Source organism: Paenibacillus sp. p3-SID867 (genome assembly GCF_025142895.1).
Lineage (GTDB): Bacteria > Bacillota > Bacilli > Paenibacillales > Paenibacillaceae > Paenibacillus_AQ.
Map to the genome: position 1 here is coordinate 288,357 of NZ_JAMBDM010000009.1, position 57,671 is coordinate 346,027.

Sequence of the window (57,671 nt, forward strand, 5' to 3'; positions counted from 1 at the left end):
ATCAAAAAACTTTATTCAAGCTGAGCTGCGTGATTATGGTCAAGTCTGTCAGCTTTTAATGGGAAGTGATGCCGTTGTCCATCTTGGGAATATCCCAACTGATGTAAGGAATACACCCCAAGCGATATTCGAGAATAATATGCTCGTTAATTTTAACATTCTAGAAGCATGTAAAGATTTTAAAATTCCCAAGCTGGTATGGGCTTCAAGCGAAACGGTTTTGGGCTATCCGTTTGTACCGGAGCAACTGGATTACCTCCCTGTTGATGAAGAGCATCCAACTACCGCGAAGTCATCCTATGCCATGGCGAAACTGCTGACGGAACACCTAACAGGCATGTATCATAAACTTACGAATCAACAGCTCGTCACGCTTCGCTTCGCGAATATGTATGAACCGGATGAGTATGAAAAAATCCCTATCATGCATTGGAATGATGAACAAAAGGATATTCAAAAGAAAAACGCCTGGGCCTATTGCGATGTAAGAGATGCAGCTAAAGCCTGTCTTCTTGCAATAGAGAAGGACAATTTAGGAAATCAGGTATTCCATATCACAGCCCCGGACACCATCATGCCGGATCTTAGCCAGGATTTGGTCAAACGATTTTTTCCCAATGTGTCCTTAAAGAGAGAGGTTCAGGGACATGAGACGCTGATGGCAATTGATAAGGCAAGGGATATACTTGGATATGAACCGAGGTATTCATGGCGTAGTGTTCTTCATAACGATGGTTCATCGAAGGCGCTGCCTGAAGATCAGCTTGCTTTATCGAAAACAAACATATAAGCCACTACACATATATTCATGTTCGAAAAATACACCAAAAAAGAAAAATGAGCTCAGGCAATGAAGGCCTAGCTCATTTTTTCTTTGACTTGGGATAGAACCAAATGCTGAGCGGGTTTTGTTTAATCAACTATAGTGGGAGCCCCCAATGAATAAGGGAGTTTACTGTAGAGGCAGAGGTTCATCCGGATCTATCGTTTCCGTTACGTCCGGTATAACGTTGGTTGCTGTGGATGGTTTTGGCTTTCCTGGAGGGAAACCGGCATAATCGATCCGCAGTACTTGGGCTAAATCCCGGTCCACTGTAACCAGATCCATTTTGTTGATTTGTGCCAAATCCGTTTTCCCAAGGGTATAAGCGACTAATTTCATTTCCTCGACAGACGATTTGAGGAATTTAGCCAAATGTTCGGCGCCCTTATCAACATCCAATCCTTCTTTGAACTTACGCCAATCCATAGGAACTTGCTGCGGTTGTTCGGTCGCCAGCGTCTTAGCCGCTTGCGTCTGTAGGGCTATTAAGGCGATTGAACCGATATAGACCGCGTCCGCCCCTAACGCCATTGCCTTTAGGAAATGTCCCGGCGTCGTTAACCCCCCACTAGCGATGACCGAAATGCTTTGTTTAACCCCGCGTTCTTCCAAATACTGAACCGTTCTTGCGAGCGCAAATAACGTTGGGAGCCCGACGTCATCCAGAAGTGTCGGCGGACCTCCCTGCGTTCCTGCTTCCGCACCGTCCACGACAAAATAATCGACTCCCGCTTGAATGGCGACCTCCAACTCCCGTTCCATAAAATGAGTCGCACAGATTTTAATCCCAACCGGCACTCCGTATTTATTTTTCAAGTCCTGCACCAGTGTAATCATGTCCTCCGTTTTGTTTACTCCCGAGATACGGGTATGAATCGCGGCATTTTCCCCGGGTTTCAGCTTTTTGGCGATCCGCAAATCCTCTTCAATCTGCTCCGACGCCATCGACATCGGAGCGGCCGCGAGGGCCCCTTGACCGAGCTGGATTTCTATAGCGTCCAATTGCCGGAGAGATTTATCGTCGTTCATCCACCCGCCGCGATGAAACTGGCCGATGAAAAACTTGGCTTCCCTTCGTTCCTCATCGACTAAAGGCGCTTCTCCAGAATTGGTTGCCGTACCTGCGATACTGGCACCACGAGCCAAAGCGACCTTTACCTTCAAACTTAGTGCTCCACCATATGACATGCCGCTGATGAGAATAGGAATTTCTAGATTTAGTGGCTTTTTCGCTTGAGGACCAATTGTGACGCCTGTTTGGATTTGCACGCTGTCCTCCGTGGGCAGGCGGAACATATGTACGGGGTTAAGCAAAATTTTATGCCAGTCGGACAACATTATCGGACTCCCCAAAGTGCGCTTGATTGCTTTCCCGCTTTCCGCCCGCATCCCGGCTTCAATCATTGCCCGCGGCGTCAGCTTTTGCATGGTTGTAAACATGGAAAACGCATGTTCCGTATATGGATCTTGTATCATACCCTTCATATAATGGTCCACAATCTCGTCCATTACACCGTTCGTCATCTTGCGAATCATCCAACGAAACAAACTAATCCCCCTCTTGCAAGCTAATGGCTGTTACCGATTCAATGATGAAGGAAATTGCTAATATTGATCTGACGTCTTAAAGAGTATTCATTCCCTACTCGAGGCAGTGGGTTACGAAGGTATCTCATGCTTTCATGAATTTACTTATTATTTGTTAACCGTCTCATCCTATTCACATGGGATTACTGTATAGCTCTATGCTTTAAATTGGGATTAATCCATAATTTTATCCGATAGTATTATGCTTGAATCCTTTAATGATTAGCCATATAGCCAAAACCAATTGATGAAAGGCTATTGGAATGTTCAACATCATATAGGTTGCATCCAGACCGATGAAGTGGATCATAAATAATAAGCTTGCCAATATGGACAATGTAGAGCCAATAAGAGCCCAAACGGACAACCAGCGTGGAACTAATTTCGTTTGGTAAAATATGCAGTTAAACAAGAGCATAGCCAAAACGAACGCCAGTGTCGTTGCCACATGATTCACCAAATCTCGTCCTTCTCTTAACAACCCACCCAGGGTCTGAAAAGACGATACATCCAGCGTTCCAACTTTTGCAAATTCATGGCTTAATGTCAATAGCAACAGAAGTATGATTACACCAATAATAATGAACACACCCGCAATAATGCCGAAAGCAACCGATCCAAGAGCTAAACCTTTATTATGCTTACTTAAAATCGGATACATTATAATAGGAACACCAACGTATGCTACAACCATCAACAACTGAAAAAACGCTCCTGTTAGTAGCTCATTTTCATTTGTAGAAGCCTGGACAAGGTAATCTACCCCATCTATAACAGGAACCACACTAAATATACCTGTAACCAATCCGACTATTAATAACACCCCAGTAATTACTGCAGACCTTCTACCTGAATTTGTACGCTTCCTCAACATGAACAACCTCCCTATAACACCTACCTTTTAGAATTAATATGACAGGAATAGGTAAGATAAAACAGATACTTTAGTACAAATTAGGCCTCTGACAAGAAAGTGGTTGGTAAACGAAAAACAGGCTGCATAGCAGCCTGTAAATCTGGATTATCGCCATTCAGTATTAATGTAAAGGCTTATCACCATAGAAACAATTTTGCGGCTTTCATTAGTTGCTCTTTTGTCATAGCAGGCGAGTAGCTTCCTAACCGATAAATGATCGCATCACCGTCTTGTTCAAACATCCAGCTGATTTCTTGGTAGAAATGACTATCGGTATATATGGGAAAACGCACCATCTCAGCTGCGCTTCATCTTGCTATGTTACCGCAAAATAATCAAATAGAAGAGAGCCGCTAAGACAAAACGATATAGAGCAAACCATTCCAACCGAAGTCGCTTAATCAGTTTGATAAACGTCACGACGGCAATCATGGCCACAAGAAAGGATGTTGCAAAGCCAATAAACATTAGGACGAAATCATCAGAACTCAACAAATCCCGACTATCATATAAATCTAGCAAGCTTGCACCAAACATAACAGGCACGGAGATTAGGAACGTAAAATCTGCGGCAGCTTTTTGGCTGGTGCCAAGTAAAAGTCCGCCTGAAATCGTCGAACCCGACCTCGAGAATCCCGGCCATAAAGCCAGACACTGAAACAAGCCAATCCCGAAAGCTTGTTTATAATTAATCCGATCCATCGTATCAGCGGTTTCGGTTCTCCTACTCCGTGCTGCAATGATCATTAACACGCCACCGGCCACTAGCCCGATCAAGACTGGAGTTGGGCCGAATAATTGGCTTTTTATTGTGTCCTTGAGCAGAAGATATACAATTAATGCCGGTAACATAGCCAAAATCATATGTATAACATTTAATCCGCGACTACGGGAAAAGTCCATTCGAATCAGATTAGTCCCAATCGCCAAATACCTTTTCCAATACAGAATGAGAACGGCCATTACTGCACCCAACTGTATAACAATTTTGAAAGTTATGGCAGCGTCTCCCTCAAAGCTTAGCAAATGGCCTGCCAAAATTAAATGTCCGGTAGACGATACCGGTAAAAATTCGGTTAAACCCTCTATTATGCCGAGTATGATTGCTTTAACTATATCAGTCATCAGTGGATATCCCCCTTTGGAAATCTAACATTTCCAGTATAAGGGGGACATCTATATATTCCCATCGATTCATATAACATTATTTCATTCCGAGTGACAACATTGTCACATTGCTCAATTGCTACTGTTGCTGTCCCCCCTGATAGATCGTCTCATCCTCACGCACTTTGCGTCCCGCTGCCTTGGCCAGCTCAAGCAGCTTTGTCGCATCATCCTGAGGTTTGTATCCGATCAGTTCCTCCAGATAATCGATGTTGTAGTAGTTATCACTGTTGGCAGAGGTGCCGTACAGATTCAAAAATTTCAGTTCGTCATCTGCTTCAATGCAACAAACGATTAATTGGAGCATATCGCGTTCGGATATCCAGATATGCCCCGCACGTTCTGAATGAGGACGATTGTCCCCAGGAAAGTTGCCAATCCGAATATTGAACGAAGAGATCTTGCCTTGGTCCGAATACAGTCGGCCCAGCAGCTCGATATAACATTTGCTGAGTCCGTAAAAGCTATCCGGACGGTATGGATCTTGGGGCCCTACCATCTCATAAGTCTTGTAATACCCGGTGGCATGATTCGAGCTGGCGAATATGATACGGCGCACACCATTTTGCACCGCCGCCTCAAATAACTTGTAGGCACCGCTCACATTTCCCCCGAGCACTTTACCAAGAAAATCCCCCTTGTCCTTGATCCAGGCAAAATGAAGCACCGTATCAATTCCTTGCGTCAGCTCCGTCAGCCGCGCTTCGTCTCCGATGTCCATTGGTACAATGCCCAGTTTCTCGTCCGCCTGTATATCCGCTCCAACAACCTCATACCGGTTGTCTTTGAGCAGCCTGTTGTAAATGACATTTCCAATGGTGCCTGCCGCTCCCGTTATTAACAATTTCCGTTTCATTCGTTTCGATCCCCTTTCCCGCTTCATAGTCACACGGTTGGTGTGTGTGCTGTCAGTAATTTAATTACCCGTAACGAGAAGGATATATACGAAAATCCGGATCAGGAGAATAGGTGAAAGCTGGTTACGCGCCGACATGAACCGGAAGATTGAAAGCAGGTCAGCTCTTCTTTTGTGTTACGTAGTAGTGAAAATCTGAAAAGTAATTCCGAACTTATCCGTTACCATTGCGTAAGCTGGGCTAAAATACATTTCTTGCAATGGCGTAATCACTTGACCTCCTTGTTGTAAAGCCCCATAAAATTGTTCTGATTTTTCAATATCGTTTGTCGTAATGCAAATGCTCAATCGATCTCCCGGTTGCGTTTGTTGTCCAGGTTCCGTATCCGCTACAAACATTTCAATTTCCCCTATCCTTAAGACGGAGTGAGCCACTCTATCCTTTACATCTGACGACATGGTGTTCAGGATACTCTCGGGTGCCTGTCCAAATGTTTGCTTTGATAAGACTTTAGCATCCAATGCTTTTTCGTAAAATGCAATCGCTTCATTGGCGTTTCCGTTCAGCATAATGTAGGGAATGAATTGTAACGTCATTTCTAAACAGCTCCTTTAGCTTCATTTTTTGGATTCTAACTGGTAACATCGAGCTAGTACCTAAGCGCATTTAGGCTTTGAAACCTATTATGATTGATAATAGTGACAGTTATTGTCATAAATATTAAAAATGCCGGGACGTTTGCAACTTTTCCAGCGTAAAATGAAAAAAAGCCGCGGATTCCGCGACTTCTTTTGTTTACTATCGATTGTGGTCTTGTGGCGAATGCCATCACTTGTCGTATTGAGCTATGACAATATTTCAATATACCCTTCAGTCCCATGTACGCGAATGCGCTGCCCATCCTTTATCCGTTTGGTAGCATTCTCCACGCCGACAACGGCCGATAAGCCATATTCACGCGCGATAACGGCTCCATGGGTCATCAGTCCGCCCACTTCGGTGACCAAGCCCTTAATGGATACAAACAGAGGCGTCCAGCTAGGGTCGGTAAAAGCGGTGACTAATATATCTCCTTCCTCGAGATCGGCGTCTTCCATGTTTAAGATGACACGCGCTCGTCCTTCGAACGTTCCGGAAGAAACAGGCAGGCCGACAATAGCTTCGGCTGGGATATTTTCTCGTTTGTACTCCCCTGCGATGATTTCGCCATCCGATGTGATCACGCGCGGTGGAGTTAGTTTTTCAAATACGTTGTACTCCTCTTTTCGTTTGCTGATCATCTGTCTGATCGCAAGCTTTGCTTGCTGCTCGACCATGGAACCCGGGTTATCCAGTTTATTTGTGCGTACGACCTCGTCAAGCTCTTCAAAAGTGAGATAATATATATCTTCCTTATGATGAATAACGCCCGCTTGTACGAGTCGTTCAGCCTCTTTCAGTAAAGCCTGCTTATAAATAAAGTAACGATTTACCATACCGTATTTCGGGTATTCCCGATAACCCATGAAATTCCGAATGAGGTCAATCATTCGTTTGGTTTCTTGGGCTTTTCCTTCACCGTCCGGCAATTGTTTCAATCGATCTAATAGCTCTTGTTCTTTTTTCAAAGCTTCCTGCCGCCCTTGCTCGAATTTCCGATGGCTGGCATTAGGCTCGAAGTTTTTGATGTTACCCAGAATCAACGGAACAAGCGCAATTGGTTTTTCACTCCAACGAGTTCTTGTTAAATCGATTTCTCCAGCACATCGCATGCCATATTTGTCAAGAAAATCTAGGATCGCGTCTTGAGCTTGCTGCCCGCCATCAAATGTAAGCAGCTTATCCAAAAAGTGATCATCTTTTGCTTGCTCCAAATAATCAATGATTTCCGGATAAGGACGAATGACGTCTGCAACATCCAGCAGCGCCAGACCCATTTCCGAAGTAACATTGCCCGGTACGGATTGAGAAAGCGTGTCGGCTGCGTTTTTTTCGCCTAACCATTCATTCATTTTTTCGTTGATCCAGGTTGAAGCATTCATTGCAGCCATGATGACAGCCGAGCTTTGTGGGTCAAATAAATTCTTCTTCAGTTCCTGGATATCTTCCAATATAAAATCAAATAAATCGGATCCGGATTTCGTTTGGATGTTTTGTTTCAACACTTCGATCGATGATTGAGTACGTTCCATTAAATCAGAAACGATTGTCGGATCGTGGTCGATTGGCGGTTGATAACCCGCAGACGATATATTGTTTTTTCCGGGAGTCTGTTCATTTTCAGCGATGGGTAGCGATTTTATAAAATCTCCTCGCTCTAAGATGGTCATAAGAGCGTCTTTGATGAGTGGATCGGATTGTCCCAGGGTATTTAATACATTTTCTCTGCTAACCGGTGAAGCCAGCATAGCCGTAGTATCAACAAACAACCTTCCGCCAGCTGTACGCATGGGTGCAGGAGTCGTTAGCAGGAAAAAAGACAATCCCAGCGGTTTCATGGGATCCGTCATCATTTGTTGATGACCGACAGATACGTATACGTGATTTTCTTGATCATTCGCTTCAGGTATCGGGTATAGCGTCGTGATTGGCCGACTCTGGACAATATAAAAGGTATCCTGGGCCAAACACCACTCGATATCTTGGGGTTGGCCAAAATGAGCCTCAATCTGTCTCCCGATGCGTGCCAGTTGTAAAATTTGCTCATCCGTAAGTGTTTGTGACTTTTGCTGATCGGGATCGATTTGCTTTGTTTCTGTTCCGCCTTCTTTTCGTCCGTAGATCGCCAATGTTTTGGCTGCTATCCGCTTCTCGATGATTTCTCCTTCCCGTACTTTGTAACCATCGGCAGATACCAAGCCAGAGACCAGTGCTTCTCCAAGTCCGAAACCGGCATCGATGGATAGCAGCTTTCGATTAGAAGTCATCGGATCAGCGGTGAATAATATCCCTGAAGCCTCGGGGAAAACCATCCTTTGAACGACTACGGATAAATAAACTTGACGATGGTCAAATCCATTTTGCATGCGATAGATCACCGCGCGATCTGTAAACAAGGAAGCCCAGCATTTGCTGATATGCTGCAAGATGGCATCGACGCCGATGATGTTTAGATAGGTGTCTTGTTGACCCGCAAAAGAGGCATGCGGTAAATCTTCTGCAGTTGCACTGGATCGTACGGCATAAGCCTGTTCCTCGCCAAACCTGGAGAGATAGCGAGTTACTGCTGTCACTACATCGGATGGAATTTCTACCTCCATAATGGTTTGTCTGATCTTCCTGCTGATTTCAACCATTTGATCTCGATCCTCTGCTGATAGCATGGTTAGTCGATTGAGCATAGCTTGATACGTTTCGTTTTGTTCGATGGCTCTTTGATATCCTATGGTTGTCACGCAAAATCCTTCGGGAACTCGTATTCCCTCAATTTTTGATAATTCCCCTAAATGGAGCCCTTTTCCACCAACGAGCCCAAGCTGCTTTTTGTCCATTTCCTGAAAATCGAGAACCAACGAACGCATTCAACATCTCTCCTAACCATTAATTTGAGAAAAAACATTTGACAAGAGTTTTTCTGCATGATACACTTAGATTGTAAGATAAGATAATTATGTCCATACATAAAATCTCAGTCGTGATCCGATTATATCATTGCGTCTGTTTATATGCAATAAAAAAGAACCTGATAAAACTGCTAGGTTCTTTTTTTAGTTTCACTACTATTGTTCTTGTCATCAGGCTAAGATGTCTCGCTTCTTCCAACCCAGCTACATCTTGCCCAAAGTTTAAAAGGTCAGGTAAGCCGCTGGCATGTTTGCTACTTAGATCTAAAAGCGCTTCTCGGCACGTGGAGTACATCTCACAGCACTGCTGAGGTTGATTCTAATCGATGCATTGGCTGCAGCTTGCAATCTTAGCGTCACCCATTTTCGTCGCACGTTTCATGCAAATAAAAAGAGCTGCGAATTATCGCTGCTCTTTTTATGTATTATAATTGGCTGGAATCCTCCACTTGGTGCTTTTGCTTACTTCAGTATTCTCCTTTTATGACAAAGAACGAACCCCGAATGGTTCCAGCTAATTTAGACTTCTGCCTAGCAAATTTAAACTTTCCTTCTAACTCCTGCGGTACCTCCATCCCCTCAGAAAGCTTAAAACCAACGGCACGCTTCTTCGGGTCATCAATCGTATACATGACATTAACCGCAAGACCATCCTCATAAAATACGAAAGCCCATTTGATATTTTCCACCTGAAAACGCGACGTTTCTAGCGGTTTGGCCGCAAACTCGATATCACGTTCTTCTTTTAGAATTCGGTTTACATAATCAAGGGTTTCCTGGCTTTCGCTTGCTGGTACAACCTTAAATTCATGCTTATATTTGTTCATAAAATAACGGGCTTCATTCGCTCGTAAACCAGCAAGAGCTTCTACTACGGGTGAAGACTCTAAACCCACCGTAGACACCGTTTTAAAATCAACGATATTGGACATGTTCATCCCTCCTAAAAGTTTGGTGAGCGTTAGTTCATGGACCTACTTCGAGCAAAGCTTACATCGAAACATTCACTCATTTCCTGACAACAGGGATCCACAACTCACCAAATACCAACCCGTCTCGCTGCCCCATCTCTACCGTTGCATTTGGCCCGCCTACATAGGCAAAATTCTGAGCTTCCGGCAAGACTTGTCCGAAGGCAATGCCAGTAAGTTTATTACTCAACTCATCTGCCGTGTTCCCTTCCCCTTTTACTACGAGGTATTCCCCTTTAGGAAACTGAATAACCCTAGTTGCCTCGGGTAGAGATGTCTCTGTCATGACGCCAGCATAATACATCATCTTGTTATTGACCGCTTCGTTTACGGCAAAAATGTAGTCATTTGCGGCAACAGCCTTTAACGTATCAAGGCTTCCATCTTGTTTCACTGCCTCCCAAAAGTCTGCCTTCTCCTTGTTTATACCAGCATAGTCTGTATAATCGCTCTGAAGCTCAGTCCCAATTCCCAAAACGATAAAGCTGTCTTTTTCCTCAAGCGTATAATTTGTCATATTCAATCCCTACCTTTTTTTTATTTTTATCAAATGATTTGTCTTTTCACTTGATGGGTTTATAATAACCTTAAATCATGTCAAAAAATGATACTGTTTAGAGGAGAACCGATGAAAAAAGTTGAACGGATCAATATCATTATGCGCTATATCAACAACCGTGCCCACTTTACCATTTCTGAAATCATGCAGGAATTTAACATTTCTCGTTCGACAGCGATTCGAGATATTAGAGAAATTGAAGCCATGGGGATGCCGCTTGTCGCTGAAGTTGGTAGGGACGGGGGTTATTTTGTCATGAACAACTCTGTCCTGCCCACGGTCCGCTTTACCGATAATGAAATTAAAGCTCTGTTTATAGCCTTTATGGCCACCAGAAATCAACAACTCCCTTATCTGAAGAGTCGTCAATCTTTAGCAGAAAAATTACTAGGTCTCATCTCGGAAAACCAGCAAGATGACCTTGTTCTGTTAAATCAACTATTGCTTTTTGAAGGGACCAACCCTCATAATCCAGACCTGCTTGATCTGTCTGACCTGCCCCATCCGATGTTAGAAAAACTCATCCAGATCCTTCTGGTGGACAAGTATTTATTGGTTACCATCAAGGAAGAGAAGATATTAAAGTCTTATCCCATTTATCTCTTGCATCTTTATCGTGAAAAAAGCCTATGGCAAATCGAAGGTTTTGACTTAGGGGAGGGGAAGAGGCGGATTATTCCTATCGACAATCTCACCGACGTAAAACCATACCCTGAGAAAAAAAGAATAAGTAAGAAAAAGATTCTAGAGCAACTAAGTAAGCAGGAAGAGATCATCAATCTTGTCCTTGATCTTGGCCCGAAGGCAATTGCTCAGTTCAAAAAATACCATCCTTTAAAAGTTTCAATTTCTTATACGAATCCGTACCAAACCACCGCAACTTTAAAGACCTATATCAATGTTCTTCATTCAGAAGAATTAAACGAAATGACCAATTGGCTGCTATTTCTAGGTCGAGATATTAAGATCAGGGAGATACCGGATGAAGTCGTTTCAGGTTTAAAAGAACGATTAAGCCACTACTGTCCGTAAGTAATGCCTTTGGAAACATCCGCTATTGAGGTACTCTTCCCATTGTCTTTGATCGTGAGGTATATTCCGGTCCCAACCGTTCGATTACTCGATCCAATTGTTTGGTTAGATAAGGCGAAACGACACCAATGCCTGCCGTTGCTTCTAATAAGGAAAAAGTTTGCCCACCCCACGGGCCTTGCGGATCAAAGACTTGTCTACCGATACGCAAACCCTCTGCTGCCATTGATGTATTCAAGCGTTCCAATCCTTCATGAATTAACCCAACCGTAAGCAGTTTGTTCCTACGCCGAGACCATTCTGCTAAGAAGGACATGCCGCGCAATATATCATATTCAAAAAACCTCGGAAAGCAAGGTTTCAGCCAATCGATATCGATGACATTCCCATTTTGTTTAGAACATACAAGTCGATGCTCAATTAAATAACGTGCACCTTCGTCTAAGAAAACACCTTCCTGTTCAGTGAATTCCCGGTCAGTATGCCATAAGATAGCTTCAAGCGGAGGCAATGTTGAGACAATCGAGCTTTTTTTAGAATGAGTATAAGCATCAGGATCGCAATTCAGTCCGCCATCAGGAAGCTGATGCTTTAAGAGCCATTCACGAATCCAAGGCAGTTCCTTGTCCAAATCACAGCCATACGCCATAAGAATCATATAGAATACGGCAAGTTCACAATGGCAGCAATCCAACTTCAACTTATCACTTTCACTTGTTGGATGATCATCGGCGGATATAATAAAGGTTGGCCAGACCTGGGTTTTGAGAAGGTGTATCGCTCTTTCAATTGCGGTCTGGGGGATTCGTTTCACTTCTCCCATTTCATAAAGAGCAGCCATATGCCACCAAGCTCCATCCCATTTTCGACGAGTGTACTCGCCGTGAGCCATCGTAAAATGCGGTGCAAATTCAAGAAACTGAATAGATTCTTCAATGGCCAAACGAATAGTTGGATTATTTTCCATCTAGTATCTCCTTTTTTAAACCTTGCTTCGTAATATACCGCACACCAGATTGACTGCCCCAATCATCCCCTTACATCGTTTATCTTGTCATGACAGGAGTTAACAAGAACAGACATGCTCTATCTTCCAAGGCTGGAAGCAATACAATGGGGCTTTTTCGACCAGCAAACCGTACTCGGATACTATCTGACTCGATGCACCGTAACGTACTTATGAGATATTTCACATTAATCGTAATGCTAAAATTGTCTCCGATCTTATCTTCCAAAAGCAGCACATCACTTACATCACCAATTTCGGGCGTACTGGATGTAAGCTCCAATTTGTTTTCTGATACATGCATCGTAACTAAGTGATAGTCAGCCAATACAGATACGCGCTCAACCATTTGTCTTAATGATTTAATGTTAAGAACAATCTCGGAAACATGAGAAGTAGGAACAAGATTTCTGGTTGAAGGGTACATACCTTCGATTAACACCGATGTAATAAGCAGATTCGGCGTCATAAATCTGATCTCATGATGATTAAGCTCTATAGTTACCTTTGTTAGGCCATCATCAGCCAGCATTTTGGCTATCTCCATTAAATTTTCACCAGGTATTACAACGCTTCCAGAGACCCCTCCTTCGTTCTCAATACAGATTGATAGAGAAGCCATTCGTATAACCCCGTCTGTAGCAATCAAATTAAGCCGGTTCCCTTGAATCTCCATGGATACTCCCGTCAGTATCGGCTTTGCCTCAGATGTTGAGGCTGCTCTTACTACCTGGTTAATCACAGATATGAATAAGTTGCACGATACATTTATGTAATTAGCTGATTGATGATAATATGGTGGCCGGATGAAAGGGTATTCAATAGGAGACATTCCACCCAGGCAAACTCGTGTGTTCTCAGAACTAATGCTTAGCACAAGGTGCTCATTGACCTCCAAGGTCACTTTCCCATCCTCTAATTTACGAATGATCTCAAATAGATACTTGCCTGGGCAGACGATACTTCCCTTATTAAGAATAAGAACTTTACTATCCGTTATACAAACCTTATATTGAACCATAAGACTTGTATTACTGCCGCTAAACAATACCCCTTCTCTTCCGGCATGGATGTATAGCCCGGACAATCTAGATACCGGACTATTACTCGATACAGCTTTATAGACATGTTGAACAGCCTTAGCAAGTAAATCCCTTGATATGTGCACTAACAACTTATTCACCTGTCTTTCTTATTAGCGGCGGCGTAATAGGACTCCATAATATTTCTAAAGAATGAAGACCGAGAGATCGCTCGTTCTTCACACTCCCGATCAATTTCTTCCCAAATATCTTTTGTCAGAGTCAAGGATATCTTCTTGGTTATGCCGATTCCCTTTCTTCCCGCCCCCTCGCGAGGCCCTCCACGATCAAAGACGAAGCCGAGCTGACCGTCTTTTTTAGAAAGACCGATCTTGAATTGTTCATCCTCCACTGCCAAGTCACTCCATTGAATTAAGTTACTTAAATCAATTATGCATATTCATATTTTATCACAGATTTCTATTTACTGCCAATTAGAAATATCAAAAAGTTGTCTTCTAACAAGCTGCTGGATACCGAATATCGCCTAATGTGAAACTGGACTTTAGTCGAGGTCCCCTCCCTTCCGCAGTCTGTTTCGATTCACGGAGATATTCGTTAGAATATAGCTAAGTATTTTTGAGGAGCGATTGATCATGAATTACGAACATAAAGTACAGAGGGAAATTGCCGACTGGGAACATAAAATGTTCAAACCGCCGGGATGGCTGGAAAAGACATCGAAAACCATCGGTAATCGAATCAATCATTTGATTCCCCCGAAGGTGCACAGCATCATTACGACAACCATACGATCGATCGTGCGCACATCGCTGTTCGGTGCGGAATATACGCCTAACCGTCCGGTTCAGCATACTCTGGAATTGGAGAATGCCGATCAAGAAGCGAAAGAGTTGTTTGCCCTGTACCAGAAAGTTGCGGTTGCCGAAGGCGCTGGAACGGGTGCTGGCGGCATTATGTTCAGCATGGTGGATTTTCCAGCATTAATTGCGATCAAAATGAAATTTTTGTTCGAGCTGTCCCATGTTTACGGTTACGACACAAAACACTTCTCCGAACGGGTGTTCATTCTCAAGGTATTTCAAATGACCTTTTCAGGGCAGGAAAACCGTGCGAGGTTGCTCCATTCCATCAAACATTGGCATATGGAAAAGGAACAATGGCTCTCTGACGCTGATTACGCCCAGAATATGGACTGGGAGACATTTCAGATCGAGTATCGCGACGCCATGGACTTTCGGAAGATGCTGCAGATGGTTCCTGGGATCGGGGCTGTCGCAGGCGCGTGGGCCAATTACACCATTCTCGAGGAGCTGCGCGAATCCGCCATGAACGCTTATCGCCTCCGCAGATTGCACGATGGTTTCGTGGATTTGGGTTAATCCTCTCTATATCGCCATATGCACATCCAAGAACGTTGCATGAACAAAAACAAAGGCAGCTAATCCGCAGATTAGCTGCCTTTTGGTTCGCCTTGAACCCACATCCGATATCACGAGCCCAATACCCGTTTTTAGCTAAAATTCTTTTCAGTGCTCTATGCATGTTTTGGTCATGATAAAGTCCTTCTGTTCTTCATCCCCCATATAGAAAGAATGGGTTCCTGTTTGAACAAACCCCCTTTTTTTATAAAAAGCAATGGCATTTTCATTTCGTTCCCATACGCCTAGCCAGACACTCTTTTTATTTCGTTCCATCGCGATCTCCACGGCTTTATTCAGCAGAAACTTGCCAAGCCCATGCTTTTGATATATGCCCTTAATATATATCCTCTCGATTTCAAGCGAATCATTGCCCATGATTTCAGTTTGGGCATCATGGGTGTTGACCTTTAAATACCCGGCGATCTCCCCATTAGAATAAATAAAATAGAACTCCGAAGAGCTATTGCATATCTCTTTTTCTAATTGGTTTAAGTTAAATGCTCTTTCTAAATAGGCTTTCATATTTTCAGATGAATTTTGATCTTTAAATGTCTCATAAAACGTCTCAACACTAATGTCTTGAAGTAATCCTAGGTCCTCTAACGTGCATTTTCTTATTTTTAAAGTCAATGGGTTTCTCCTCCATTTAGTAATTCAATACAATCTCTTGTTGCCCTTTTTTACAAACTCCCAGTCTTTTTCAACGTTCTTTCTGACTCTTTGTAGCAGATTAAACATGGCTTCTGCTTCACTTTCGGAAAATCCCTCTAATGCAACCGTATTGGAGTAATCATGTTCTCTTTGTATAAAAGGATAAACATGTTTCCCTTTCTCCGTTGGAAAGAGTTTTTTGATTTTTCTATTATGTTGATCTTCTTTCTTTTCAATAAAGCCATGAAGTTCAAGCTTTTTGATAGCCCGGGCCGCAGTTGTTCGATCTACTTTTATCATCTCAGCTAACTTCTCTTGAATGATTCCTGGGTTTTCACATACTCGCACAAGGTACAGATACTGTCCTTTCGTCAGGTCATATTCTTTAAATTCTATATTGCTTATCGAATCTAATGCCCTTGCGATCATTCCAATTTCACGAAGAATTCCTTTCATCCATTGACTCCCTCGTTTTCATTTATGTTGTAAATGCAATAAAACGCATGTTTATTTTAATATAATAATGTTGTATTTGCAATAAAAAAACGACCACTTCAATGAAATATCCTGATTCATCGAAATGGTCATTAGATTGAAGCTGCACTCGACGACCTAAACCCGAGCAAGCTTATCCGGGTTCCGCACGGCATACATTCTGGCCAGCTTTCCGTGCCGGAGTAGTATGCATATCGCCGCCAAAATTTCGTTCCCCGAACGGATGACGAAGCCGGTCTCACCGTTAAGAGGTACGGGTTCGAGGTGAAGTTTCCCCTGTATGCTCTGGAACCCGTCGAGCAAGACTCGGGCCACGTAATCGCGCGTTTGAATTGGGCGCTTGTACGCCAGGGCTTTGCCGCCTCCGTCGGCAACGAACATGACGTCTTCGGTAAGCAGGGACAACAAATGATCGATATTCCCTTGCTCGAGGGACACGAGGAAACGGTTTATCCATTCCTTTTCATCTGCGTCGTTCTTTACGGGCTCCTTATCGGAAACCCCCATCTTGCTTCTTGCCCGGCTCATCATCTTGCGGCAATTCGCCTCTCGCTTCCCGATCAGATCGGCTATTTCGGCATATTCGAAGCCAAGCGCTTCACGCAAAACGAAAACCGCCCGCTCTGTCGGGGACAGCCGCTCGAGCAGTACGAGCATGGCGTAAGATAGCAGATCGAAGCGGACAACGGTTGTTTCGATGGTATCCGCCTCAGGCGTCCGAATCGGTTCAGGGAGCCAGGGACCAACGTAAATTTCGCGTCTCTTCCGTGCTGATTTTTGCTGATTAAGGCAGTGGTTGGTTACCATTCTGCACAAATATGCCTTCGGCTCCTCCAAACGTTCGGGATGTACGTCGTGCGCCTTAACAAACACGTCCTGCACCGCATCTTCCGCGTCTGCCACAGAACCTGTTAATTGATAGGCCAGCGTGAACAAGAGCGCTTTATATTGATCGTACAGTTCTTCCACTTCGGCTTCTCACCTTCTCTTATCTGCAAGCTAGGTCTCTTCTTTCTATAGAAGTTTACTGCCTGCTTTCCATGCAATATTCCTAAATTTCCACTCAAGTTTTCCAGTTATAATCAGGTTGACCCCCCGTTTGCGTCCCCACACCAATCCGCGGTTCTTCCCAAGTCCAATGCAGAAAAAATCTAAGGGAACCTTCTTGTGAACCGGAGCGGGGCGTCCCTCCAAATCGGCCATAACGATTTTCCCCAGTCGTTCTCCCTGCAGGCCGCCTTCTTTGCACGTCATTTGATCTGCGATGTCGTTTCTCGGATCGACGATTCTCGTACAGTCGCCGTTGCTGTATACACCCGTTACCCCTTGCACGCGATAGGATCCATCCACCAGTACTTGACCGTCCGGAGTAAGCGGCAAGCCCATACTGCGAAGGTCCGGATTCGGAATCAGGCCAATCGTCCATATACACAGGCCAACCGGCAGACGATCACCATGGCTAACCGTCATCACGCCTGCTTCTTCTCTTAGCGCCTTACGATTATGAAGCACGGTCACTCCGCATTTGTTAAGCGTCAATTCCAGCTTATGTCCCACTTTCTCGGGTGCTTCTGGGAATAACCGCTCCTGCGCATTCATTAAATAGACAGAGACTTCGGACGAATGAAGTCCAAGTAAAGCTGCTTCCTCCTGCATCTCTAGCGCCAGCTCAGCCGATGTCTCAATGCCACTGATACCCGCTCCCGCAACTGCGACGCTCATCAGTCGCTTACGTTCCCTAACATCTGTCTCGTGAACAGCTTGCCGTAGATTGGCGCGCCAGCGCTCCCGGATGACTGCTGCGGTTTGCTGATCGGTTAAAGAAATGCCTCCCCGATCAGGATCAGGGCGCCGCACGACGCTGCCGACCGCTACGACTAAAAGATCATAACGAATCCAGGCCTCATCTCCTTGCGCATCCTTATATTGAATCTGCTTCCCCCCGCTATCCACAGACGTAACCGTTCCTTGCACGAATTCGACTCCTTCTGAAAAACTATAATGCGTCCAAGGAATCATAATCTCTTCCTCACCTACGGCCGGACGGAACAACAGTATTTTGCGCACATGACCTGGCTGCTTGTCAAGCAGAACAAACCGAATCCGACGTCCATTCGTCATGTTCCGGGTTGTTTCTTTTATCGCTTTAAGCGCTGAAAGCCCTGCATGGCCGCCTCCAATAATGATGCATGTCAAGTCGTTCATCATTCCTCAGCTCCTTTGCATTTTGCACATAAAACAATATAGGGCGCTGATTTGTGACATTTCCGACGGCGATTCTTTAAGAGCCGGGTTAGAGCGCCTCCCCAATCTGGAAAAGCCCCGTTCTATTTCAGAGTAAGTTTTAAAGCGGGACGCACGCCGTCACGGGAGAGACTTACATTCGCATAGCTGCGAATACTGCAGCTTGGACCGATAAAAAACGCACGCGAGGGCTTGTTTCCTTGCGTTCGCAGCCACCACCAGGAACAGCCGACTTCTTCGCCGTTTCTGATGATGTAGTTATCCTGATTTGCTTTATCGTATACATATAAGCTGCATCCATCGTTTTTTTTCGATTTGGCAAAATCCGTTCCAACGGCGCGCCGTAACTCCTTTCCGTGAATCTCAGATAACTCCTTGATCTCCGTAACGCTAAGCAAAAAAACTTTATCCTCCGTATCCGGGCTGCCTTCTCCGTTGTCCGCACAATGCGTCGTCTTTATGAATTCCTTTTCTGTCGCACTAAATGCGGTGTTGTAGAATTCATTATTCAGCCACTTGCGCAAATCACAGTCATGCCACGTAATATCCACGCTATCACGCCATTTCATATCCACGTTTTCGCCGTGATACCGCCTGCAGTCTAAAATGTACTCGCTCAACAGGAACAGCTCTCTTCCTGAATTTTGCAGCACCCTCCACAGGATCGGGGATCTGTCTGCACCGTCAGAAGACTGCGGGTAAGTGCCGAAAGTAATGATGTCGCCGGGCTTTGCGCTTCGGAACGGCGCGGAAGCAAGATAATCCATTCCCAAAAAGATCTCCTCCTTTACGTATCTAGTTGGATTGTACAACCATGGATGCAAGTGCTAAGTTAAAATCGGCACACCGTTGATCCTTCCCATATCAATTTATAATAGCTTAGCAATGTACTTGAATGTTTGTTTCTAAGGCTTGTGTGCGTTGAATTTGTTTGATGCCCATGAAATTTCACCTCAGTTACGGCTTGTCCTCCGACAATCATATTTGTTATGTTATAAATAGTCCTACGCTTGCTGTTGATTAGGAGAGCACAAAAATGCCGTTAAACTCACGGCATTTTTATATGTTATAGGTTGGGGGATTTAGGGATGAGAAGTAGACAGGAAGCCATCGATTACTGCTTGAGTTTGGACCATTCGTATGAGGATCAACCATTTCGTGATAAGAATTGGACCGTGATTCGACATAAAGATACAAATAGAGTTTTTGCGTGGATTTTTGAAAAAGAGGATCATATCTGGATCAATGTTAAGTGTGAATCCGGCATGCTGGAGTTCTTACGGCAGGCATACACTGCAGTAGTCCCGGCCTTTCATCTTAATAAAGACCATTGGAATTCGATTATTCTTGACGGCACCGTACCTGAAGAAGAAATCCGTGAAATGATCAGACAGAGCTATGTTTTAACTAAGGCGTCTTCTCGAGGTTAACATGGTTAACTGCATTCCTATCCAAATGATAAATGAGCTGCACGACCCCGGAGGAGAATGTTTTTGTATTCACCATCTTTAAATTCAACCTTTGCTTGATATCCATAAACAACGGTTTTCCTTCTCCCAAGATGACAGGGTGAACCGATAATCTGAATTCATCAACCAGCCCTAACTGAATAAAGGTTGTAATTAGGCTTGCTCCCCCATATAACCAGATGTCTTTACCCGGCTTATTCTTTAATGCATGTACTTCTTCAAGGATATGATCATTGATGTATGTCGCTTTATGATCGCGCCTTGTTTGCGTCCTAGAGAACACATATTTTTCTTTACTGTGATAGTTTGACCATAATTCTTGCTCAGCATCCGACGGATCCATATCCGGCGTGAACTGCCCCCATAAATCATAACTTTTTCTTCCATACATAATCGTATCGATTTGATTTAAAAAATCCGCAAACCCCATCTCAGCGTCCATAATGCACCAATCTACTTCCCCATTCTTCCCTTCAATAAAACCATCCAACGTAACGGCTAAATCTAAAATGATTTTACGTTTCACGATTTGCAGCTCCTTTCGGGATATATCACTCATTGTAAATTATAATTATGTCATCTTATGTCTTATTTCATAAAAGTATTTTATCAGTCCATGCCGCCCGTTAGCTTAAAAAAGACAACCGATCACAATGATCGGCTGCCTTCTTCTGTCTGATTAAACTATGTTTCTCTGATAATACAATGAGAACTCGTAACTCGTACGTTACAATGCTAGACGGTAAAAGAAATCCACTTTAGAAACCGCCTCTGGAATGAATAATTTGTCCGGTAATCCACTCTGAATCTTCACTTGCTAGAAAAGCGATCAGACGGGCCGCATCTTCGGGAAGACCGATCCTCCCCATCGGAAATCTCGGAAGCAGGGCTGTTTTCACCTCTTCGGACATCCAGCCCGAATCGGTAGGACCGGGATCGATAGCGTTCACAGTGATATGAAGCGGAGCCAGCTCTGCAGCCAATGATTCGGTAAAAACGGAGATGGCTCCTTTCGTTGCAGCATAGATGAGATTACCGGGCATTGGGCCTTTTCCTTGTCCAGAGGTAAGATTAATGATTCTTCCGCCGGGTAACCCGTCGTTATGTGCACGTTGCTCTGACTCAAGCATACGAGCGAATTCGGCACATAGCATGAAAGTCCCTCTAATGTTTACAGCACAATGGGCATCGATAAGAGCTTCATTTAATTGACGAAAATCGGCATCGACGCTATACGTAGCATTATTGACAAGGATTGTCGGAAGCCCGATCGTAGTTCGGACTTCTTGCAGCAGTTTGACAGCCGAACCGGAATCGGCGAAGTCCAAATTCATATGTGCGGCTTGAACGCCCAACTGGCGAAGTTCGTCGGCAAATAAATTTGGCCAACTCTTGTCTGCATCATTTGGATATATTGTTTTATCATAGTCATATAGATGAGTGTAGAATAGATCGGCACCTTCACGAGCCAATGTCCGGCATATCGCGGCTCCGATTCCCCCCGGACGGCTTACGCCAGTGACGATAGCAATTTTCCCTTGCAGTCTCTTCATGATGAAATACCTCCTACGGTTAAGAGAAGACAAGAGAATCGTTCATCATGGGAGATGAATTGCTTCCGCTGCCTTAACCGAAAAAAGCGGATACATCAAGTATTCGCGCAGCGGGTGAAATAAACGGTCTCTCGCATCCCTTGAAATGGTTGAGGATGGCATGATTCACCAAACCTATGGCAATTAGCCAAGGTCGAATCACGCGATCACCTACAATCAAACCATTACAAGGAAGTCCACATTGGAATACGAGTCCCCTTTCCTTCATCTCCAAAAACAGATTACAAAATATAACCAGAACATGTCAAGGAAGATATTTTTTTAAAGGGAACTCAACCTCATTTGCCGCTCAAATTACATTGAGATATTCGGATTATAAGCGCGCAAGGCTACATGCCTCAACTACCAAGTACACCCACCAGTTTCCCCTCAATGTTATCTTTGGATAATGGACCGAACAATCGGCTATCATTACTGCGGAACCAATCATCACCTACAAGATATACGCTGCTATCGGGGATCTCGATTTCCTTCATACTATATTGTTGAAAATAATCCACATTATTTTCAATGTTTTTTCGGATGTTCATTTCTAAGTCATTACGCTCTAAAGCTTTTTTCAAACTTTCGAGATCAGAACCCAGTCGATGTGCTCTTCCGTAAAAAGTATCAAGCAATTTTCCGTTAATAAAGATTTGTCCCTTTTCAATCTTTACTTTCTCGCCAGGTAGCCCGATTACTCTAGAAATACTGTACTCACCAAGATTCTTTTTAGTTTCAGAATTTTTGAAGTATACGATATCACCTCGGCTAATCGCATGCTCATTATAATACTGCAAATCAATCACAACCTCTCCTTCTAAATCATGATTTCCTCGATCCATATTGTCATAGTTGTGATTATAGATGATATGCCGGGAATTCAACTCATTATTGGTTACTGTATGAATCGCTGGCGTGGTTATGGAATCGGAGATAATTTCCCTTGAGTCACTTGGACTACATCCAGCAAACAACAGTACAAATACAAAAGCAACTTTGACCACCTTCATCATTTCGCCCCCCTCGACTCATTCTACTTTATACCAAATCTTATGGTTGATGTGCCTAAAGTATTGTACCTTAATTGAACTAATCTGACAGTTAGTTAAGCAACAGCCTGAAATCACAACCGCAACCAAACGGCAACAAAAAGAGCGGGAGGCTCCTCCCGCTCTAACTACGTTAATCCATTAACATGATACTAACTCGTCTTTACTCTCATTCTTAAGAAGCTTCCCGGCTTTTGACCAGGTAGTTGTACATCAGCTCTGCTGCCATCCCTCGATCGGTAACGGACTTCGGTGACAACTTGCCTCCACCTGTGCCTTGAATCAATTCGGCATCCAACATGAAGTCCATCGCTTCCTTCGCATAACCGGATACGTCTTTCGCATCGGTATAGCGTTCGATGTTATCATCTCCGCCCGGCAACTCGCTACCGGCCGATTCCATGATCGCATGGAGCATGACGACCATATCCTGACGCGTGATCGAGTCCTCCGGTCTGAACCGGTTATCTCCCGTTCCATGGACCAGTCCCAGCTTCTTCGCTGCGGATAAATACGGCGTATAGTACCGGCTGCCCGCATCGGCAAAATTACCTTCACCATCCGTATTCTCTGGTATGATCCCGAAGGTATTCATGGCCATGACCAGAAAATCGGCCCGGCTGATCTCCTTCCGCGGGAGATACTGTCCTCCCCCTGTCCCCTTAACTATGTCTCGGGCAGAGAGGAAATGTACGGCGTCTGCATACCAGCTGCCCGGTTCTACATCCCGATAGGATACTTGCTTATATGCGACTGCATACGTGCCAAGCTTGTCCGTCTCGAAAGTCAAGGTGCGAAGCTCGGCATCGTAATATCCGTTCAGCACAGCAGATAGGGAGCCCATCGCATCGACTTCCCACACGACCAGCTGATCCGCTCGTTCGTCAGCCTTGGCTTCATAATGGAGCGATACCTCTACAGGGGTGCCGCTTCCCGGCCATTCCACCGTCCTGCCATCGATTTGCAGCAGCAATTCGACGACCGGTCTGTTCCCGATTCCGTTAAGTTGTTCCACGGAAAGCCCGCTTCGCTTACCCGGCCGAATTACGAGGCTCGTCAACTCCCCTGCTTCCGGCAGACGGTTCAGCATATTGGATGGCAGCTTCACGGTTGCCTGCGGAGTTACGATCTCGATCCGTTCCCGCGCGTGATTGCGGTTCAAGTAAGCTGACGGAAGCTGGATGACGATTTCGCCGTTGAACGACCGGGCGCTTTCGTCCAGTTGAATTGTCACGGTCTTGATTCCGCCCGCGTTTGCTGCGACGCTGTCGAAGGCACCGCTGAGCTCTGCTTCGCTGATCGCTGCCTGAGCCCTCTGACCATTGATGGCGACTTTCGCCGTAATCATTCCCGGACTGGAAGATCCAGTGGTTGGCGGCCTTCCATCTGGCTTGCTTTGGCCCGGTTGATTACTGCCGCCTCCGTTATTCCCGTTGTTCCCGTTGTTGCCATTGTTGCCGTTATTTCCGTTGTCGCCGCCGCCCCCATTGTTTCCGCCTCCGTCATTCCCGCCCCCCGGAGGAGAGGTTTTCTTCGAGGTCGTAAATCGATAGATTGGGCTAAGCTGCTTAGCGCCGAATTCATCGGTAATATCCATATACCAGTAATACGTCTCACCGGCTTCTCGTCCATTCCATACGGTAGAGGCGATTTCTCCGGACTTCACGTCTTTTTCTTCGCCAATCAGTGTATCTTTGTACACGTTAACCGCAAAATAATCGGTTGCCACCCGTTTTTGAATGTCCCTGAACGCAAACGGCTCGGTAAAATCCTCGATGGCGTCGTCAAAGAAATTGTAATCGTCTAAGTAAGGCGAATACGTATCCACGTCCAGCGTACCGGAGGATGGATCGAATTTCAGCAGGCGCAGATACCCGTTGCCTCCGTTCGGTCCTCCCTGATAGTCCGCCAGCATTTCGATGACCTGCCTTGTCGATCCGTCCGGATGCGTCACCGTCTTCACGACCCGGTTCGCAGCATGATAATGTCCGCTTAGCACCAGCTGCACGTTTTTATTCGGCGCGATGACCTGGTCATAAACGCTCTGCGCCATATTGGACAAGGTGCCGTTGCTCTCCAGATAAGCGTGCATACCGACGATCGCGATGCGGTCCGCATGCTTCTTCAGCGCCTCGTTGGCCCAAGCGATCGTCTCTGGTGTGTCCTCTAGTCCAAAGCCGATATACAGGAAAATAAAGTCATGACCTCCAAACGACACAAGGTCGTAATGATTGCGGTTGTTATCCATTTCGCCGCCATACCAAGGATTGTTCTTGTACCGGTCGGCCCCGACATACTTACCGTAGTAGGAGTAATCCACACCGTCAATGATGACGTCGTGATTGCCCGCGAGGACGCCATACGGTACGCCCGCTTCATCCAGCTTCTTCAAGTTGCGGTCGGCTACCACCCACTGCTTCTCGTCGTCGGCCACATTCACGATATCGCCGGTATGGATCACATAACTGAACAAGCCCTTTTTATATTCTTCCGCGATCCAATCGCCCAGCTTATCGAAAATGTCCGGGTACGATTCCGCGTAATACTGCGTGTCCGTAAACCATAAAATGTTGAACGGCGCGTTCGCGCTCTTCACTTCATCCTGCGCCATGGCCTGGATTTTGCCGTTTCGCACGTAACGCTTAGGATCCACTTCCGCTGTCAGGGTGATGTCAGATTCGGCTTCGTCACCGGTGGCCGACTTCAGCGCGGTCCACTTGCCCGTCTCATAATCCCATGCATACAGCGTCACGATGCGTCCAGGAAGCGTACGTCCTTGCCAGTGCAGCTCTACCGTATCCTGTTCCGACCATGCTTCGTCCAGCTGGACTTCGAATCGATGATATGGGAAGCCGGAATCCGTATCCGTAAGAAGAAACTCCCCGTCAGGGTAAGCAACTTTGTCGGCCTCCTCCTTGCCGATTCCCTTTTCGCCGTCCGGCGCCAGTACAAGCGGCGGCTCCCGGTCTGCAACGTTGATATGGCCGTCGATCCCGTCTTCACGGGCAAAATCGTATTTATCCCCTTCCAGGAAGCGCACGTCCATCGAGTCCCCGCTCGGATCTTTGAGTCGCGCTCTCAGGCTCGGATTCAACCCTGTGTTCTCCGCGAAATCGGCTGGAGAAACTTCGCCAGGAAGAAGAGGTTTCTCCTCTTCAATCATGAAGGTACGGGAGATGTCCGCCGAATTGCCGGCTCCGTCGTGTACGGTCACTTTTAGAATATGCTCGCCCGGTGCAAGCAGCGCGGAAGACGTTTCGTAAGGAAGTGAGATTGGCTCGCCATCAAGCTCCGCCGTAATGTCGGTTACACCGCTTAAACGGTCCGATGCGACCACATCCAGCATGATCAGCCCTTTGAGCTGCATGGCGTCGGTCAACAACTGCCCTTCCCCATACGATATTCCTTCAATCTCGGGAGCGGTATTGTCCACAGTCACGTCGATGGACTGGAAGACTTGTCCGTTCATTGACATGCTTAGAGGATACACCCCATCCCTTACGGAAGCGGTGTCGAGCTCTGCATATCTTGCCGTGAACTTGTCCTGCGGAATCGGAAAATGGAAATCGCTGATCATCGGCTTGTTTGGGTTGCTGCCGTAATCCGCATCGCCGAAACCGTAATACGTATCCTCCCGGTAATTCACGGACGACTGTCCGAGATTGCCCAGGTAGTTCAGCACCTTATCCGGTTTGACTACCGAACCGTCCGGGAGCACGAGATGGAGATTCATCACTTCGAAATCGTCATGATTGTTCTTGCCGAATACCTTGTCGTGATCTTTGAGTTGATACGGCGCATTCTCATTCCCGGTATGGACGGAAACAGTCGTTCCGGTCACGAAGAGGTCGGGAGCCATATCGAACATCGACCATGCGCCGTCGATATATTTGGGCAGTATGCGCCCGAAAAATTCCGTCTCTCCGCTTGCATTGAGTGCGCTTGCCGACGCTTGATAAATCTGATCGATCCCCCGGGTCTGCATGCCCAGGTTTACCTTGCCCGGCAGCGCCTTGCGAAGCGGCAGCGGATTGCCGTCGAAGCGAACTTCGATATCGTCCTCGGCACGGGAGCCGTAAGCGTAGAAAGATGCCTTCCCGTTCAGCATGCTGCCTTTTGCTAAGGATAACCCCGGATCCGGCAGCTCCGTCCCCGTGCTTTCTTCGTTAACTGTCAAAAGCCCGCCTCTGGAGTTATATGGGACCCGCGTGCGGTTGCCACTGCCGTCGACGGCATCGATGATATAACGATAGGCTCCGATTTCATTCAGCGTGATCGAGCCTTGGTAGACATAACGTCCATTATCCTGGGACGCAAGCGTCAGCGCGTGTTTATCCGTAAAAGCCGTTGGCTCCTCGGAGGCTGCTCCAATCAACACCTCGGCGGAAGCAAGTGGTTCGTCGCTAGTGACGGTAACTGCATATGCCTGACCCTTGCCCAAATTATAGGCGGTCTGCTCATGCTCGAGCGTCGGGGCTATCATGTCGACGCCTGTTACAGGCGGCACCTGCCCCGGATCAATGCTGCCTGGATTCGCGTACATCCGGTTATCCAATCTTCTCATCGTCGTCCCTGCATCCGGATAGGCATATCGAACGACTGCATTACGTACGTCGTTGACCAGCCTGTCCGGGCTGTCCGGCGTGCTGGGATCATACCAGGCCTGTACGATGTACGAATGGGCTTGTCCCGGCGCGGATAAGGCAATCCCGCGATGCAGCGAATTTGGAAGATTGAAATCCGAAGCTTTCGAATTATCGTAGAAAATAATGTCGTTATCGTTCAGTGTGCTGTTAAAGTGCAGGTTGAAGTCGGACGTCGTTGTGTATCCTTTGCCGTTGGCCACGGCTTCCTTCGCGAACCAGATAACGGCCGAGCTGTAAGGCTCGATTGCAGTATGATCCGGGATCATCCAACTCTTAGGTGCCGTCTGACTCGGGTACAGATACCAGAGCGTGTAATCCTTAAGGTCCAATACCTGATTCGAGTTATTGTAGATTTCAACGTATTCGTACTGGTTGCCGCTTCCCCACCGGTAATCCCCGGCCGGATTCGGCAGAAGTTCAGTAATCAGGATGCGCGGAACGATCCCACCGGCAGCTCCTCCGGTTAAAGCCGTTTCATAATCGACGGATCTCGACTGCTGAATCCCATCCGCTGCCTCGATATAATACTGCAGCTTATCCCCGATCAACTGATCGGCCGGAATGACCGCATCAAATTGATCACCGCCGCGTCCAACCATGTCGATCATGCTGTAGGGGCTGCTGACGGTCGTTTTGTAATACAGCTTTACCTTTAGTGCATCTCCATCTGTATCATAGACACTTGCGCTTACGGTCAGCGGCTGCGTCCGATCGGCCGAAGCGACCGGCGTGTGGCTGATATCAGGCACGCGATTGTCAGGCGGCGATAGCTGCCCCGGATCGATGAATCCGGCGGAAGGCGCAGCTTCCCGGGCGTAAGGAATCATTCCTGTACCGCCGGCAGGCGGCTGAAGATGCACGCTCTTGCCGTCACCGACATCCTCGGCGGTATAATAGAAGCCGCTGATCACGGTGGCGTCATCGCCTTTTCGGGTTATGTATAAGCCGCGGTCCGTGTTGTTAAGGCCGTCCTGCCCCCGAAGCTTGAATACCGGTACATGGCCGGGAACCGAGTGATACTGGCGAAAATCGGATTCGGTCAGGGCGGCGGCCGCCCCGGTTATGGACGAGCTTATCCGTTCCACCCAGAGCACAGCCGGGCTGTCTGCCGGGATGACCACCCCATCCGGATTGCCGTAGACCGTGTCCGTCACCGTCAACGTCTTCACGCCCGTATTATAGTCGTAACGAATGTTGAACTCGTCATTAAACGAGATCGGTGCTCCCGAATGATTGTAAAGCTCAACATACTCGAACAGATCGGCCCCGCCCGCGCCCTCGATTGTTTGCTGATTCGACCGGTCATCGGGATAAACTTCCGAGATAAATACGGGCATCGCTCCCGAAGCGGCAGCATAGGCCGGGGTGCTTGCAAGTGCAAGCTCAAATAAGCTGCTGCCGATCAGTATGCCGGATAATAAACCGGCGATCCATTTTCGCTTCATGTGCTCCTCCTTTATGCTTTTATCCTCTAAAATCCTAAAGCATAAAGGTCAAGCGGATATCAAACGAAATCGCATGTTTCGTAAACGAAAGTAAGGGGGACGTTTAATCATACATGGAAACAAATTGCAGCATCATTATACCCATCCTTTTTCTGAATGAAGAGTTCATAACGTACCCATAATACGATGGTTCGGAGCTCGAACAAATATTTCAGATGAAGGAGTGAATGAAATGCAGCGGATGATCCCTTTCAAAATCAATAATCAGAAAACCGTCATATCTTTATTGGCTGTTGGGGTGGGTGCTACACTGATTGGAATGGCATATAGACGCAGGCTCAATGGAAATGCATGGAGTCGTATGCTCAGGTCTATTCGATAATTTTCTTGAAGAGTGAACTTAATAAAGCAGTCGGATGACAAACTCCGGCTGCTTTATTTATAAAAAATAGTTTATTTGTCTTTATCGATGGGAATCGGTTAATTTTTCTACGTATAAGGAATGGGACGATGAGTCAGATTAACCTTTGTGCTATATAAAAAGGGTGGTGACTTGTTAGAAATGCCTCTGTCTCCGCGTCTGTATCACTGGTTTGTCCGTCCCCAATGGATTACCAAAAAATATATCCATGACCATATTCAGAAGCACTTCCAATTGGAGAATAAATTCATCCTTGATTTTGGGTCGGGTACTGGAGCCAACTGCTCTATTTGTCATTCAGATCGGTATCTTGGCATTGAGCCCAATATGGATCGGGTTCGTCTGGCCAAAAGACTGTACCCTAACCATACATTTGAAATATTTGATGAACGCCAGATCCCTATAGAAAACAACTCCATTGACTATATCTTTGTCGTTGCTGTTCTTCACCATATATCAGATGAGCAGATTCATTCATATTTGGTCGAGTTTGAACGCATTTTGAAACCAGGTGGCAAGGTTATCGTCATGGAGCCGTATTTTTGCATGAAAAGAAGATTTAACAATCGATTTATGAACTGGTACGATGATGGAAAGTATATCCGCAGCGAAAATAGCTACCTAAATTTATTCCAAAACGGGCAATACCGATGTGAGGTACTTAAGAAGTTTACAAAGTGCATGGTATATAACGAGATTTACTTCACGGCGGAACCAACCAGGCAACTAAATTAGAGTCCTCGCAGCCGCCAATCTGCATAAATCTGATCTCAATACACATTCTATGTTGTACATCTTAGAAAAAAGGGTGGTATGCGAAATGGCAAATAACAAGAACTATAATCATAATCAGCATGATCGTACGGATAATAATGGTCAGCGCCAGAACAAGGTTCATGGTGGTGAGTATCGCAATGGACGTCTTAGCCAAATTAAAAACAATAACCCGGAAGGTGAAGATATTCCGAATGAGTTTATAAGTCGGAAAGAGTAATAGATATCTATTTAACAATTCTTCACTCTAGCCTCTATTATCCAGGTTGTGGTTAAACCCCACTGATTTTTTTAACAGTGGGGTTTAACATGCTGGAAGCCGCTATTCGAGTGTCTTTCCAAGTGCATTAAGCATCTCATTCGTCCCATGCTCACGCACTTCAGGCGTATCATTCCCGTCTAAGAATGCCCCCTGCTCCGTGAAGACCAGCTTTGTGCCATCCTCGGTCGGGATAAGCTCGACCGTTGTGAGCGAAACGGAGATACGTTTGTCATCCGAATCCAGGGTATAGCTGTAGACGATGCGCTCTTCCGGCACAATCTCTTGGTAGCACGCGTCAAACGTAAAGACGGGCCCCTCTGGCGGGCCACCGCTGCTATATTCGCGTCCCCCGACATGAAACTCGAAAATATCGGGTTTTGAAAACCACTTTGCTTTGGCAGCCGTATCGGCCCAAGCTTGATAGACCTTCGCAGGCGAAGCTGCATAAGTCCGTTCGACGACGAAGGTGGCATGTTTAACAAATCGTTCGTTCATAATTAATCCTCCCTAGATTTCGATTTTTTCTCTTCCTCGGCAATAAAATTACCCAATACATCCAAATGGTGCTCCCAGCTCGTTCTCCGCTCGATGACTAACTTCTCATGGCTTTTTTTAATCGCTTGCATGAGGTCAGTGAAGTCTTCAACCGCTAATGGCGCCATCCCCTGCATCGACTTGGATAGATGATGAAGCTGTTCAAGAAGCTGCTGCTGCACCTTGATTTGTTCCTTGATTCGGGCTATTTGCAGCTTGACGATCTCTAGTGGGCTGATCTGCTCGTCCTTCAGGATGAGCTTTACATCCTCCAAAGATAAGCCTAATTCTTTAAGCGATATAATCTGCTGCAGGCGTGACAGGTCAGATTCGTCGTACAGCCTATGACCGGACTCCGTCTTGCCCGATGGCGAGAACAAACCGATTTGATCGTAAAATCGCAAAGTCCGCACGGTGAGTCCCGTTTGTTTAGCAAGCTCCCCCACTTTCCAATATCGTTTCATAAGAGCTCCTTTGTTAGCGCTAACTATGTACCGGTAGATTAATTATAAAAGATGACGTTACGTTAGGTGCAACCGAAATTTATTTTTTGTTGAAATTTGTTTGGATTGCTCTCTTATCTAAAGCAGTGATCCATGGGATAGGGAAATCACCCCTGATAACGGTTAATTGCAAACAAAAAACTCCGCGTTTAACGCGGAGTTTAATCTATGTATGTTCTATTCCTTCCAAAAAAAGATAACATATACTAATCATTTAATCCCTTGCCACTGAGGATATGCGAGATATATTTTTCAACCCTTGACTCACGGGTTTTGGATTGCTTGGGTGAAGAAAAATGCAAAATGTACGCTCTTTGTCGTCCCGGTGTCAATGCTTCAAAAGCCGTTTTTAAATCGGGCATTTCTACGAATTTACTTTCTAATTCTTCCGGTATGATGTATTCCGTATTCTTTTTATAGTTCACTTGCAAACCGGTTTTCTCAACCTCGATGGCTTCATCAATGTATGTCTTCAAGATAAGTTGCATCTCATCTATCTCCTGAACATTCGTGAACCGGATCTGGCGCGCTGCCTGAACATTTGCGGTTTGTTGGATTAGAATCCCATGGGGATCTTTTAACAACGCCCCTTTGTGAAACAGAAGCGCACAGTAATCCTTAAAGCCATGAATCAAAACGATGTTTTTATCGTCAAGCGTGTAACAAGGATGCATCCACTTAAAATCCTCGGTCAACCCGCAGTCAAGAACGATTTCTCTCAGCAGCTTAAATTCTTCTTTCCACTTCTTAAGTTTGTTAAAATAGGGATCAATCTTTGAATTCCTCTCACCATTTACCATAAGCTACCCCCTTCTGTTTTTTTGTTTTAACTTGCTCGATTGCGTTACGATAAATCTAAAAGCCTGTGGTTTTCACATGCTTCGTACGGTCCTGTTTTGTTCAACCGATACTTCTATAATCTAAATGGGATGCGCCAATCCCAATCCGTTTACGAGCACCGGGGCGGCCAGCTCCGCGCGAAATTAAAGCTTCTCGATCTATGTCTTGAATTGTAAATCCATGATAATGTTAAACTCATTCTCAGTTAAGGATGACCTTATCCAAAGCATTGTGTTGATTCACTAATAGGACACCATTTAGTGACGATTCAATTGTAGGCCAATTTTTGGTGTCGTGTCAATAACGTATATAAACTAGACTTAAAAATAAAAAAGCCCGCTATTTACACGGTAAACTGGACCCTTGTCATTGTTTTTTATAACAGGTTAGAAGAGTTCTCGCCGACCTCAGCCTTACTTTTAGAGTACTGCCAGCGAATTTCTGCAATGACCGGATAATGATCCGAAGCACCATAAGGAAGAACCTTGGCTGTGGCCAGTTCTGTCGGCATGTTTACAAAGATGTGATCGATCTCCATACCATTTTCCATGGTAGGCAGGTTGTTCTGAAGAGTGACTTTTGTCCACCGGGAGCTCAACCGTTTCATGAAAGGATCGTCCATACTCATATTAAAGTCCCCTGCCAGGATCGTCGGCTGTTCCAGTTTCTCTAAAGCACTCCAAAGAATTGGGTTCTGTTTTATCCGTTCTTTCATATGTACCCCCAAATGGGTATTTACTATTGTAACCACATTTTCATTGATTTGCAGTTTTACCACTAAGATGCTCCTTCTCTCTTTAGACCCGCCAATATACTGAATTTCTTTTGAAATTATCGGATAGTGGCTTAAAATGGCGTTTCCATATTGAACAAAAATGAGATTTACGCTAGGAGAGAAACAAGCGTGCATCCCGAGCAGTTTAGCCAGCCTTTTCAGCTGATCTCGAAAGCCGCTTCGGGGCATAAAACGGTCCACACCTTGCAATGCAACAATATCCGGTTGAGCTTTTGTGATCACTTCCGCTATGCGGCTCAAGCTTGCTTTCCCATCTAATCCTTTTCCGTGACGTATACTGTAGGACATCACTTTCAGATTGATATTGTCATCCATAGAATTCACCTTTTCCGTTTGATGTATCATTCGTATAGTTTACAATAGAGAAAAAAGATAATATGCCAGAGGAAACGATGAAAACTAAAACTCTTTGTTATTTTTTCACAAAAGGACATCATTCATGACTCTCAATTAATGGAAATAATGCTAAAAATGTTGTTTCAGAAAACACATTCCTTACATCAAGCAGTCGATCCGAGACAAACAACGAAAAGCGGGTATAGAAGTATATTAAAACTCCCATTCTCTAACTTGCATGTTATAACAAAAAAGCCGCGATTTCAGCGACTTCGTATTCGTATATGTTGTTGTCCTACCTTTTTTTGATTGTAACTGCCTCGTTCATTGAATCATTCCGGTGATCAACTGTAAATCCATGCCCGTCCCGCTAATCAACAATCGTTCCTTCTTGTTCCCGAGCAATTGCTGAGTCCAATCCACGAAACCACCATCTACTATATTCACTCCATTCACATTCACTTCGAAGTTCAGGCCTTTATAATACTGGTTGCTGCTCTCTACCCTGTCTTCGATAAATAAGCAGGAGGGAAACTCTACATTCAAATGATCGACCATTCTGTCCAGGAAACCTTCTGAATCGGTATAGCCCTTGCGCATATGAAGAAATACCTTTGTCTCCTGACCAAGCTTCCCACCATAATAATGGAGATAGAATGCGATGTGCCGGGTCAGTGTATCTTTCTCGAAGCGATATGAACCGGTATCTTTTCCTGAACTAACCAAGGTAAATAAACCGAAATGAGGCAGGACGTTGGCCTGTTTATACCATTGCCCTCGAGTGACTCTGCTAGCTGCGCAAACATGCACATCGTTGATGCTGTTGTTTATTGATTTGTTCTTTATGCCATTCGCCAGATAAATCGCAAGCATATTGGTGCTGTCCGACATCAATTCAACGCCTCTTGTTGCTGATATCACCTTGTTTTGATCAACCTTTGCAATCACTGAACAGCTTCCCAACGGACTAGCTGGAGAAAGCTCCAATGAGGTAAATCCCCTATTTTCTGCCAATTCGAGCATATCAAGCTCTATTTTCTTCAGTTTAATTGGACTGAGCTCGGAAGGCTTCACAAAACGATTCGTGGCATATTTGTTTAACAAGTCGACGGGAGAACTTTGAGCCGTCATTTCTTGTGAAAGCGCGAGAAGAAGCGTAGTCATCTCCGATTGCGACAATTTTGTTGTCAGTTCCGTAATCAAACGTTCATTACCTAATTTAGCAAGGATTGTATGTACGATTTGGGAATGTTCCATGTTCCATCTTCAACCTCCTTAAGTCACTCTTATCCCATCGTCCAGCCGCGAGATACCAACCGCTATCTCCTTATACGTTTCCCAAGAGACGTCGGCAATCCGTCGAGGCTGCTCAAGTTCTTTTCCTGCCAATAACTGTGCAAGCCTTCTTCTCCTTTTTGCTCCGCCCACCGCTGGAGCGTCTCTCGCTCTTTCTCGAACGACATGAATGGAACCGCATAGCCGCAGGACGTCTGGACTTTGTGTATATCGACCATAATGATCTGCCGGACTCCAGGCAGCGGCTCGAACATTCCGTATAGCTGCTCCCACTCGTTGTCCTCTGGGAGAATCACCGTTCCAGTTCCATATAGGCGCAGGATGTTCGGCGGCCCCTGGAATGCGCAGAACATCATCGTGATACGACCATTCTCTTCGAGATGGGAGCTGGTCTCATTGCCGCTTCCGGTCAAATCCAAATACGCAACCTTACGATCGGACAATATCCGAAACGTGTCATATCCCTTCGGTGACAGATTAACATGCCCATCCCTCGACATGGGCGCCGTTCCGACAAAGAACAGCTGCTGCTTTCGGATGAAGGCCATATGCTCGGGGAGCATGGCCGGAAACTGTTTTCCCAATCGAATCCCCTCCGATAAACTTGTATTTGGTTTGATTCACCCGTGAACACCGGCCCCTAGTCGCGCTCTAAGGCATTGGGGACGGATCGCTGCTTCAGGCTTGATCTCGTGCTTGGCTATACGTTCATTGTATTCGAAGACGGCCCATAAATATAATATATTCTTAACACGCTTAGATACACTTCGGTTATGAATGAGACAACGAGCTCTTCGCGGGAGGCAAGCAACAATTACTCGGTAGTACTGCCTGAAGGCGGGATGATGGTATTTGGTGGTAATGCGGGGGATATTTTTAGAATTAATCTGAAGGATAAGTAGAATTGCAGCTCATAAAGCATACTGACAAGGCCGAAAGCGTTTAATTGAGCGTGTACGTCTGGAACATGTATTGGAAGCCTGATCCGAATGGAGTCTGGCTTCCAATATACACTGCAGCTATTGTATCTATTATGGGTTCTCGTAGTTTTTTAACGGCATACCTACATATTCGCGGAAGGAGCGGATCCGCCCTGCTTCGAATTCGAAGACGATTGCAAGCTCATTACGAAAAGGCCGCCCATTCAACAAGCCTTCCGAGCGAAATACCACCATCCCGTTGTCCTCATTCTCAAGAACGATGAGCGGAGTGAGCTGCATCTGAAATACGGAGCGCTCGAACCTGACCAATTCCTCAAACCGCTCTTTGCCTTGCTGTTCATGATTCCACCCCTCTAGCGGGAGCGGAACAGAGAAATGAAAATCTTCCGTAACCTTATTAAGAAAATCAGCCGTATCCCCCGTTTCCAACGCATGCCTAAAGGCATCAAACCCTTCACATGTTCGGGATTGGACTGAGTCTAGAGATTTCTCCATCACAGAATCCTCCTCATTATGGTTTATTGGTTGCTCCAAATATTGAGATTTCATTGCATCGTTTTTGAATGGTGCGACGTCATAAAATAGGAATCTTGCTTAACATTGGTTAACTCGACGAAAGAACCTTTAACTGGCTCGAAATCGTTCCAAGGTGAAAAGCTTCGTGAATCAGGATAAAGTTTAACAGCTCACCAGAGGTGTTGAAATGGAACGGTCCCAAGTCAAACGGAGCCGAAAACTCCTCGCCCAGCATTTCAGGCTTCAACTCAGTGATACGGGAAAGCTGCGCCGTTAACATCTCGACCATCGCTTCCTTCGATGGAGGAGCAACCGTCCAATCCAAGGGCTTTGTTCCAGAGTTAAACAGCGTTTCATAAGAGCCCGGTACGATAGGCGTGGAGTCGAAGATCAAGGGAGAATACTTATCCATCCAATAAATCATATGGCCGACATTCCAACGGATCGTATTATTGAAACTAGCCGGTTGGATATCGAACAGTTCCTCCGGGATCGCCTGCACCTGCTGCTGCAGCACTTGACGTGCGGTTGTTGCCGTATTGATAATCATTTCCGACATGCTAATTCCTCCTTTATCGTGAGAACCGCTTGATATGTTCCCATTTTATGTCTTACGGAACTAACCATCAATGCAGTGGGCGTTACCGGAACGTTAAGTATCAGTTAACGATTATTCGTTGACAGAAGAAGAAGTCGGAGCAACAATAAGGATTGAGCATGATACACGATGCATTAGAAAGCAGGTGCGAGCATTGGAGTTAAAACAACTGCAATATTTCATGGCCATTTGTGAAGAGCTTCATTTCACGAGAGCTGCCGAAAAAATGGGAGTCAGCGCACCCAACATTAGCCAGCAGATAAGAAGATTGGAAGAAGAACTCGGAGTTCTGTTGTTCGATCGTGTGGGAAAAACCATTGTCCTTACTGACGCTGGAGCCATTCTTCGTGAACACGGTGCTGCCGTTTTCAGACATCTGCAGCAAGCGGGCGACGCCATAGCAGATCTGAAGCAAATGCAAGGCGGCTCCCTTTCCATCGGGGTCTTGCCCGGTGACGCGGATCTCATGTTCAATGCCATGCTATTAAACTTCCATCAGACCTACCCCACCCTCTCACTGTCCCTTTTGGAAACCACGAAAGTAACCGAACAAGTCCTGGATCGAAGCATCGATGTGGGCGTAACCATTGGACCTGTTATCGATGAACGTCTCACGACAATTCCCCTGTTTCATGAGGAGTTCTCATTGGCTGTAAGTATGAATGATCCCCTTGCCACGGAGAATTTCATCCCCTTGAACAGGCTGCAAGGCTTAAAGATGGTCATGTTCCCAGGAGACCACCAATGCCGCAAGCTGATTGACCGCTTTTGCATGGACAACGGGTTTACACTACAGTCGCATTTGGTGACGACGACGTTATCTTCCCTCCTTCAGATGGTACAGAGCGGAGTCGGCGCTTGTGTTCTGCCACGACTTCTATTGGAGAATCTTCACAATCCGGACATCAAGGTCGTGCACCTCAGGAACCCTACGCCTTCACAGGACATTTGTCTGATCTACCGCAGCGACAGGTATGTCGGATACGCCATGGGCACGTTTATCAAGACTTTGAGAGCCTACATCGACACAGCTATCCATCAATCCAAGTCTTCGTAGAAGGTAGCACCACCAGTATCAAACCTGCTCAAGCCTTCTCCCTTCCACTATCTCAACTAAGAATGAATACAAACATTTCAAAATTCTTTTTTAGTACTGCATTGCGAATCTAGCCAATATATTCTAAAGACATGATCACGATCGCTTCTTCTATTCTCAGGAAGGGAAGAAAAGAATATGCCGATACCTCCGCCAATCTTGCAGAGGGGCGATACCGTTGGAATCGTTACCTTGGGCAGCCCGCTCGCTGCAGGCATAATTAATGCACGAATCGAATATTTGAGAGCAATGGAGCTTAATGTTGTATTGGGTCAATATGTATATGCGCAAAACGGGTTTCTTGCCGGCACAGACGAGCAGCGAGCCTCCGATTTAATGAGGATGTTTCGAGATGAGCAGGTAAAAATGATACTGCCTACCAGAGGCGGTACAGGCGTGGCAGGAATTCTTCCGTACCTTGATTATAATGAGATACGAAATAATCCAAAAATCGTCACGGGGTACAGCGACATCACGGTACTATTAAATGTACTGCATCAATATGTAGATTTAATAACATTCCATAGTCTGATGCTTATTGACTTCAAACCCGAAACGCCCGCTTATAATTTCGATCAGTTTTTTTCCGCGACATCCGTGTATTCACTAACCCGGCCAATCTTGAATCCGCCAGGGATGCCGCTGATAAGTCGTATTCCGGGCAACGTGACGGGGCAGCTTGTGGGGGGGAATCTCACATCGTTTGTCGATACACTGGGCACGCCATTCGAAATCGATACACGGGGTAAAATTCTCGTTCTTGAAGAAACGCATGAACCTACCAATACCGTCTACAGATACTTGAACGATTTAAAGCTTGCCGGTAAATTTAATGACTGCATCGGCATTATTATGGGAGAATGCTCAGGCTGCCAGGCGGCTTATGGCATATCCTATGAAGATTTAATCAACGAATTTGTTGTACCTCTCGGCAAGCCGCTTATAACAAATCTTGCTACAGGACATGGGATGTATAAAGCCGCTTTGCCAATTGGCGCAACAGTACAACTCGATTCCGTCAATAATAGAATAACTACGGTTGAACCTACAGTCAGCGTTTAACTTCGGCTAAGACGATAAAAGGTCATGTCTTTCGACAAGCTCCACAATTCTGAGCCGGCAAGGAAAATCCCCTACCCTTGTAATGAATGACGCACGGTTCAGCCTTATAAGCGCAAAAAAAACAGCCTTGGCCGACTAACGGCTAAGGCTGTTTGCATGTTTTCATACGAGCGAATCAGCGCCTTTGTTTGCATAGGAGCTGACATGATCCCTGCTTTTTTTCTCCTCGAGGGCATCATCACCGATCCGTCAATATGCTGCTTTCTCATATAAATCAGCAGGCAATGCCTGCACGAACGGTGACCAATCGTCCGTTGTGTATGCATGAAGTCGGTGCATGGCCCGCGTACATGCTGTATACAGAAGTTTGCGATCGTTATCCCGGCTGTAAGCTTGAGGTGATGCCTCATAAATCAGAACAGCATCAAACTCAACACCCTTGGCGAGATATACGGGAATAACCATAACTCCTCTTTCAAAGGTGACCGTCTCCTTCGTAATGAGCTGCAATGCTTCGCTTCCTTGCTCCCTTAAAGATTCAAAGGCTGCGTGGCTTTCAGCCGCAGTCTTCGTAATGACGGCAATAGAGTCTAAGCCCTCGGCTTTAAGTGCCGCGATGTCTTTCAGTATTCGTGCATCACGCATTTCTTTGTCATCTAACTTCACAAGAAGCGGCTTATGTCCGCTCCTGTCAAAGGGGACGATTTCCAACTCAGCAGAGAGCAGCGTTTTCGTAAATTCCACAATCTCCCGTGTTGAACGATAGCTGCGCACAAGGCGGATCAAGCAGGTTTCGGCTTCACCATAAAGTCGAACCAGCGGCGAATCGGACTCATGCAGCTTGGTAGACTGCGTAAAGATCGCCTGCCCGAAATCACCGAGTACCGTCATGCGGGCACGCGGAAATAGTTTCTTGAGATACTCATATTGAAACGGCGAATAATCCTGCCCCTCATCGACGAACACATACCGAATCTCCGTGTTCGTTCGAACGCCTTCGATCAGTTCTTTTAAATACAAATACGGAGTCGCATCCTCATAGAATAATTCGAGCCGGTCCAGCTTTTCTTTGGTTTGCCTACAAATTTCAGACCATAGAACGGGGATCTCGGTCTCATTCGCCTTCTCTTGATAAGCAGCTTCATCATCAAACAATTGGACGTATAAGCTTTGGACATCGATAAACGAAAATCTCCTCACGCCTTGCCTTAGCGGTTTGAAGCTCATCTTCACAATCCTTTGGCTGAGCATGTCTTCCTCCCGCTCGGCGAAGTCAAAGTCACCTTCATCTTCTCTGCGCTTATTTCTTATTTTCTCGTAAACAACGGCATAACGCTCGGCGATATCAAACACTTCCCTATCCTTATGCAGCTCGCTGAATACGTCCGCATATTGCTCGTTGTCGAGGTATTGAACCTCCTCCTCAACCCAGGACGCCCTCCGCTCTTTGCGCTCTAGTAATGAAAGTTCCTTCAGAAGCCACTTTTGTAAGAGATCAACACGATTGGCTAAGCTCAAGGAAGGATCGTAGCTGTAAAATTGGGTTCTCATTTGCTCCGACGTTATCAGAACACGATCCCGAAACCGAATGCCTTTGAACAGCATGCCTTCCCGCCCCAGCCACTTCGCATAATTCTGCAGGGCCCTCATGAAAGCTTCGGATGCCTTGTACTTCATCCCTTGAAGACGAGCCTCGTAAGTCGGAGTTGATTGTGCAGTCAGCACATATTCGATCTGATTGAAGGGATCCTCGACATGGAAGGATGAACCCAGCCAATATTCGAGATATTCCTGAAAAGTCGTCTGCTGCATGTTCTCCTCGCCGAGCTCGGGAAGGACAGTGGATACATAACTGTTGAACATTTGATTGGGCGAGAAAAGTACGATCTGGTCTGCCTTAAGCGAATCGCGGTTTTTGTATAGCAAATACGCCACACGTTGCAAGGCTGCGGAGGTCTTCCCACTGCCAGCCGCCCCCTGCACGATAAGCAGCCGGCTAAAATCGTTTCGGATGATGGCGTTTTGTTCCTTCTGGATGGTTGATACGATACTCTTCATTTGGGAGTCCGCGCCTTTGGCCAGCATTTGCTGGAGCAGCTCGTCGCCGATTGTTACGTTCGCATCAAACATATGACGGATTTGTCCATCGTGAATCTGATACTGCCGTTTCAACTCCATCATACCCGTGATCTGCCCGACCGGCGTGACGTAAGAGGACGCACCGGGGGAATGGTCGTAGTAAAGACTCGCGATGGGACTGCGCCAATCATATACCAGGAAGCTCAATTCATCTTCATCGACGAAGGATGATACGCCGATATAAATCTGCTCGCTCACATTCAGGCCGTCCTCTAGAAAATCAACACGCCCAAAATAAGGCGACGGCAGCAGCCGATGTAAGCTCCTCCATTGCTGCGTCAGAAGCCGGTGACGACGCTCCCTTTCGGATAACACCGCAGCCTGTTGTTTAATCGTATAAAATGTTTCTTCAAACTCTTCGTCCGAGCTCGTGTTGACCGTAACCTCTTCCCAGAATCGCCTGCGAATCTCAGCAGCCTGATCGCGCATCCCGGTAACGCTTGGTTCCAACTGGTCGATCCTCGCTTTCATCTTACCCCTTACCTGATCCAGCCGTTCTTGTTCTAACTGCCATTCCTTCGCTTCTTCCATGTTTTTCTGAACACACTCCTTCTCAATCTGGTCCGAAAAATGTGCATTGACAAATCAGGGTCACCGATGTACAATTAGATTAGGATAAGAAATTATGATATCGGTTTCATCATGATTTTCAATTGCGCTACTGATTATAGCATAGCGCTTTTTTGTGTTCAATTGGTTTTTGTACTCCTTGGCGCATCTGCCAAGTTTTTTTATTTTCCCGTAAAATCAAAAAAACCGCGTTGTAGGAAGAGTTCCCGCAACCCGGTTTTATCCAATGTTAGTCCGCTGGCGTTTACGTGTTTTTCTTTATGATGGTTTGGTCGTGACAGGTTATAACGCGCCCACAACCCGGTGAGGTACATACGGCTCTTCAAGGGAGGCAATCTCCTCCGGTGTGAGATTGACCGAAAGAGCAGCTGTTGCATCTTCGAGATGCGAAATTTTGGTCGCACCAACGATAGGTGCTGTAACCGGTTGTTTTTGCAGTAACCAGGCAAGAGCAACCTGTACACGGGGAATGGCTCGCTCTGCCGCAATCTCTGCAACCCGCTCCACAATTACCCGATCGGCATCCGCAGTGGCATCGTACTTGGATTTTTGAACCATGTCTGTTTCGGAACGGTGCGTCGTTTCCGACCAATCGCGAGTCAATCGTCCCGATGCTAATGGGCTGTAGGGTATAACACCGATTTTTTCGGATTTGCACAGCGGCATCATTTCGCGTTCTTCTTCCCGGTAAATGAGGTTATAATGGTTCTGCATCGAGACGAACCGAGTCCAGCCATTCATCTCGGCAACATGCTGCGCTTTTAGAAACTGCCATGCATACATGGCTGAAGCTCCGATATAGCGGGCCTTTCCGGCTTTCACCACATCATGAAGAGCCTCCATTGTTTCTTCGATAGGCGTATTATAATCCCAACGATGGATCTGGTACAGATCGACATAATCGGTACCCAAGCGCTTGAGGCTTTTGTCGATTTCACTCATGATTGCTTTCCGGGACAGACCCATACCGTTAGGACCTTCGTGCATGCGGAAATGAACTTTGGTCGCGAGGACAATTTCATCCCGATTGGCATAATCCTTCAATGCGCGACCCACAATCTCCTCACTTGTACCGTCTGAGTACACATTCGCCGTATCGAAAAAGTTGATGCCGAGCTCCAAAGACTTTTTAATAATAGGACGACTGTTTTCCTCATTAAGCACCCATTGATGCACCCACCGCTCTGCTTCGCCAAATCCCATGCATCCAAGACAGATGCGGGATACGTCGAGCCCGGTATTCCCTAGTTTCACATATTCCATGAAGATCCCTCCTTACATGTAGTCTATCACCTACAGTTAACTCTAGGTCAATCCTTAATTCATATAGAACCAACTATTTATATTGGCGCGATTTCTGGGACTTTGTATGCCTATTGGATCGACAGGCCCTCCCAGGTATATACTCATTCCTTAAAATGCGGGCTTAATCACCATAAGAAGGATAATCATGACTGCTATTAGGTTTGCCACCATATCTCGGGATTGCTTTCTCTGAAATAACGTCTTATACTCTGAAGAAATCTCGCCAGGCCCTGACGGATTGGACGCGATTCCTTGCATTTGTTTCAGAATGGGTTCAACCGCAAAGATCGCATACATGCCTGAGATGAAAAACAAAACTAGCGAAGCGATGTACCATTCCGTTTGAAATAAGTAAGGGTTTATCCAGCCCATCAATAATCCTGATATGAGGATGACGCCAAATGAAACATTGGCATTTCGGTTCAATTTTTCAACGATATGATGAGCATATTTCAACTGTTCCGCCGACTTCGCCCGCTTCAAAATCATATTGAACAGAAACACCGGTCCAACTCCAAAAATTGCGGATAGAATATGGAACACTAACAGTGAAGTATACAGGTAATACATCTCCTCATCCCCTCTCTATTCCTTGCTCCAAGTAACACAATATATTTTCCTGAAGTTCGCATTGTTATCAAGAGCATCAACTAATACCTTGGCCAAGTCTGCTCTAGAAATTTGATATGGACCGGAAGCGAAACCATGACGTTGTTCCTGAACTCTTATCTTTCCGGTTGAAGGGTTATTATTTAATTGAGCTGGTCGGTAGATACTCCAATCAAGGTCACACTCCTGGATGATTTTCTCGGCTTTATCAAGTTCCGTCAATTCGTGACGAAAGATCCATCTTGCGAATGAAGCGAAGATTCTGGGGCGTTTGGCTTCGAGTAAATAAGAGCTGACAAAAATGAGACGCCGGGTTTTTCTTTCCTGCATCGATCTAATAATTGTTTCCGTAACGCCGGCTATATCGGTTTTGCCGCCGATAATCGCAATTACAGCATCACTTCCGTCAATCGCTTGAAGAACGTCAGATTTATGAAGTCCATCTCCAGTTACGATCTTGTCAAAGCTCTGATCCATACTTAACAACTGCGGGCGTCTTGTAAACGCAATAAGCTCGTGCCCACGCGTCTTACCGTACTTTAGAACCTCCAGTCCTGTCGGACTCGTTGAACCTATGACGGTTATTCTCATATCCATCTCCCCTGCTCATTAGAATCACTGACGAGTTGAAGTTTGTACATATTTGTTCAAATTGTTTAATATGATTTTTAACAACCTCATTAATTCCAGGTACTCTTCTGCTGAGATCCCTTCTGTTCCAATCTCCATTACTTCTGCTAGCGCTTCCTCAATCTTCGGAACGACAGCCCTTCCGGAATCGGTTAGATATATCTTTTGGTTCCGTAGATCGATGGGGTCAATTTCTTTGCGAATATAACCCTCAGATTCAAGCTTGCGGATCGCCTTTGCCGTCGTTGTCTTGTCGACCATCAATTGCTCGCTTAGTGTTTTCTGATTCACCTCCTCTTTCATTGAGAGCATCAGCAAAAACATGTGTTGCCCAAATCCCAAGCGAAGCGGGGCAAGACGCGGAGTAAGCAGCATATGCAAATGTCGATTGATTGCGGTTATTTCTTTTCCGTACGATTCGTTCTGGAATTCAATCCTTTTCATCATATTCAACCCCATTAGTATATTTAACCAACTATATACATTATATTTGAATTTAGTTGGTGATAGCAACTAAATTTATGGCTTACAACAGAATTCCAGTTTGTTTACCATTCCAAGCTTCTACTTTCGAATATTTTCTATCCATTTAGATAATAGATTGCGATCCTTTATAAAAAAAAGCCGCGATTATCGCGACTTTGAATGCTAAGTGTGTATATCCTCGTAGAAATGAAATTTCTTCCTGCAGCTCACCAAACATGATTCCGGACTACCTCTCTCAATTATTGGCGTTTGAATGTGTTGTGGTCTGCTGCTCTAAAACTTATTCTTGAGTTTGCCGGAACCTGCCAATGCCCGTTATCTCCCCGCATCAATACTTTTCGACTTGATCGCTACGTCTCCTAGGCTCGCGATCTCCTTGAGCTTCGACAACTTCAACAACCGACGACAGGAACGCAAGCGCCAATCCTTGTCCCCAGCCTTGTGCCCATTTCCGGTCAATGCCGAGATATCCTTCGATGTCGTTCATGACCGCCGTTCCCCCGGACACGTTCAGAACCCGTCCGTTATCCGCTATATTGGCGAGAATGCCGGCCAAGGCTTTTCTCACATATTTCGCGTGCAGCGGATTGCCCTGCATCACCATCGCTGCTGCAATACCCGCTGTAGCCGATACTTCGCCGTAAGCTTCCGGGTAATCGAGCACGGTGCCCCACAGACCGTCCTCATGCTGCATCCGTTTAATTGCCGCCAACTGGTCGCGTAAGGAGCTCCAAATGTGCATCATGGGAGGATAAAGATAGCCTTCCGGCAGCCCTCTTGCCGCTCGGGACATCGTATAGGCTGCCCAGGCGTTAGCGCGCGCCCAATGAATGCCGGACATATGGTCCTTTTTGACATGGTTATAGCCATGGTACCACAGCCCGGAATCCTCATCTTGCAAGTAATGAATATGCCGTTCGAATTGATGGAGCGCGTCGTCGATGAGCACCTTCTTCCCGAGGAGCACGCCGACCCGAAGCTCCAAAAATGCCGCCATGAACAAAGTATCCGCCCAGCACTGCTCCGGAAAGTCATTGTTAGCCGACACCGTATGCTGAAGGACCCGGTCGCCGAAACGCAAAGCATGATGCTCCAAATAATCAATCTTGCTTAAAATGAGATCCAGATATTTTTGATCCTTCGTCTGTTCATACAGGGTCAGCAGCATATGCCCCATCGCACAGGTGTTCACGGTCCATCCTTCCGGAATGCCCGCCTCTAAGTACTCCTCCACCCAATCGATCATCCGTTCCAGGTAAGCTTGCTCGCCAGTCACCTCGAACAGTCGGCTAATCCCATAGAATGCGACACCGCCCGGCCAATCCCACGTCAAATCCATCCCGAACGTATAATCTGAAACACGCTTGGCGGTTTGCTTTAAATCTTCTAAATCGATATCTAGTTTCAGATTCATATTGCCCTCCATATCATCCAGAGCCCCCGCTTTTTGGCAGGAGCTCGGAGTTTTGGTGATTTTCGTGATTACCGGAATTGACCTGCATCAATCGCTTTTTGCTTCTCGTCCAAAATCTCTTGATAGCCGGCGTCGAGGAATTTCTGCTTGGCCGCTTCGTATTTCGCATCGAACTGGTCTGCTGGCGCAAGGATAATGTCGAGATACAGCTCTTGGAAGAGGTTGTTCAAATCCGCCTTATACTCGGTAACCTTCTCAAGGACTACGGTGAACAGCGGATCCGGCGTCTGGTATGGTTTGGTCTCGTTTCGATATTGAATCATGTCTTCGACAATTTGCTCATAACCCGCAGGCGTCCAGTTATTTTTGTTAGCTTTAAGCGTTAGCTCTGGCGTTGCGAAGGATGGTGCTTCCGTTACAAGTGCCCAATAGTCCTTGTTATTGTTCTGAGAGAGTACGGATTCGCCCTTGAAATCCGGTTTTTTCACCGGCAAGCCATCGGAATCGAGCGTATAGTTCTCACCTTCCACCCCGTTCTGCAGGAACATCAGATTCTCCGCTTGGCTCATCCACTCGAGATACATCCATACAGCAGCACGCTCCTCTTCCGTCGATTCATGGTTAATTCCCATGATCAAGCCAAACGGCCAGTCGGCGCGTCCTTGGGGCATATTGCCCTCCGGTACGCCGGAGCCAGGGGGAAGCACGGCAAATTCAGCTTCCGGATTATTCTTCAGCGTTGCTTCAAACGCATCGGTGTTATTGGTCAGGTACAAACCGTAGGTGCCCGTATTTCCCGCAACAAACTCGGCCTTGAGCTTGTTATCATCGTCGCGCAGATAGAACTCCTTATCGATAAGTCCGTTATGGTATTGATAGCTTAGGTTACGCAGCCAGGCTTCGGTTGCCGGTGTCGTAAAATCCGCAACGGATAGATCGGAATAAAGCGCGTGCGTCTTCGGATCAACCGGCCAGTCACGGAATCCGTAACTATAATTGAACACGTTCCGTGTCAAACCGGCCCCGGCAACGCCGATTCCTTCTTCCTTCCATTTCATGAGCATTTCATTGTACTTCTCGAGCGAAGTCAAGTCCTCGATTTTCATTCCTACTTTCTCAACCCAGTCTTTACGAATGATATTGACAAAGTTGCTGAAATCAGGACGAGCAGCGAAGAAGAAGGTGTTTTTTTCGTCAACGACGCCGTATTGCAGAATCGTCTCGCTCAAATTGCTCCAATAAGTTGGGGCATAGTGCTCAATCTCTTGCCAGTCCAGCTCCTGCATAACACCTTCTCCATAGTATGCAAGCGCTTGCGGCATGTCGTAGTGGAAAATGATATCCGGCGCCTTGCCGGCTGCGAGCAGCTGCTGATAAGTCGTAACTTCGTTGGTACGAGCGATCGGCGTGAACTTGACCTCGATATTGTATTTGTCGCCGAATTCCTTCTGAATCCAGCGTGTATAGTAGTTGTCGGTGACGTTCCAGCCTTCGAACGCACGCTCATATACTGGAATTTCGAGTGTAACTCTTTCCGGGAAACCTTGCGAGTAATCGGGATAGCTGCCTTCGGCGTTTTGGCTTGGAGAAGTCCCCTCATTCGTTGGAGAAGGCTCCTTCTCACCATTCGTACTGCTCCCCGTGCAGCCGGCCATAAGACTGGCAATGAAGATTAAAGCCATGAACAAAGACATGATTTTCGTTTTCGGTTTGCTCATCGTATATCCCCCTTAACATCCTCATAATATCGATGCAAAAGAATCTGGAAACGCTATTCCTTGATAGCCCCAAGCATGACTCCTTGAACAAAATACTTTTGAATGAACGGATAGACACAAATGATCGGTAATGTTGCAAAAACGACACATGCTGCTTTGAGCACTTCAGGATTGCTGAGCGAGACTTGCGTCATCTCTAGCTGAAAGCTCTCGCTGGCCTGAACCACCAGGTAATATAGTTTCAACTGCAGCGGCCGCAGATCGACATTATGCTTAATATAGAATAGGGCGTCCTGATAAGCGTTCCAGCGTCCGACCGCGTAAAAAAGGGACAATGTCGCTAGAATCGGCTTGGAGAGCGGAAGTACGATGCTGAACAGGATCCTGAAATGTCCCGCTCCATCCATCCGTGCCGATTCTTCCAAGCTCGCCGGAATATTGCTGGAGATCGAAGTCCTTAAGATCAGCAGGTTAAATGCGCTAAAGGATAGCGGTAATATAAGCGACCACATCGTATCAAGCATCCCCAGGCTGTTGATCAGCATATATTCGGGAATAATGCCGCCTCCAAAGAACATCGTAAACATAAAGATGAAGTTAAAAAACGAACGGCCTTTAAGCTGCTTACGGGATAGCGGGTAGGCTGCACATATGGTGACGATCATGCCGATCAGTGTGAACAGCACCGTAATGATTACGGATATGTAAAGAGACCTCAGAATACTCTGATCAGCAAAAACTTTGCCGTACGCATCCAAAGTGAACCCCGCCGGCCAGAGAAACACCTTGTTAGCGATGACGTAGGCGTCTTCGCTTAAAGATTTGGCAACGACATGAACGAATGGCAGCAAGCAGGCAAGTGAGGCAGCAATAAGTATGAGCCGTATTAGAATATCCCATATGTCCAGTTTCCTGGTGCGGCGCACAGCGTAGCTCCTAGTGAATGTCTTCATCGCCGCTTCCTCCTTTCTAAATGACTCCATCTTCACCCAATTTCTTGGCAACCCGATCAGCAATTAAGATAAGGACAAGCCCCACGACAGCTTGAAACAACCCGAGAGCGGTTGCTCGGCTGAAGTTGCCGCCTTCAATTCCCCAGCGATATACCAGAACGGGAATGGTCGTGGTGAACTCCGTGGTTGCTTTGTTCGCTAAGGCAAAGACACGCTCAAAGGAACCCGCCATCACGTGGCCAAGGTTCAAAATCAGCAATGTCACGATCGTCACTCGGATCGAGGGCAGAGTAATGTTCCACATTTTCCGCCACCGGCCTGCACCATCGACGACCGCCGCTTCATACAGCTCGGGGTTAATGCCGCTAATTGCAGCCAGGTAGATGATAGTTCCCCAACCCATACTTTGCCATACGCCAATAAAGATGTAGCTGATCAGCCAATTGACGTTCTCTTGAAGGAACGGGATCCGTGTTCCCCCCAGATTCGCGATCAGATTATTGATCATACCGGTTCCTTCACCCAACAATTGATAAGCGATTGCGCCGATAATGACCCAAGACAGAAAGTGCGGTAAATAAAGCAGCGTCTGATTCACGCGTTTGAAGAAAGCGTTCTTGACTTCGTTTAGCAGCAAAGAGAGTATAATCGGCATTGTAAAGCTAAATATAAGGTCCGACACATTCAGCAAAAGCGTGTTGCGGATGGCGCGAGCGAAATCGGGCTTTGCGAATATGTCTTTAAACACTTCCAGACCGACCCATTCGCTGCTCCAGAATCCGTGGGCAATCTTGTAATCCTTGAACGCAAGCACAAGACCGCTCATCGGCGCGTACTTAAAGACCAAGACAAACGCTAAAGGAATGAGAAGCAGAAAATAGAGCTGCCAATCCCGACGAAGATAATAGAGAGTTCCCTGCTTCTTGCCTGCGAAGGGGATTAAAGCGGTTTCATTTCCTGGTGCTGCATCTTGGACTTTCAAAATCTCACCTCCTCCATACGTGATCTCTCCCGGTTCATATCCCCGGCTCGGTGGCCCCGAGGTTGGATTTATCATATCGCCCCGTTCGTCCGAAGGTAAACGCCGAATATTGATACGCTGCAGCCACTATTGATCCAAATTGCAGTCGATCCGTTATTCCTGAGAACCCAAGAATCATTTTTGTCTATTTGAATCAAATATTGTCCTGCTCACGAGGTTGTGGATCTCTGCAGCTTGAAGCTGCTCGGCGGCATGCCTTCAAATTTTCGGAACAGACGATTGAAGCTTCGAACATTCATGTAGCCTACCTCGGATGCAATCTGTGCAATCGACAGGTTACTGTCAAGAAGCAGCTCCTTTGCCTTCTCGATTCGGAGCAAATTGAGATAGTCGGACAAGCTTTTACCCGTTTGTTCATAGACAATTTTTCGCATGTAGGAGTAACTGATTCCGATTTGCTTAGCCATTTCTTCAAACACGACTTCTTCACGATAGTGCTCATTCAAATAATGGATAATTCGATCGGCATATTTGTTGGACCCGCCCGGTGACCGCGTAAGGTAGTGAACAATCTCGCTGTAAAATTCAATAAGATATTCTTCAAGCTCGTCAAGCGTATCTATAGAAGCAAGGGCAGCGTAAATGTTCCCCCGCGTCGAGAAGATCCGCGCCGTGCTAACATCATTCTCCCTAAGGTGTTTAATGGTCACGCCAACCAATTGATGATAGATGAATAGGATATTATCGTAGGACACGTATTCGGCAGAACGTATTTCGTTACGAATGATTCTTAGTTCTTCGATGATGCAGTCCAGATCGCTATGACCAAGGAAGTTCAGAATTCGTCTTTCGCTGTTAACAGGATAAATGTATTTTTTATCCCGCCCTTCTTCCTCCTTCCAGCACGTAATGCCGCCATTGCCGGCAATCATGCGCTGCTTGATCGCTTCCATCGCCTCTGCAAAGCGATCCGAGATCAGGCGAATTGAATCTGCGGGACTGCTTACGCCGATCGTTACGGAGTGCTCCAGCAATTCCGCCGCACTGTTCCTCATCATGTCTAAAGCCGCATAAATGGAAAGTCTATAGTTGTCATCTTCCTCCTGTCTGTAGTTGATCAGGATTGCGAAGTGGCCGTCACCATGATAGACGCAGCGCGCGTGAACATCTTTCGGGAATAAATCGTCACATTTGGAGATGAGCAAGTAGCGATGGTAACTGCGCGTTTCCGGATTGTTCAGGCTTATATAAGTTCGGTAACCGTCGATGGAAACGACGGCTACAAGAAAGTGCAAGTCCGGGAAAATCTCTTTCGCTTGTGGCGTCACTTCACCCCGCAGCAAACTATGGATGGCGTGGCTTTGAGCACCCTGCTCGCGAATACTTAGCAGCTTATAAAGCCCTTCTTCCTCTTCCTGCATGCGTCTGAATGCCGCCTCCAGAAAGACGAGCTCATTCTTATCGCGCACCCCCGGATTGACTCGGCCGCGTACCGTGCGGACCAATTCCCTGGCTGGCTTGGATAACCATGTCGCAATAAATACCGTCAGTATGGACCCCGCAAAAATAATAACGATCGTAAGCAAAATGATACTTCTCTGCAAAGTGAGGGGCTTATTCATCAATTCGTCGACCGAGTAGATGCTTACGTTCGTCCAACCGAATTCTTTCGTTGGGGACCACGCATATAGCAATCGCTCGCCGTTAAGCTCGCGGAACATGTACCCTTCAGGCAATGCTTGCCGGGCGATTTCGCGAATAAACGGCTCCTCGTAGGCGTTCTTGAGCAATAAATCTTTGTCGTGATGAGAGATGATGGTACCGCTTGACTTCATAAGCAAATAGCCTTGCTTGCCTGATTTCGATGATTGCAAATACTGCTCGATTTGACTCTCCTTCAGATTGACAACGATCGTTCCGCGTGTAGCGGTTGACAACCGGTTTAAAGGAAGTGCGAACGATAAGACATTAACGCCCGAATCGAGCTTGCGCGGATACCATACGCCGCGTATCCCTTTTTGCTCCATGAGCGCCTCGTTCAGCCAGTCGATGGACTCGTATCTGTCCAAGCTCGTTATGCCTCTGTCCGTAGAAATCACGTAATTCGCGTCGTCCAGGTAAAAGAAAGATGAATACACCCCATCGACGCTCTGATTCAGATTCAACAATTCCTTGAGCACCGCCATCGCTTTGCTTACATTCATGTAATTCGTCTTAAGCTCTGCAAGAGACTTATAAGGACGGATTCGATCGAAGATGTCGGTGCCTCCTAGGCGTACCGTATTCTGGGACAAATTGTTCAAAGCATTCTCATTAAGCTCGCGATTGGCATTTAATTCTGCAAGCGAAGTTTCCGCAAAGGCATGCTCTGAATTCTGTAGAATCTGAGAGCTGCTATACCAGGTTAAAATTGCCATCGGAATGGCCATGATGCAAAATAGGATTAATGCCAATTGCATCATCATTGGAATTCGCTTCATTGGACCCCTCCATACCCTTATTTTCTATAGAAAATCACTTATGTATTAAGATAACTAAAGCGCTTACATTTGTCTTCATTTTTATGTTTAAGGTGGTTTAGTTCTGAGCTTCGTCTTACCTGAGTTTCCCATTATATGTTAAGTCAATCTTGTTCAACTCGTAAATCGCCACAATTGATATTCTTTATCAATATCTGATTCTCTTCGTATAAAGGATCATTTCTTACCATGATGATCAATAATGGCATGCCTAATATTTTTCACTTATCCTACTCATTCCATGTTATTAAACTTGGTTGTTTTGCTGCCGCTCGAGTGGCTTGGACTTTCGAGTTTATATTAAATTTATTTAGCTGTGCTAGAGTAAGTGCGACAAATTAAAGAGGGGGAAAAACCTTTGAGGAAGCTATTAAGCCCATCACCGATTGGGTCTCAACCAAAAAGGGATGTGGATTACAAGTCTGGTCTGGCTGATCGTTATGGTCGGTTTAAGCGCGGGTTCCATGCTAGGCGATTACAAAGCGACCAACTTCCAGTCACAAGCCTCCAGACTTGGCAACGAGATTGCCAGGGGTTTGAGTACAGACTACTATATTACAGGTCCAGCCGGGATTGCCGGCGATACGATCAAGCTCTTCGAGCAGGCGGATTTTGATCTGATACTTGCCACCATTGTCATCATTCTTGTATTATTGATCGTTATTTACCGTTCACCGCTGCTTGCCTTCATTCCTCTGCTTGCTACGGCTAAATGCTCATTCTGTTCTTCACGGATTTCCGTGATTATCAAAATTTTGCGCCGGTATTCGGTTTGGCTATGTTTATTATTATGCTCGCTTCCCCACCCTTGTCCCTGCCCTGTTCACCCTGTTTGGAAGGAAAGCGTTCTGGCCTAAGGTTCCTCACTTCGGTCAGAAAAATGAAATCAAACACGGTTTCTGGGGACAGTAGCCAAATTCGTGGTGAACAAGCCGCTGCTGACCGGTGGAATCGTGTGGCTGTCTTCATGATCATGACCGCCTTGAACGTATTCAACCTGAAATATGAATTAGACACCGTCAAGAAATTTCCCGAAAACTTGCCTTCGCGTGTAGGTTATGAGATCGTGGAATCTAAATATAACAATGGCGAGCTTGCACCCTCGACGCTTCTTCTGGAATCCGAGAACACGCTATCCGACGAGCAGATCGATCAATTCCTGAAAAAGCTGGAGAATTACGAAGAAATCGACTCCGTCCGCTTGGCCGGCATCACGGAAGATTCCAAGGCAGCAAAGCTCAGCGCTGCCTTGACGATGAATCCTTATTCCACCAAAGCTATCGATATATTGAAAAGCTCCAGGGCCAGACCGACGCCTTTCTTAACGAGTTGTCTCTTCGGGGCAATGTTTACTACGGCGACGTCACAGCCAAACTAGTCGATGAACCAACGGTGACATTATCAAAGGTCATCATTCTGGAAACGGTTCTGATTCTCGTGCTGCCTTGTTGCCTTGACCCGTTCGTTAAAAATGTCGATGTACATGATGGCCACCATCCTCATTTCTTACGTGTCCGCCCTTGGCCTGGGCATCTTCCTGGTCAATATGCTGTTCGGGTACGAATCCATCAGTACACGTGTTCAAAGCTCTCATCCCAGGTATAATGTAAGGTATGGAGGAGTCTTCCGTGAAAATTTTAGTCGTAGACGATGATTACGATATCCTGCAGCTTGTGACCATCCATTTGAGGCGGGAAGGCTATACGGTTTTACAAGCTCATAACGGGAAGCACGCGCTGGAGCTTCTGGAAGAGTCGGAGGTAAACCTGGCCATCGTGGATGTCATGATGCCCGGGATGGATGGCTTTTCCCTGACTAGAATACTAACGAAAGAGCTCGACATTCCTGTCATCCTGCTGACCGCCAAGGGACAATTATCCGACAAGGAACAGGGGTTCAAATCAGGCTCCGAGGATTATCTTGTGAAGCCTTTTGAGCCAAAGGAGCTGCTGTTTCGGGTTGCCGTTGTTCTTCGCCGCTATGGCCGCGCAATGGAAAGTGTTTTGAAGGTCGGCAATGTGAAGATCAACCGGAACGATTTTGAAGTAATCATCAAGGATGAAACCATTCTCTTTCCTCTAAAAGAGTTTGAGCTGCTGACCATGCTGGCAGTACGGGCCAACAAAGTCACTCCCCGGTCCGTTCTTATCGAGCAGGCATGGGGCGAGGATTATCTAGGCAACGAGATGACATTGAATACGCATATGAACCGGATCCGCGACCGCCTCAAACGTTACAATGCTTCGATCGAGATCCAGACCATCAGGGGCATTGGTTATAAATTAGAGGCGACCGAATGAAAACATTATACCGAGAGTTTATATCCACAACACTGCTCATTCTAGGGATCAGCATCCTCATCGGATTTATTCTGGCAAACGTCGTCTACGTGATATTTACCAAAGAAGAAATCACGCAGCAAAACATGGAAGTTGCCGAGCAAATCGTCCACGTTCTCGAGGAAATGCATGTATCGAGCCATACCGTGCACCCCTTCCTTGAGTCCGTCGGACAACTAGGATACCAGATTTATTTGGCTAACCGTTCCGGGGAGGCGTATTTTTTCGGTGAGCCTTTTGAGCATAGCCGACTGCCTCACACCATGGACCAGGTGTTAAGCGGCACGCCGTATATGGGGAAAGACGGCATATGGGATCAGTTCTGGATGATGGGGCATTTCTCCAATGATATTAGAAACACCGTCGGGCTCCCCCTTCAAATCGGAAATCAGACTTATGCTCTATTCGTCAAACCGGCCAGCAAAATCCTATTTTCCGATATCCATATGATGCTGGCGGGATTTATCGTAGCTGTCGCCATCGTGAGCCTATTGGGTGTAATCAAAATGACCAAACGGCTAATCCACCCCATCTCGGAGCTGTCCGAAGCGACGAAAGCGATCACCAACGAAGATTTTACGTATTCGCTGGATATCCATCGTAAGGATGAGCTGGGCCAGTTGGCTGAGAACTTCCTGCGAATGCAGCAGCAGCTGCAGCATAATGACGTCGCCCGGAAGTCCTTCATCAGCAACGTGTCTCATGATTTTCAATCTCCATTAATGAATATTCAAGGGTATGGAGACCTGCTTCTTCTTCCGAATCTGGATGAGAAGACGCGGCTGCAGTACGCGGGCATCGTGAGCGATGAAGCTAGAAGATTATCGAATCTGACCAAGCAGCTTCTGCTGATCACGTCCCTGGATCAATCCGGTTACCCGGTGAAAAAGAGCCCTCACCGACTGGATCTGCAAATCAAGGAATCCATCAAAAAACATCAATGGAGTCTGCAGGACCGGAACCTGACCATCTCATACAAATTAGATAAAGCCGTGTTGTACTCCGATCGCGAGCTGCTGGCGATCGTGTGGGATAACTTGATAACGAACGCCATTAAGTACAACCAACCGAACGGCCATATCTTCATTTCCTGCACCACCGCCGGAAACAAGATCATCCTCACATTCGAGGACACCGGTGTCGGTCTGTCGGAGGAATCCGCCAAGCAAGTGTTCGAGCGCTTCTACCGGGTGGATGCAACCCGCAAGAAAGACGGGACAGGGCTTGGCCTGTCCATTGTTAAAGAAATCGTCACACTATTAAACGGAACCATAACGCTCGAGAGCGAGCTTGCGAAGGGTACGACCTTCACCGTTATTTTTCTAATGGAAGGACATGATGAATCATGGAACAAAAATGGAGTTTACGGTTAATTCGATATGCAGCGCTGTTCGGCATTCTTGGAACCTATCTTGGTTCCAAAATGTCTGGCGAGATGGATTACTCCCTTCGTCCGATCCACGCCCACATTTTGCTGGTCGGCTGGTTGTCGGTATTTGCTTGGGGAATCTTCTACAAGGCATACAAAGTAAGGTATAAGAAACTGGTTGCTGTCCACGGTTGGCTGGCGATTCTGGGGTCCTTCGGCTTAACGTTCGGAATGTGGATGTACAATTTGAATCCTTTTCAGCTGGAAGACAGTTTGGTTTTGGTCTTGTTTATTGTGGGCGGTTCGCTCCTGCTGCTTGCCTTTCTGTTATTTGCCATCATTACATTTTTTACGGAAAAAGAACAACAATAAGCTTCTTCTAAATAGAAAACAGCCAATCCCTCTCAAAAAGAAGGTTTGGCTGTTTTTCATTAGTGGATGCTGCGTTAATTCCTTGAATCATCAAGGATTGATTATAGATATCACAGGAATAGTTCTTCTTGTGTTCTTACGCAAACAGCTCAATGCCAAGGAAAAGGAGCAGACCGCACACACTTGCATAAGCACTGAGGAGATGTTGTTTCGAATCCTTCTTATAGCGTCTTTCAACAACGGAACGGAAAGCGTGAAGAACAGCTACCACAAGTATAACGTCCTGATAAGCCGACGATCTCCTCTCCCAAACAATCCTCATGAAGTAAAGGGCGGTTAGGGACACAGCTATGATGATCAACTCCCCAATCAGATGAAATCGATTGATATGCTTATAGAGCAGCTGATTTGAATCGTTGGATACCTTGAGCTTTTTTTTGATCCATAAGTACCCGGAGACGAATATGATCGAATAAAAAATGAGACTGAGTAAGAGCATGCTAAAGTCACCCCTTTCCAAAGTTAGCGGCCGTGCAACAGCTGGTATTCCCGTAAAGGCGGTTGCAACGAGTTTAACCGAAGCACCTGGACACAAGTTTAACTTTTGGCATTGCAGGATAGTAAGAGGAATATAATATTCTTAAAAATAAACTACCAATTAAAGAGGAGAATGGTATGGAAGAGAGTATGCTCCACATATTATCCATTATCGTCACTTTTATGTTTATTTCTATTGCCGTTTTTCAAGTGTTGCTCGCGCTTGGTTTGCCTTTAGGCGAATTTGCAATGGGTGGCTATTATAAAGTGCTGCCCTACAAATTACGTGTTGCAAGTGCTATAAACGCTATTATACTTCTCGTTATGGGAGTTGTTTTTTTGCAGCATACTAACGTCATCAATATCTTTAATGTTCTGCCTACAAATATTTTGGTTTGGGTGATTACTGTATTTCTGGGATTGAATACGATAGCAAATCTAATATCCAGAAGTACAAAAGAAAAATATGTAATGACACCATTATCGAGCATTGCGTTTATATTGTGTATCATGATCTCTTTATCATAAAGTTTTCAATGCATACAGTTGCGAAATGATCCGGTCGAGTCTATCTTTGATGAGGATCGCCTCTGCATATCGTACAGGAATAGCTTCATATCCGTAGTAGATACCTGCCAATCCGCCGGCAATAGCTCCGATCGTATCCGAATCATCTCCTAGATTGGCCGCCTTCTGAACGACTCCTGCAAAATCCGACGTATGGAGCAAAATATGCAGTACCCACCGGAAGGTGTGGACCACATAACCGCTTGCCGGGCAATCCGGCTGTGCTTCAATGATGCCTTCGTATTCGCTACCCACCACCTCGGCCATGATCGCTGTTCTTAAATTTTCACCCTGCAAAAGGCGCTGGGCCATTCGGTTGTACATGACGCAGACTTCGGCACACCTTGGATCATAATGCGTCATCCGTGACTGCATGATGGTCACTCGGTCAATATCCGCCGGGTCCTTGTAGGCAAGTGCTGCAGGCAGGCATCGCATGAGGGAGCCATTCCCGCCGCTTTGCCCCATATCCATGTGCGCCACAAAGGCCGCTTCGAACCAGTCTCCCTCATACTTTTGAAAAACATGACGGATGATATTCCCGATGTCTTTGGGCCTCGAATGGTACCATTCCATGAAGAAACGCCCAATCGCCTCCATTGGCTCCCCTGGATTTTCGTGAATTCCTTCTGCCACGCACAGCGTCATCATCGTATCGTCGGTCAC

At 46.1% G+C, this 57,671-nt stretch carries 54 protein-coding genes (2 of these 54 cut by a window edge); 14 read left to right on the forward strand and 40 right to left on the reverse strand.

The window, feature by feature from the left end:
• Positions 1-790 carry the 3' portion of an NAD-dependent epimerase/dehydratase family protein gene (locus tag M4D81_RS20070; protein WP_235612998.1) on the forward strand. The gene continues 119 nt to the left of window position 1, outside the view, so only the last 790 of its 909 coding nucleotides appear in the window; its start codon lies beyond the left edge, outside the window; the stop codon is at positions 788-790.
• Between the two features lie 162 nt (positions 791-952).
• Here M4D81_RS20070 and M4D81_RS20075 read toward each other — a convergent pair whose 3' ends face one another.
• From M4D81_RS20075 to M4D81_RS20110, 8 genes are all read right to left on the reverse strand, one after another.
• Complete coding sequence (locus M4D81_RS20075; protein ID WP_260067822.1) at positions 953-2,371, reverse strand: FMN-binding glutamate synthase family protein; 1,419 nt, start codon at positions 2,369-2,371, stop codon at positions 953-955.
• Between the two features lie 226 nt (positions 2,372-2,597).
• Entirely contained in the window at positions 2,598-3,284 is a 687-nt protein-coding gene (locus M4D81_RS20080; RefSeq protein ID WP_260067823.1) for a DUF4386 domain-containing protein, read from the reverse strand.
• 363 nt (positions 3,285-3,647) lie between these two features.
• Positions 3,648-4,451, reverse strand: coding sequence for an undecaprenyl-diphosphate phosphatase (locus M4D81_RS20085; protein WP_071218943.1), 804 nt, complete (start codon positions 4,449-4,451; stop codon positions 3,648-3,650).
• Positions 4,452-4,572: 121 nt separating this feature from the next.
• A complete protein-coding gene (locus M4D81_RS20090; protein ID WP_260067824.1) occupies positions 4,573-5,349 on the reverse strand; it encodes an NAD-dependent epimerase/dehydratase family protein in 777 nt (258 codons plus the stop codon).
• 177 nt (positions 5,350-5,526) lie between these two features.
• Positions 5,527-5,946 (reverse strand): VOC family protein, encoded by a 420-nt coding sequence (locus M4D81_RS20095; protein WP_260067825.1) that lies wholly within the window; start codon positions 5,944-5,946, stop codon positions 5,527-5,529.
• Positions 5,947-6,195: 249 nt separating this feature from the next.
• Positions 6,196-8,850, reverse strand: coding sequence for a phosphoenolpyruvate synthase (gene ppsA / locus M4D81_RS20100; protein WP_260067826.1), 2,655 nt, complete (start codon positions 8,848-8,850; stop codon positions 6,196-6,198).
• 509 nt (positions 8,851-9,359) lie between these two features.
• Positions 9,360-9,824, reverse strand: a complete 465-nt coding sequence (locus M4D81_RS20105; protein WP_260067827.1) for a phage tail protein — start codon at positions 9,822-9,824, stop codon at positions 9,360-9,362.
• Positions 9,825-9,900: 76 nt separating this feature from the next.
• Positions 9,901-10,380 carry a GyrI-like domain-containing protein gene (locus M4D81_RS20110; protein ID WP_071218938.1) on the reverse strand — a complete coding sequence of 160 codons (480 nt, stop codon included), beginning with the start codon at positions 10,378-10,380 and terminating at the stop codon, positions 9,901-9,903.
• Between the two features lie 111 nt (positions 10,381-10,491).
• On the opposite strand from M4D81_RS20110, the gene M4D81_RS20115 reads away from it, so the two are divergent.
• Positions 10,492-11,454: a helix-turn-helix transcriptional regulator gene (locus M4D81_RS20115; RefSeq protein WP_260067828.1), complete on the forward strand. Its 963-nt coding sequence runs from the start codon at positions 10,492-10,494 to the stop codon at positions 11,452-11,454.
• 22 nt (positions 11,455-11,476) lie between these two features.
• Here M4D81_RS20115 and M4D81_RS20120 read toward each other — a convergent pair whose 3' ends face one another.
• The 3 genes from M4D81_RS20120 to M4D81_RS20130 all read right to left on the reverse strand — a co-directional run bounded on the left by M4D81_RS20120 (position 11,477) and on the right by M4D81_RS20130 (position 13,894).
• Entirely contained in the window at positions 11,477-12,421 is a 945-nt protein-coding gene (locus tag M4D81_RS20120) for a prenyltransferase/squalene oxidase repeat-containing protein (protein WP_260067829.1), read from the reverse strand.
• Positions 12,422-12,500: 79 nt separating this feature from the next.
• Positions 12,501-13,643 carry a DNA polymerase III subunit beta gene (gene dnaN / locus M4D81_RS20125; RefSeq protein ID WP_311200686.1) on the reverse strand — a complete coding sequence of 381 codons (1,143 nt, stop codon included), beginning with the start codon at positions 13,641-13,643 and terminating at the stop codon, positions 12,501-12,503.
• Positions 13,640-13,894, reverse strand: coding sequence for a hypothetical protein (locus M4D81_RS20130; protein ID WP_071218935.1), 255 nt, complete (start codon positions 13,892-13,894; stop codon positions 13,640-13,642). The genes dnaN and M4D81_RS20130 overlap by 4 nt, the downstream gene beginning before the upstream one ends.
• 244 nt (positions 13,895-14,138) lie before the next feature.
• Here M4D81_RS20130 and M4D81_RS20135 point away from each other — a divergent pair, with 244 nt between their 5' ends.
• Entirely contained in the window at positions 14,139-14,885 is a 747-nt protein-coding gene (locus M4D81_RS20135; RefSeq protein ID WP_260067830.1) for an EcsC family protein, read from the forward strand.
• Between the two features lie 147 nt (positions 14,886-15,032).
• Here the strand turns inward: M4D81_RS20135 and paiA are convergent, their stop codons facing one another.
• The 5 genes from paiA to M4D81_RS20160 form a co-directional block, all read right to left on the reverse strand.
• Positions 15,033-15,557 carry a spermidine/spermine N(1)-acetyltransferase gene (gene paiA / locus M4D81_RS20140; RefSeq protein WP_260067831.1) on the reverse strand — a complete coding sequence of 175 codons (525 nt, stop codon included), beginning with the start codon at positions 15,555-15,557 and terminating at the stop codon, positions 15,033-15,035.
• A 24-nt stretch (positions 15,558-15,581) separates the two neighbouring features.
• Positions 15,582-16,034: a MarR family winged helix-turn-helix transcriptional regulator gene (locus M4D81_RS20145; RefSeq protein WP_071218932.1), complete on the reverse strand. Its 453-nt coding sequence runs from the start codon at positions 16,032-16,034 to the stop codon at positions 15,582-15,584.
• 156 nt (positions 16,035-16,190) lie between these two features.
• Positions 16,191-17,042 carry an RNA polymerase sigma factor SigJ gene (gene sigJ / locus M4D81_RS20150; protein WP_260067832.1) on the reverse strand — a complete coding sequence of 284 codons (852 nt, stop codon included), beginning with the start codon at positions 17,040-17,042 and terminating at the stop codon, positions 16,191-16,193.
• A 45-nt stretch (positions 17,043-17,087) separates the two neighbouring features.
• Positions 17,088-18,278, reverse strand: coding sequence for an NAD(P)/FAD-dependent oxidoreductase (locus tag M4D81_RS20155; protein ID WP_260067875.1), 1,191 nt, complete (start codon positions 18,276-18,278; stop codon positions 17,088-17,090).
• Positions 18,279-18,400: 122 nt separating this feature from the next.
• Positions 18,401-19,084 (reverse strand): DUF6273 domain-containing protein, encoded by a 684-nt coding sequence (locus M4D81_RS20160; RefSeq protein WP_260067876.1) that lies wholly within the window; start codon positions 19,082-19,084, stop codon positions 18,401-18,403.
• A 321-nt stretch (positions 19,085-19,405) separates the two neighbouring features.
• Between M4D81_RS20160 and M4D81_RS20165 the strand changes: the two genes are divergently transcribed.
• Positions 19,406-19,747, forward strand: a complete 342-nt coding sequence (locus M4D81_RS20165; RefSeq protein WP_260067833.1) for an MmcQ/YjbR family DNA-binding protein — start codon at positions 19,406-19,408, stop codon at positions 19,745-19,747.
• On the opposite strand, the gene M4D81_RS20170 is transcribed toward M4D81_RS20165, so the two are convergent.
• From M4D81_RS20170 to M4D81_RS20185, 4 genes are all read right to left on the reverse strand, one after another.
• The gene (locus M4D81_RS20170) at positions 19,725-20,312 is read right to left on the reverse strand and encodes a dihydrofolate reductase family protein (RefSeq protein ID WP_260067834.1); all 588 of its coding nucleotides are present in this window, start codon (positions 20,310-20,312) and stop codon (positions 19,725-19,727) included. The genes M4D81_RS20165 and M4D81_RS20170 overlap by 23 nt on opposite strands.
• A gap of 232 nt (positions 20,313-20,544) precedes the next feature.
• On the reverse strand, positions 20,545-21,339 hold the full coding sequence (locus M4D81_RS20175) for an SDR family oxidoreductase (protein ID WP_260067835.1): 795 nt from the start codon (positions 21,337-21,339) through the stop codon (positions 20,545-20,547).
• Between the two features lie 398 nt (positions 21,340-21,737).
• Positions 21,738-22,394, reverse strand: coding sequence for a signal peptidase I (lepB, locus tag M4D81_RS20180; RefSeq protein ID WP_260067836.1), 657 nt, complete (start codon positions 22,392-22,394; stop codon positions 21,738-21,740).
• Between the two features lie 211 nt (positions 22,395-22,605).
• Complete coding sequence (locus M4D81_RS20185; RefSeq protein WP_260067837.1) at positions 22,606-28,521, reverse strand: S-layer homology domain-containing protein; 5,916 nt, start codon at positions 28,519-28,521, stop codon at positions 22,606-22,608.
• 562 nt (positions 28,522-29,083) lie between these two features.
• On the opposite strand from M4D81_RS20185, the gene M4D81_RS20190 reads away from it, so the two are divergent.
• Entirely contained in the window at positions 29,084-29,677 is a 594-nt protein-coding gene (locus tag M4D81_RS20190; protein ID WP_260067877.1) for a class I SAM-dependent methyltransferase, read from the forward strand.
• Positions 29,678-29,762: 85 nt separating this feature from the next.
• Positions 29,763-29,936 (forward strand): hypothetical protein, encoded by a 174-nt coding sequence (locus tag M4D81_RS20195; RefSeq protein WP_201259355.1) that lies wholly within the window; start codon positions 29,763-29,765, stop codon positions 29,934-29,936.
• 102 nt (positions 29,937-30,038) lie between these two features.
• On the opposite strand, the gene M4D81_RS20200 is transcribed toward M4D81_RS20195, so the two are convergent.
• From M4D81_RS20200 to M4D81_RS20235, 8 genes are all read right to left on the reverse strand, one after another.
• On the reverse strand, positions 30,039-30,473 hold the full coding sequence (locus M4D81_RS20200) for an SRPBCC family protein (protein WP_260067838.1): 435 nt from the start codon (positions 30,471-30,473) through the stop codon (positions 30,039-30,041).
• Between the two features lie 2 nt (positions 30,474-30,475).
• A complete protein-coding gene (locus tag M4D81_RS20205; RefSeq protein ID WP_071218923.1) occupies positions 30,476-30,976 on the reverse strand; it encodes a MerR family transcriptional regulator in 501 nt (166 codons plus the stop codon).
• 245 nt (positions 30,977-31,221) lie between these two features.
• Entirely contained in the window at positions 31,222-31,815 is a 594-nt protein-coding gene (locus M4D81_RS20210; protein ID WP_260067839.1) for a YdeI/OmpD-associated family protein, read from the reverse strand.
• A 416-nt stretch (positions 31,816-32,231) separates the two neighbouring features.
• Positions 32,232-32,966 (reverse strand): endonuclease/exonuclease/phosphatase family protein, encoded by a 735-nt coding sequence (locus tag M4D81_RS20215; RefSeq protein ID WP_260067840.1) that lies wholly within the window; start codon positions 32,964-32,966, stop codon positions 32,232-32,234.
• Between the two features lie 345 nt (positions 32,967-33,311).
• On the reverse strand, positions 33,312-34,244 hold the full coding sequence (locus M4D81_RS20220; RefSeq protein WP_260067841.1) for a hypothetical protein: 933 nt from the start codon (positions 34,242-34,244) through the stop codon (positions 33,312-33,314).
• Positions 34,245-34,306: 62 nt separating this feature from the next.
• Positions 34,307-34,867, reverse strand: coding sequence for a pyridoxamine 5'-phosphate oxidase family protein (locus tag M4D81_RS20225; protein WP_071218919.1), 561 nt, complete (start codon positions 34,865-34,867; stop codon positions 34,307-34,309).
• A gap of 447 nt (positions 34,868-35,314) precedes the next feature.
• Complete coding sequence (locus M4D81_RS20230) at positions 35,315-35,719, reverse strand: nuclear transport factor 2 family protein (protein ID WP_260067842.1); 405 nt, start codon at positions 35,717-35,719, stop codon at positions 35,315-35,317.
• Positions 35,720-35,828: 109 nt separating this feature from the next.
• Entirely contained in the window at positions 35,829-36,299 is a 471-nt protein-coding gene (locus tag M4D81_RS20235) for a DinB family protein (RefSeq protein ID WP_260067843.1), read from the reverse strand.
• A gap of 193 nt (positions 36,300-36,492) precedes the next feature.
• Here M4D81_RS20235 and M4D81_RS20240 point away from each other — a divergent pair, with 193 nt between their 5' ends.
• Both M4D81_RS20240 and M4D81_RS20245 read left to right on the forward strand, forming a co-directional pair.
• Positions 36,493-37,395 (forward strand): LysR family transcriptional regulator, encoded by a 903-nt coding sequence (locus tag M4D81_RS20240; protein WP_260067844.1) that lies wholly within the window; start codon positions 36,493-36,495, stop codon positions 37,393-37,395.
• Between the two features lie 177 nt (positions 37,396-37,572).
• Positions 37,573-38,496, forward strand: coding sequence for a S66 peptidase family protein (locus tag M4D81_RS20245; RefSeq protein ID WP_260067845.1), 924 nt, complete (start codon positions 37,573-37,575; stop codon positions 38,494-38,496).
• Between the two features lie 249 nt (positions 38,497-38,745).
• On the opposite strand, the gene helD is transcribed toward M4D81_RS20245, so the two are convergent.
• The 10 genes from helD to M4D81_RS20295 all read right to left on the reverse strand — a co-directional run bounded on the left by helD (position 38,746) and on the right by M4D81_RS20295 (position 51,782).
• On the reverse strand, positions 38,746-41,166 hold the full coding sequence (gene helD / locus M4D81_RS20250) for an RNA polymerase recycling motor HelD (RefSeq protein ID WP_260067846.1): 2,421 nt from the start codon (positions 41,164-41,166) through the stop codon (positions 38,746-38,748).
• 321 nt (positions 41,167-41,487) lie between these two features.
• Positions 41,488-42,468, reverse strand: a complete 981-nt coding sequence (locus tag M4D81_RS20255; RefSeq protein WP_260067847.1) for an aldo/keto reductase — start codon at positions 42,466-42,468, stop codon at positions 41,488-41,490.
• A gap of 150 nt (positions 42,469-42,618) precedes the next feature.
• On the reverse strand, positions 42,619-43,080 hold the full coding sequence (locus tag M4D81_RS20260; RefSeq protein WP_071218911.1) for a DUF2269 family protein: 462 nt from the start codon (positions 43,078-43,080) through the stop codon (positions 42,619-42,621).
• 15 nt (positions 43,081-43,095) lie between these two features.
• Positions 43,096-43,710, reverse strand: a complete 615-nt coding sequence (locus tag M4D81_RS20265) for an NAD(P)-dependent oxidoreductase (RefSeq protein ID WP_260067848.1) — start codon at positions 43,708-43,710, stop codon at positions 43,096-43,098.
• A 24-nt stretch (positions 43,711-43,734) separates the two neighbouring features.
• Positions 43,735-44,196 carry a MarR family winged helix-turn-helix transcriptional regulator gene (locus tag M4D81_RS20270; protein ID WP_260067849.1) on the reverse strand — a complete coding sequence of 154 codons (462 nt, stop codon included), beginning with the start codon at positions 44,194-44,196 and terminating at the stop codon, positions 43,735-43,737.
• A gap of 367 nt (positions 44,197-44,563) precedes the next feature.
• A complete protein-coding gene (locus tag M4D81_RS20275; protein ID WP_260067850.1) occupies positions 44,564-45,649 on the reverse strand; it encodes a glycoside hydrolase family 88/105 protein in 1,086 nt (361 codons plus the stop codon).
• A 68-nt stretch (positions 45,650-45,717) separates the two neighbouring features.
• Positions 45,718-47,367: an extracellular solute-binding protein gene (locus M4D81_RS20280; protein ID WP_260067851.1), complete on the reverse strand. Its 1,650-nt coding sequence runs from the start codon at positions 47,365-47,367 to the stop codon at positions 45,718-45,720.
• Between the two features lie 53 nt (positions 47,368-47,420).
• Positions 47,421-48,320 (reverse strand): carbohydrate ABC transporter permease, encoded by a 900-nt coding sequence (locus M4D81_RS20285; RefSeq protein WP_071220825.1) that lies wholly within the window; start codon positions 48,318-48,320, stop codon positions 47,421-47,423.
• 16 nt (positions 48,321-48,336) lie between these two features.
• A complete protein-coding gene (locus M4D81_RS20290; protein ID WP_233354967.1) occupies positions 48,337-49,302 on the reverse strand; it encodes an ABC transporter permease in 966 nt (321 codons plus the stop codon).
• A 209-nt stretch (positions 49,303-49,511) separates the two neighbouring features.
• The gene (locus M4D81_RS20295; protein WP_260067852.1) at positions 49,512-51,782 is read right to left on the reverse strand and encodes a helix-turn-helix domain-containing protein; all 2,271 of its coding nucleotides are present in this window, start codon (positions 51,780-51,782) and stop codon (positions 49,512-49,514) included.
• A gap of 446 nt (positions 51,783-52,228) precedes the next feature.
• On the opposite strand from M4D81_RS20295, the gene M4D81_RS20300 reads away from it, so the two are divergent.
• The 5 genes from M4D81_RS20300 (at position 52,229) to M4D81_RS20320 (ending at position 55,901) form a co-directional block, all read left to right on the forward strand.
• On the forward strand, positions 52,229-52,678 hold the full coding sequence (locus M4D81_RS20300) for an MMPL family transporter (RefSeq protein ID WP_260067853.1): 450 nt from the start codon (positions 52,229-52,231) through the stop codon (positions 52,676-52,678).
• 98 nt (positions 52,679-52,776) lie between these two features.
• On the forward strand, positions 52,777-53,199 hold the full coding sequence (locus M4D81_RS20305; protein WP_260067854.1) for a hypothetical protein: 423 nt from the start codon (positions 52,777-52,779) through the stop codon (positions 53,197-53,199).
• Between the two features lie 250 nt (positions 53,200-53,449).
• Positions 53,450-54,121: a response regulator transcription factor gene (locus M4D81_RS20310; RefSeq protein ID WP_071220820.1), complete on the forward strand. Its 672-nt coding sequence runs from the start codon at positions 53,450-53,452 to the stop codon at positions 54,119-54,121.
• The gene (locus M4D81_RS20315; RefSeq protein ID WP_260067855.1) at positions 54,118-55,533 is read left to right on the forward strand and encodes a sensor histidine kinase; all 1,416 of its coding nucleotides are present in this window, start codon (positions 54,118-54,120) and stop codon (positions 55,531-55,533) included. Before M4D81_RS20310 ends, M4D81_RS20315 begins: the two co-directional genes overlap by 4 nt.
• Positions 55,506-55,901, forward strand: coding sequence for a hypothetical protein (locus M4D81_RS20320; RefSeq protein ID WP_260067856.1), 396 nt, complete (start codon positions 55,506-55,508; stop codon positions 55,899-55,901). Before M4D81_RS20315 ends, M4D81_RS20320 begins: the two co-directional genes overlap by 28 nt.
• A 136-nt stretch (positions 55,902-56,037) precedes the next feature.
• Here the strand turns inward: M4D81_RS20320 and M4D81_RS20325 are convergent, their stop codons facing one another.
• The gene (locus M4D81_RS20325) at positions 56,038-56,400 is read right to left on the reverse strand and encodes a DUF4181 domain-containing protein (RefSeq protein WP_260067857.1); all 363 of its coding nucleotides are present in this window, start codon (positions 56,398-56,400) and stop codon (positions 56,038-56,040) included.
• A gap of 176 nt (positions 56,401-56,576) precedes the next feature.
• On the opposite strand from M4D81_RS20325, the gene M4D81_RS20330 reads away from it, so the two are divergent.
• The gene (locus M4D81_RS20330) at positions 56,577-56,966 is read left to right on the forward strand and encodes a hypothetical protein (RefSeq protein ID WP_260067858.1); all 390 of its coding nucleotides are present in this window, start codon (positions 56,577-56,579) and stop codon (positions 56,964-56,966) included.
• Here M4D81_RS20330 and M4D81_RS20335 read toward each other — a convergent pair.
• Positions 56,961-57,671, reverse strand: partial view of an ADP-ribosylglycohydrolase family protein gene (locus tag M4D81_RS20335; protein WP_260067859.1) — the 3' portion only. The gene runs 168 nt beyond the window's last position; only the last 711 of its 879 coding nucleotides appear in the window; the start codon falls outside the window, past its right edge — the gene reads right to left on this strand; it ends in the stop codon at positions 56,961-56,963. The two genes, M4D81_RS20330 and M4D81_RS20335, sit on opposite strands and share 6 nt — an antisense overlap.

Excerpts from the sequence above, each read along its gene's own strand:
- ppsA (WP_260067826.1), bottom strand. The coding sequence starts at position 8,850 with ATGCGTTCGTTGGTTCTCGATTTTCAGGAAATGGACAAAAAGCAGCTT.
- M4D81_RS20295 (WP_260067852.1), bottom strand. The coding sequence starts at position 51,782 with ATGAAGCGAATTCCAATGATGATGCAATTGGCATTAATCCTATTTTGC.
- M4D81_RS20105 (WP_260067827.1), bottom strand. The coding sequence starts at position 9,824 with ATGTCCAATATCGTTGATTTTAAAACGGTGTCTACGGTGGGTTTAGAG.
- M4D81_RS20110 (WP_071218938.1), bottom strand. The coding sequence starts at position 10,380 with ATGACAAATTATACGCTTGAGGAAAAAGACAGCTTTATCGTTTTGGGA.
- M4D81_RS20205 (WP_071218923.1), bottom strand. The coding sequence starts at position 30,976 with ATGAAACGATATTGGAAAGTGGGGGAGCTTGCTAAACAAACGGGACTC.
- M4D81_RS20270 (WP_260067849.1), bottom strand. The coding sequence starts at position 44,196 with ATGATGAAAAGGATTGAATTCCAGAACGAATCGTACGGAAAAGAAATA.
- M4D81_RS20280 (WP_260067851.1), bottom strand. The coding sequence starts at position 47,367 with ATGAGCAAACCGAAAACGAAAATCATGTCTTTGTTCATGGCTTTAATC.
- M4D81_RS20135 (WP_260067830.1), top strand. The coding sequence starts at position 14,139 with ATGAATTACGAACATAAAGTACAGAGGGAAATTGCCGACTGGGAACAT.
- M4D81_RS20300 (WP_260067853.1), top strand. The coding sequence starts at position 52,229 with ATGTGGATTACAAGTCTGGTCTGGCTGATCGTTATGGTCGGTTTAAGC.
- M4D81_RS20085 (WP_071218943.1), bottom strand. The coding sequence starts at position 4,451 with ATGACTGATATAGTTAAAGCAATCATACTCGGCATAATAGAGGGTTTA.
- M4D81_RS20330 (WP_260067858.1), top strand. The coding sequence starts at position 56,577 with ATGGAAGAGAGTATGCTCCACATATTATCCATTATCGTCACTTTTATG.
- M4D81_RS20320 (WP_260067856.1), top strand. The coding sequence starts at position 55,506 with ATGGAACAAAAATGGAGTTTACGGTTAATTCGATATGCAGCGCTGTTC.
- M4D81_RS20260 (WP_071218911.1), bottom strand. The coding sequence starts at position 43,080 with ATGTATTACCTGTATACTTCACTGTTAGTGTTCCATATTCTATCCGCA.
- M4D81_RS20175 (WP_260067835.1), bottom strand. The coding sequence starts at position 21,339 with ATGAAGAGACTGCAAGGGAAAATTGCTATCGTCACTGGCGTAAGCCGT.
- M4D81_RS20090 (WP_260067824.1), bottom strand. The coding sequence starts at position 5,349 with ATGAAACGGAAATTGTTAATAACGGGAGCGGCAGGCACCATTGGAAAT.
- M4D81_RS20220 (WP_260067841.1), bottom strand. The coding sequence starts at position 34,244 with ATGGAACATTCCCAAATCGTACATACAATCCTTGCTAAATTAGGTAAT.
- lepB (WP_260067836.1), bottom strand. The coding sequence starts at position 22,394 with ATGATGAAGGTGGTCAAAGTTGCTTTTGTATTTGTACTGTTGTTTGCT.
- M4D81_RS20285 (WP_071220825.1), bottom strand. The coding sequence starts at position 48,320 with ATGAAGACATTCACTAGGAGCTACGCTGTGCGCCGCACCAGGAAACTG.
- M4D81_RS20120 (WP_260067829.1), bottom strand. The coding sequence starts at position 12,421 with ATGGAAAATAATCCAACTATTCGTTTGGCCATTGAAGAATCTATTCAG.
- M4D81_RS20160 (WP_260067876.1), bottom strand. The coding sequence starts at position 19,084 with ATGGATTATCTTGCTTCCGCGCCGTTCCGAAGCGCAAAGCCCGGCGAC.
- M4D81_RS20200 (WP_260067838.1), bottom strand. The coding sequence starts at position 30,473 with ATGAACGAACGATTTGTTAAACATGCCACCTTCGTCGTCGAACGGACT.
- M4D81_RS20095 (WP_260067825.1), bottom strand. The coding sequence starts at position 5,946 with ATGACGTTACAATTCATTCCCTACATTATGCTGAACGGAAACGCCAAT.
- M4D81_RS20245 (WP_260067845.1), top strand. The coding sequence starts at position 37,573 with ATGCCGATACCTCCGCCAATCTTGCAGAGGGGCGATACCGTTGGAATC.
- M4D81_RS20190 (WP_260067877.1), top strand. The coding sequence starts at position 29,084 with ATGCCTCTGTCTCCGCGTCTGTATCACTGGTTTGTCCGTCCCCAATGG.
- M4D81_RS20255 (WP_260067847.1), bottom strand. The coding sequence starts at position 42,468 with ATGGAATATGTGAAACTAGGGAATACCGGGCTCGACGTATCCCGCATC.
- M4D81_RS20155 (WP_260067875.1), bottom strand. The coding sequence starts at position 18,278 with ATGAACGACTTGACATGCATCATTATTGGAGGCGGCCATGCAGGGCTT.
- M4D81_RS20275 (WP_260067850.1), bottom strand. The coding sequence starts at position 45,649 with ATGAATCTGAAACTAGATATCGATTTAGAAGATTTAAAGCAAACCGCC.
- M4D81_RS20210 (WP_260067839.1), bottom strand. The coding sequence starts at position 31,815 with ATGGTAAATGGTGAGAGGAATTCAAAGATTGATCCCTATTTTAACAAA.
- M4D81_RS20145 (WP_071218932.1), bottom strand. The coding sequence starts at position 16,034 with ATGAAAGGAATTCTTCGTGAAATTGGAATGATCGCAAGGGCATTAGAT.
- M4D81_RS20080 (WP_260067823.1), bottom strand. The coding sequence starts at position 3,284 with ATGTTGAGGAAGCGTACAAATTCAGGTAGAAGGTCTGCAGTAATTACT.
- M4D81_RS20235 (WP_260067843.1), bottom strand. The coding sequence starts at position 36,299 with ATGTCGGAAATGATTATCAATACGGCAACAACCGCACGTCAAGTGCTG.
- M4D81_RS20185 (WP_260067837.1), bottom strand. The coding sequence starts at position 28,521 with ATGAAGCGAAAATGGATCGCCGGTTTATTATCCGGCATACTGATCGGC.
- helD (WP_260067846.1), bottom strand. The coding sequence starts at position 41,166 with ATGGAAGAAGCGAAGGAATGGCAGTTAGAACAAGAACGGCTGGATCAG.
- M4D81_RS20315 (WP_260067855.1), top strand. The coding sequence starts at position 54,118 with ATGAAAACATTATACCGAGAGTTTATATCCACAACACTGCTCATTCTA.
- M4D81_RS20195 (WP_201259355.1), top strand. The coding sequence starts at position 29,763 with ATGGCAAATAACAAGAACTATAATCATAATCAGCATGATCGTACGGAT.
- M4D81_RS20215 (WP_260067840.1), bottom strand. The coding sequence starts at position 32,966 with ATGGATGACAATATCAATCTGAAAGTGATGTCCTACAGTATACGTCAC.
- M4D81_RS20265 (WP_260067848.1), bottom strand. The coding sequence starts at position 43,710 with ATGAGAATAACCGTCATAGGTTCAACGAGTCCGACAGGACTGGAGGTT.
- M4D81_RS20325 (WP_260067857.1), bottom strand. The coding sequence starts at position 56,400 with ATGCTCTTACTCAGTCTCATTTTTTATTCGATCATATTCGTCTCCGGG.
- M4D81_RS20115 (WP_260067828.1), top strand. The coding sequence starts at position 10,492 with ATGAAAAAAGTTGAACGGATCAATATCATTATGCGCTATATCAACAAC.
- M4D81_RS20230 (WP_260067842.1), bottom strand. The coding sequence starts at position 35,719 with ATGGAGAAATCTCTAGACTCAGTCCAATCCCGAACATGTGAAGGGTTT.
- M4D81_RS20165 (WP_260067833.1), top strand. The coding sequence starts at position 19,406 with ATGAGAAGTAGACAGGAAGCCATCGATTACTGCTTGAGTTTGGACCAT.